52 protein-coding genes, 1 other RNA gene and 1 other annotated feature are annotated in these 54,812 nt (G+C 41.3%); of the genes, 11 read left to right on the top strand and 42 right to left on the bottom strand.

Annotated elements, in window-relative coordinates; genetic code table 11:
* Positions 1-255: 255 nt before the first annotated feature.
* The 10 genes from ACWODM_RS12350 to ACWODM_RS12305 all read right to left on the bottom strand — a co-directional run bounded on the left by ACWODM_RS12350 (position 256) and on the right by ACWODM_RS12305 (position 10,861).
* Positions 256-963 (bottom strand): gamma-glutamyl-gamma-aminobutyrate hydrolase family protein, encoded by a 708-nt coding sequence (locus tag ACWODM_RS12350; protein WP_455321676.1) that lies wholly within the window; start codon positions 961-963, stop codon positions 256-258.
* Between the two features lie 166 nt (positions 964-1,129).
* Positions 1,130-2,938: an FtsX-like permease family protein gene (locus tag ACWODM_RS12345; protein WP_455321675.1), complete on the bottom strand. Its 1,809-nt coding sequence runs from the start codon at positions 2,936-2,938 to the stop codon at positions 1,130-1,132.
* A complete protein-coding gene (locus tag ACWODM_RS12340; protein ID WP_455321674.1) occupies positions 2,928-3,677 on the bottom strand; it encodes an ABC transporter ATP-binding protein in 750 nt (249 codons plus the stop codon). The genes ACWODM_RS12345 and ACWODM_RS12340 overlap by 11 nt, the downstream gene beginning before the upstream one ends.
* Positions 3,678-3,928: 251 nt before the next feature.
* A complete protein-coding gene (locus tag ACWODM_RS12335) occupies positions 3,929-4,129 on the bottom strand; it encodes a hypothetical protein (protein ID WP_455321673.1) in 201 nt (66 codons plus the stop codon).
* Between the two features lie 21 nt (positions 4,130-4,150).
* Complete coding sequence (locus ACWODM_RS12330) at positions 4,151-4,333, bottom strand: hypothetical protein (RefSeq protein ID WP_455321672.1); 183 nt, start codon at positions 4,331-4,333, stop codon at positions 4,151-4,153.
* A gap of 595 nt (positions 4,334-4,928) precedes the next feature.
* Positions 4,929-7,337, bottom strand: a complete 2,409-nt coding sequence (locus ACWODM_RS12325) for a DNA translocase FtsK (protein WP_455321671.1) — start codon at positions 7,335-7,337, stop codon at positions 4,929-4,931.
* An 82-nt stretch (positions 7,338-7,419) separates the two neighbouring features.
* Positions 7,420-8,232, bottom strand: coding sequence for an amino acid ABC transporter substrate-binding protein (locus ACWODM_RS12320; protein ID WP_455321670.1), 813 nt, complete (start codon positions 8,230-8,232; stop codon positions 7,420-7,422).
* Between the two features lie 17 nt (positions 8,233-8,249).
* Positions 8,250-8,882, bottom strand: a complete 633-nt coding sequence (locus ACWODM_RS12315; RefSeq protein WP_455321669.1) for an amino acid ABC transporter ATP-binding protein — start codon at positions 8,880-8,882, stop codon at positions 8,250-8,252.
* A gap of 12 nt (positions 8,883-8,894) precedes the next feature.
* Positions 8,895-9,536, bottom strand: a complete 642-nt coding sequence (locus ACWODM_RS12310) for an amino acid ABC transporter permease (protein WP_455321668.1) — start codon at positions 9,534-9,536, stop codon at positions 8,895-8,897.
* A 187-nt stretch (positions 9,537-9,723) separates the two neighbouring features.
* Positions 9,724-9,959 (bottom strand) — a binding site (T-box leader).
* Positions 9,960-10,300: 341 nt separating this feature from the next.
* Complete coding sequence (locus ACWODM_RS12305) at positions 10,301-10,861, bottom strand: YdeI/OmpD-associated family protein (RefSeq protein WP_455321667.1); 561 nt, start codon at positions 10,859-10,861, stop codon at positions 10,301-10,303.
* Positions 10,862-11,136: 275 nt separating this feature from the next.
* Between ACWODM_RS12305 and ACWODM_RS12300 the strand changes: the two genes are divergently transcribed.
* The 4 genes from ACWODM_RS12300 (at position 11,137) to ACWODM_RS12285 (ending at position 14,114) form a co-directional block, all read left to right on the top strand.
* Positions 11,137-12,006, top strand: a complete 870-nt coding sequence (locus tag ACWODM_RS12300) for a helix-turn-helix domain-containing protein (protein WP_455321666.1) — start codon at positions 11,137-11,139, stop codon at positions 12,004-12,006.
* A gap of 120 nt (positions 12,007-12,126) precedes the next feature.
* Complete coding sequence (locus tag ACWODM_RS12295; RefSeq protein WP_455321665.1) at positions 12,127-13,236, top strand: ABC transporter ATP-binding protein; 1,110 nt, start codon at positions 12,127-12,129, stop codon at positions 13,234-13,236.
* Between the two features lie 198 nt (positions 13,237-13,434).
* Complete coding sequence (locus ACWODM_RS12290) at positions 13,435-13,815, top strand: YccF domain-containing protein (protein WP_455321664.1); 381 nt, start codon at positions 13,435-13,437, stop codon at positions 13,813-13,815.
* Positions 13,816-13,817: 2 nt separating this feature from the next.
* Entirely contained in the window at positions 13,818-14,114 is a 297-nt protein-coding gene (locus ACWODM_RS12285) for a bacteriocin immunity protein (RefSeq protein WP_455321663.1), read from the top strand.
* 150 nt (positions 14,115-14,264) lie between these two features.
* Here ACWODM_RS12285 and ACWODM_RS12280 read toward each other — a convergent pair whose 3' ends face one another.
* Positions 14,265-16,337, bottom strand: a complete 2,073-nt coding sequence (locus ACWODM_RS12280; RefSeq protein ID WP_455321662.1) for a DNA topoisomerase III — start codon at positions 16,335-16,337, stop codon at positions 14,265-14,267.
* Complete coding sequence (locus ACWODM_RS12275; RefSeq protein WP_455321661.1) at positions 16,285-16,647, bottom strand: DUF1033 family protein; 363 nt, start codon at positions 16,645-16,647, stop codon at positions 16,285-16,287. The genes ACWODM_RS12280 and ACWODM_RS12275 overlap by 53 nt, the downstream gene beginning before the upstream one ends.
* A gap of 712 nt (positions 16,648-17,359) precedes the next feature.
* Between ACWODM_RS12275 and ACWODM_RS12270 the strand changes: the two genes are divergently transcribed.
* The gene (locus tag ACWODM_RS12270) at positions 17,360-17,959 is read left to right on the top strand and encodes a Type 1 glutamine amidotransferase-like domain-containing protein (protein WP_455321660.1); all 600 of its coding nucleotides are present in this window, start codon (positions 17,360-17,362) and stop codon (positions 17,957-17,959) included.
* A gap of 40 nt (positions 17,960-17,999) precedes the next feature.
* On the opposite strand, the gene mnmA is transcribed toward ACWODM_RS12270, so the two are convergent.
* From mnmA to ACWODM_RS12245, 5 genes are all read right to left on the bottom strand, one after another.
* Positions 18,000-19,121 (bottom strand): tRNA 2-thiouridine(34) synthase MnmA, encoded by a 1,122-nt coding sequence (mnmA, locus tag ACWODM_RS12265; protein ID WP_455321659.1) that lies wholly within the window; start codon positions 19,119-19,121, stop codon positions 18,000-18,002.
* 234 nt (positions 19,122-19,355) lie between these two features.
* Positions 19,356-19,697 carry a DUF1831 domain-containing protein gene (locus ACWODM_RS12260; RefSeq protein WP_455321658.1) on the bottom strand — a complete coding sequence of 114 codons (342 nt, stop codon included), beginning with the start codon at positions 19,695-19,697 and terminating at the stop codon, positions 19,356-19,358.
* Positions 19,698-19,763: 66 nt separating this feature from the next.
* Positions 19,764-20,903 carry a cysteine desulfurase family protein gene (locus tag ACWODM_RS12255; protein ID WP_455321657.1) on the bottom strand — a complete coding sequence of 380 codons (1,140 nt, stop codon included), beginning with the start codon at positions 20,901-20,903 and terminating at the stop codon, positions 19,764-19,766.
* Between the two features lie 104 nt (positions 20,904-21,007).
* The gene (locus ACWODM_RS12250; RefSeq protein ID WP_455321656.1) at positions 21,008-21,979 is read right to left on the bottom strand and encodes a ribose-phosphate diphosphokinase; all 972 of its coding nucleotides are present in this window, start codon (positions 21,977-21,979) and stop codon (positions 21,008-21,010) included.
* 75 nt (positions 21,980-22,054) lie between these two features.
* Positions 22,055-22,594, bottom strand: coding sequence for a hypothetical protein (locus ACWODM_RS12245; RefSeq protein ID WP_455321655.1), 540 nt, complete (start codon positions 22,592-22,594; stop codon positions 22,055-22,057).
* Between the two features lie 141 nt (positions 22,595-22,735).
* On the opposite strand from ACWODM_RS12245, the gene ACWODM_RS12240 reads away from it, so the two are divergent.
* On the top strand, positions 22,736-24,640 hold the full coding sequence (locus ACWODM_RS12240; protein WP_455321654.1) for a M13 family metallopeptidase: 1,905 nt from the start codon (positions 22,736-22,738) through the stop codon (positions 24,638-24,640).
* Between the two features lie 45 nt (positions 24,641-24,685).
* Here ACWODM_RS12240 and ACWODM_RS12235 read toward each other — a convergent pair whose 3' ends face one another.
* From ACWODM_RS12235 to ACWODM_RS12205, 7 genes are all read right to left on the bottom strand, one after another.
* Positions 24,686-25,534, bottom strand: coding sequence for an ABC transporter ATP-binding protein (locus tag ACWODM_RS12235; protein ID WP_455321653.1), 849 nt, complete (start codon positions 25,532-25,534; stop codon positions 24,686-24,688).
* Positions 25,518-26,741, bottom strand: a complete 1,224-nt coding sequence (locus ACWODM_RS12230) for a hypothetical protein (protein ID WP_455321652.1) — start codon at positions 26,739-26,741, stop codon at positions 25,518-25,520. The genes ACWODM_RS12235 and ACWODM_RS12230 overlap by 17 nt, the downstream gene beginning before the upstream one ends.
* Positions 26,738-27,850, bottom strand: coding sequence for a hypothetical protein (locus tag ACWODM_RS12225; protein WP_455321651.1), 1,113 nt, complete (start codon positions 27,848-27,850; stop codon positions 26,738-26,740). The genes ACWODM_RS12230 and ACWODM_RS12225 overlap by 4 nt, the downstream gene beginning before the upstream one ends.
* 248 nt (positions 27,851-28,098) lie before the next feature.
* Positions 28,099-28,794 (bottom strand): 5'-methylthioadenosine/adenosylhomocysteine nucleosidase, encoded by a 696-nt coding sequence (locus tag ACWODM_RS12220; RefSeq protein WP_455321650.1) that lies wholly within the window; start codon positions 28,792-28,794, stop codon positions 28,099-28,101.
* A gap of 75 nt (positions 28,795-28,869) precedes the next feature.
* Entirely contained in the window at positions 28,870-29,430 is a 561-nt protein-coding gene (locus tag ACWODM_RS12215) for a cysteine hydrolase family protein (protein ID WP_455321649.1), read from the bottom strand.
* A gap of 24 nt (positions 29,431-29,454) precedes the next feature.
* Complete coding sequence (gene macP, locus ACWODM_RS12210) at positions 29,455-29,751, bottom strand: cell wall synthase accessory phosphoprotein MacP (protein ID WP_455321648.1); 297 nt, start codon at positions 29,749-29,751, stop codon at positions 29,455-29,457.
* Position 29,752: 1 nt separating this feature from the next.
* Entirely contained in the window at positions 29,753-30,322 is a 570-nt protein-coding gene (locus ACWODM_RS12205; RefSeq protein WP_455321647.1) for an NUDIX hydrolase, read from the bottom strand.
* Between the two features lie 301 nt (positions 30,323-30,623).
* Between ACWODM_RS12205 and ACWODM_RS12200 the strand changes: the two genes are divergently transcribed.
* From ACWODM_RS12200 to ACWODM_RS12190, 3 genes are all read left to right on the top strand, one after another.
* Entirely contained in the window at positions 30,624-31,298 is a 675-nt protein-coding gene (locus tag ACWODM_RS12200) for a 5-bromo-4-chloroindolyl phosphate hydrolysis family protein (protein WP_455321646.1), read from the top strand.
* Positions 31,299-31,333: 35 nt separating this feature from the next.
* Complete coding sequence (locus tag ACWODM_RS12195; RefSeq protein WP_455321645.1) at positions 31,334-32,539, top strand: toxic anion resistance protein; 1,206 nt, start codon at positions 31,334-31,336, stop codon at positions 32,537-32,539.
* 164 nt (positions 32,540-32,703) lie between these two features.
* Entirely contained in the window at positions 32,704-33,015 is a 312-nt protein-coding gene (locus ACWODM_RS12190; protein WP_455321644.1) for a hypothetical protein, read from the top strand.
* A 119-nt stretch (positions 33,016-33,134) separates the two neighbouring features.
* On the opposite strand, the gene ACWODM_RS12185 is transcribed toward ACWODM_RS12190, so the two are convergent.
* The 18 genes from ACWODM_RS12185 to ACWODM_RS12100 all read right to left on the bottom strand — a co-directional run bounded on the left by ACWODM_RS12185 (position 33,135) and on the right by ACWODM_RS12100 (position 52,506).
* The gene (locus ACWODM_RS12185; RefSeq protein WP_455321643.1) at positions 33,135-33,998 is read right to left on the bottom strand and encodes a GRP family sugar transporter; all 864 of its coding nucleotides are present in this window, start codon (positions 33,996-33,998) and stop codon (positions 33,135-33,137) included.
* Positions 33,999-34,090: 92 nt separating this feature from the next.
* Positions 34,091-35,116: a two-component system sensor histidine kinase SapS gene (gene sapS, locus ACWODM_RS12180; protein WP_455321642.1), complete on the bottom strand. Its 1,026-nt coding sequence runs from the start codon at positions 35,114-35,116 to the stop codon at positions 34,091-34,093.
* 61 nt (positions 35,117-35,177) lie between these two features.
* Positions 35,178-35,852 (bottom strand): two-component system response regulator SapR, encoded by a 675-nt coding sequence (gene sapR, locus ACWODM_RS12175; protein WP_455321641.1) that lies wholly within the window; start codon positions 35,850-35,852, stop codon positions 35,178-35,180.
* A 202-nt stretch (positions 35,853-36,054) separates the two neighbouring features.
* Positions 36,055-37,551, bottom strand: coding sequence for a phosphomannomutase/phosphoglucomutase (locus tag ACWODM_RS12170; RefSeq protein ID WP_455321640.1), 1,497 nt, complete (start codon positions 37,549-37,551; stop codon positions 36,055-36,057).
* Between the two features lie 80 nt (positions 37,552-37,631).
* Positions 37,632-39,299: a phosphoenolpyruvate carboxykinase (ATP) gene (locus tag ACWODM_RS12165; RefSeq protein WP_455321639.1), complete on the bottom strand. Its 1,668-nt coding sequence runs from the start codon at positions 39,297-39,299 to the stop codon at positions 37,632-37,634.
* 92 nt (positions 39,300-39,391) lie between these two features.
* Positions 39,392-39,898: a methylated-DNA--[protein]-cysteine S-methyltransferase gene (locus ACWODM_RS12160; RefSeq protein ID WP_455321638.1), complete on the bottom strand. Its 507-nt coding sequence runs from the start codon at positions 39,896-39,898 to the stop codon at positions 39,392-39,394.
* A 98-nt stretch (positions 39,899-39,996) separates the two neighbouring features.
* Positions 39,997-41,490 carry a PASTA domain-containing protein gene (locus ACWODM_RS12155; RefSeq protein WP_455321637.1) on the bottom strand — a complete coding sequence of 498 codons (1,494 nt, stop codon included), beginning with the start codon at positions 41,488-41,490 and terminating at the stop codon, positions 39,997-39,999.
* The gene (locus ACWODM_RS12150) at positions 41,483-42,157 is read right to left on the bottom strand and encodes an ABC transporter ATP-binding protein (RefSeq protein ID WP_455321636.1); all 675 of its coding nucleotides are present in this window, start codon (positions 42,155-42,157) and stop codon (positions 41,483-41,485) included. The genes ACWODM_RS12155 and ACWODM_RS12150 overlap by 8 nt, the downstream gene beginning before the upstream one ends.
* Positions 42,158-42,171: 14 nt before the next feature.
* Positions 42,172-43,668: an ABC transporter permease gene (locus tag ACWODM_RS12145; protein ID WP_455321635.1), complete on the bottom strand. Its 1,497-nt coding sequence runs from the start codon at positions 43,666-43,668 to the stop codon at positions 42,172-42,174.
* Positions 43,669-43,918: 250 nt separating this feature from the next.
* Positions 43,919-44,554 (bottom strand): ABC transporter ATP-binding protein, encoded by a 636-nt coding sequence (locus ACWODM_RS12140; RefSeq protein ID WP_455321634.1) that lies wholly within the window; start codon positions 44,552-44,554, stop codon positions 43,919-43,921.
* A 1-nt stretch (position 44,555) separates the two neighbouring features.
* Positions 44,556-46,430 (bottom strand): hypothetical protein, encoded by a 1,875-nt coding sequence (locus tag ACWODM_RS12135; RefSeq protein ID WP_455321633.1) that lies wholly within the window; start codon positions 46,428-46,430, stop codon positions 44,556-44,558.
* On the bottom strand, positions 46,390-46,608 hold the full coding sequence (locus ACWODM_RS12130; protein WP_455321632.1) for a hypothetical protein: 219 nt from the start codon (positions 46,606-46,608) through the stop codon (positions 46,390-46,392). The genes ACWODM_RS12135 and ACWODM_RS12130 overlap by 41 nt, the downstream gene beginning before the upstream one ends.
* Before the next feature lie 235 nt (positions 46,609-46,843).
* Positions 46,844-47,290, bottom strand: coding sequence for a D-aminoacyl-tRNA deacylase (gene dtd / locus ACWODM_RS12125; RefSeq protein ID WP_455321631.1), 447 nt, complete (start codon positions 47,288-47,290; stop codon positions 46,844-46,846).
* Between the two features lie 6 nt (positions 47,291-47,296).
* Complete coding sequence (locus tag ACWODM_RS12120) at positions 47,297-49,510, bottom strand: RelA/SpoT family protein (protein WP_455321630.1); 2,214 nt, start codon at positions 49,508-49,510, stop codon at positions 47,297-47,299.
* A 129-nt stretch (positions 49,511-49,639) separates the two neighbouring features.
* Positions 49,640-50,389 carry a 16S rRNA (uracil(1498)-N(3))-methyltransferase gene (locus tag ACWODM_RS12115; protein ID WP_455321629.1) on the bottom strand — a complete coding sequence of 250 codons (750 nt, stop codon included), beginning with the start codon at positions 50,387-50,389 and terminating at the stop codon, positions 49,640-49,642.
* A 1-nt stretch (position 50,390) separates the two neighbouring features.
* A complete protein-coding gene (gene prmA / locus ACWODM_RS12110) occupies positions 50,391-51,338 on the bottom strand; it encodes a 50S ribosomal protein L11 methyltransferase (RefSeq protein WP_455321628.1) in 948 nt (315 codons plus the stop codon).
* Between the two features lie 47 nt (positions 51,339-51,385).
* On the bottom strand, positions 51,386-51,862 hold the full coding sequence (locus ACWODM_RS12105; RefSeq protein ID WP_455321627.1) for a DUF3013 family protein: 477 nt from the start codon (positions 51,860-51,862) through the stop codon (positions 51,386-51,388).
* Positions 51,862-52,506 (bottom strand): DNA-3-methyladenine glycosylase, encoded by a 645-nt coding sequence (locus ACWODM_RS12100; protein WP_455321677.1) that lies wholly within the window; start codon positions 52,504-52,506, stop codon positions 51,862-51,864. The genes ACWODM_RS12105 and ACWODM_RS12100 overlap by 1 nt, the downstream gene beginning before the upstream one ends.
* A 141-nt stretch (positions 52,507-52,647) precedes the next feature.
* Here ACWODM_RS12100 and ACWODM_RS12095 point away from each other — a divergent pair, with 141 nt between their 5' ends.
* Positions 52,648-53,922, top strand: coding sequence for a replication-associated recombination protein A (locus ACWODM_RS12095; RefSeq protein ID WP_455321626.1), 1,275 nt, complete (start codon positions 52,648-52,650; stop codon positions 53,920-53,922).
* 406 nt (positions 53,923-54,328) lie between these two features.
* Positions 54,329-54,523, top strand: a non-coding RNA gene (ssrS, locus tag ACWODM_RS12090) — 6S RNA.
* Positions 54,524-54,812: the final 289 nt, after the last annotated feature.

Below are 54,812 nucleotides of genomic sequence, written 5' to 3'. Positions count from 1 at the left end.
GTTTTCGAGCGCCTAAGGCGATCCAGAAAATGGATTTAAACTAATTATCGAGTAAATTTTTACCCAATTCTGTTTCAAGGGAGCAGTCTGCCCTTAAATAGGTAAAAGTTTTTTAAAAAGCTTTATCTAAGAGTATACAGTCTGAAAACAGATTATTTTTAGAGAAAATACCTGACCTTATTTCAAAATAGGTTATTCGTTCGATAAAATAGATTAAATATTGAGCTATGAATTATTCAGCTACATTAAAAATACTTACAAAGCATTGACTACGTAATCAAATACAGCCATTTCCTTTGGCTGTGACCGAAAAGCAAAGTCTGGATGCCATTGCACACCCAGCAGACGTTCTTTAGGGTTTTCGATTGCTTCAATCAAGCCATCCGTACAAGTCGCACTCGTCTGAAATCCGCCAGCCAACTGGTGAATCCCTTGATTGTGAAAAGAATTTACTTGTCCTGTTTTTCCATAAATCTCTCGCAATACACTGGAGTCACTGGTGAGCAAGCTATGAGAAGGAAGGTCTTTAGGAATCGGATCTTGCATATGAACGACTTCTGTAAAAGAATGCAATTCCTGTTTTAAGGTGCCTCCGAAAAAAACATTCATCAGCTGCATCCCGCGACAAACAGCAAACACCGGTTTTCCTTGTTTCAATGCTTCGTCCATCAGAGCCAGTTCAAAACGGTCTCTTTTGTCCAGATAGCTACCTTGGACGGTTTGCGTTTGCTTGTAATAACGCGGAGAAACATCTTGACCGCCTGCCAGTATCAGCTTGTCGATTCGAGAGACATACTCTTCTGCCAATTCCGGTAGATCCATCGGCAGAACCATTGGTAAGCCACCTGCTTCCTGCACACCTCGAACATAACCATTTGGTGTATAGCTGATCGACATATGATGGAGTGTTTCTCCTGCATCACGTACTTCATTGGCTGCAATTCCTACAACGACACGTTTCATCCTATCCTTCCCCCTTCTTGATTATTTTTTATTTGTTCAAATCATAAGCGGTCGTCTCTAAGAAGTCAACGCAGTTAGTGATCAATATTTTCTATCATTCTTCTAGACACAGCTCCTTCTGTCAACAGGAAAAAAACGCACAGATATCCCTATCCATGCGTTTTTATTAATGAATCACACCACGATAAACCTTTTTAAAGTAGAAAATCCGCGCAATCAGGTAATAGATGAATTGAATCATCAAGAATACACCTAAGACCTGCCAGCCAGCTATCTGCATACCGAGACCAAACAAATGATACATCGCCGTGAGTGCGACTGCGCCATGGACAAAAGAAACTGTGATCGGTGTAAAGAAGAGAATCCCCACTTGTTGATAGACCATTTTCTTCAATTCTTTTTTTGATAGACCTAATTTATAGATCATCTTAAACTTCTCGATGTCATTGTCCATGTCACTGTATAAACGGAAGTACAGAAAGCTTCCCGCTGAGACAAAGAAGACAATCCCAATAAAGATTCCTACAAACAAAATAGGTGCATAGCCCTTGATGATCGTGTCCTTCAAGTACTCTGTCGATTGAATACCATAGGTTTCCAGTTCAGATAATTCCTGACCGGCAGCAATCTGTGCTTCTTTGCTCCCTTTGGTCACTTTCCAGTAAGTATCTTGATACACGTTTCCTCGAGAAGAGACACTATCAGGTAGAATCACTGTGGTCATATAGACCGCTAACAGATCCGATTCGACCATCTCCTCAACAGGGTATGTCTGACCATCGATTTCAACAGAAGCTACCTGTTGTGAGTTATCAAAAACTTGGGCGGAGCTTAGTTGAACCGCTTGGCCATCCGTCTTGATCGTTTCTTCATCGAAGGTCTGCGCCACTTTGTTAAACTCTGACTCCGTAATGTATTGCAGCTGTTCATTCGTATAGTAGGTGAAAGAAACCTTCTCTGCTTCGATATGATGCTTATCTAGCACCTGATCGACAGCAGCAATATCCTGAGGCTCATTACCCATCACTGAGTAAGAATACGGCGTCACACCGATACCACCTAGAAAGATTTCCTGCACACCATACAAGGTACCGATCGCTGCAAAGGTCACAGTAGAGATGACTGAAACAAGGAAGAAACTACGCGCGTTGTCTTTCATTCGGAAGGCTAAATCAGAGAGCACGACCATATTGGTTTTTTTCCAAAAAAAGCTCGCTCTTTTTTTCATTCTCTCAATAATAAAGAGACTTGATTGATTGAATAGGAAGCTAGTTCCCAGTACCACAATAAAGACAACCGGCAAAAAAGCTCCTACAACTGCGGTCCCTTTTGCCCAAAGAGCGACCCCATAACCGCCACCAATCAACAATACAGCCAAGATACTTTTAATGGCAGAGACTTTGAAGCTTCCTTTTCCTAATTCTCCTGCTTTCAACAGTTCCTGCACATTCAATTTTGGCAATCGAAATTGAATGAAGAAAGAGATCAGGAAGAAAAGAATACTGAAAGAAAGCACCGTCAGTAGTAAAGAATTCGTTGGAAAATACGAGTTAAAGTCGATACCCAAAGTCACTCGGGAAAGCCAGAGAATCAATTGAGAGAAAGCAACACCAAATAGACTGCCAAATATCGTCGCAAAAAAGCCGATCACCAAATTTTCAATGAAGACCATCCGTCGTAGCTGCTTGGGACTCATCCCCTGGATCATCAGCAGACCAAATTCTTTTTTTCTTGACTGCAAAAAGACGCCCATTGAATACATGACAAAGAAAAAGGCAAAACCGTAAATCAGGACAGCCGATCCAAGCATGCCTATTTGAACAGCCTGATTCAAGCCGTCACTCAAACTAGGATGGAAGGCAAAGACACTAAAGGTAAAAAAGACCATTACAGAAAACAAGGTACTGAGAAAATACGCTAAGTACAGATGCTTGTTGCGCATTGTATTGCGTACAACAAACTGTCTAAAATTCATTGTCAACGCCCTCGATTCTAGCTAGCTCTTCTAAAATCTCTTCATAAAAAGCTTTTTGATCCGCTGTGCGGCGAATGTCATGAACCAGTTCGCCGTCTTTAATGAAGACGATTCGCTGACAGTAGCTTGCTGCCAAAGGATCGTGGGTGACCAATAGGATCGTCGCCTGTTCTGCTTCGTTCAATTGTTGAAGCAGTCCCATGACATCCTTGGAGGATTTTGTATCCAGATTGCCTGTCGGTTCATCCGCAAGTAAGAGCTCCGGTTGATGAACCATCGCTCTAGCCACAGCAACCCGCTGTGCCTGTCCGCCAGAAATCTCTGCAATCCGTTTGTTCAGCAGTCCTTCAATTCCCAAACGCGGGGCGATATCACGAACCTTCTTTTTCATCACAGCTACCTTTTCACCATCCAATGTCAATGGCAGGACGATATTTTCTTCAACAGTCAAGGTTGGCAGCAAATTAAAAGATTGAAAAACAAACCCCAGCTGCTTCCGACGAAATTGAGCGATTTTTTCCTGATCCAATTCGTTAGGATTCTTACCATTCAACAGAATTTTTCCACTGGTTGGCTGATCAATGGTTGCCAAAAGATTCAAAAAAGTGGTTTTCCCACTCCCAGAAGGTCCCATGATCCCAACAAACTCGCCATCATTAACGGTGAAGTCGATTCCTTTCAATGCTTCATATTGGATTCCTTGTCCATAAACTTTTCGTAATTTTTCTACTTGTAACATGATTACGCTCCTTTTGATTTTTTGATAGTTTCAGTATATAAAAAAAGTAGCTTACAAGACATTGATGAAAATAACAGCAAACGAACAATTTTGTCATGTCGATTATTGGAAGCATAAGACTTTTTTTATTTTGACCATATAAAAAGAATCAGCTACTTGGCAGCTCAAGCACCTGATTCTCAAATTTCTTAAATTATTGGATTTTCGGCAACTCTTCGGAGGTGATGTCAAATAGATTCAGTCTATCTACTCTATTCAGGAACCAACTCCCAGTCTGTCTGTCTATCCAGTACGGTTAAAAAGGGATTTGAACCAATAATAGTATAGTATTTACCATCAATCCTCATGTTGTTTTCATCAAAATCAATCGAAAAACCACCTACATCACCTCGAGCATCGATCCTATAAATTTTTTCGCCACTGTTATAAGGTTCTCTTTCTTTTAGCCTCATGTCGGATACTTCACTCATAATTTAGGAGATTTCTTCTTCATCTCGAAAAAAAATTTGCTCTAAATCATACCCTCGATAGACAAATAACTGAATAATGTCTCCATATTGCTCCTCCAAGAGTTCCCGTTCCTCACCAAAAGTGGTCATTTGGGAATAATGCCGAATAGCCATGACTATTATGGCGAAGACTATCCAGAGTCCCACTATTTTCTTCTTAATTCTGACATCCCCTCTTCCTACAATGCGATATAAGCTGTTCTAGTGTATGTCCAATCTAAGCGAACTATCAATAAAGGATTTTCAGTAACCCATTATATAGTTTTGTATTTAGTAAGCGTCAACTACATTTCAACCGTAACAAAAACTATCATTCATTTCAATAACAATCAATAGACAGCATGTGTCCAGACACTAAGATATTGTTTCCCACTTAGTTGTTATTTCAAGACTTCCAACAAGTATGGATTGTATCTTTTCATATAGTAATAATCCTTTTCAGTTGGAATAAGTTTTGTTTTCCCATCATTTTTAAATGGCAAAATGGCAGCGAAGAATACACCTATGAAATGCTAAAGCACGTATCTTATAGATTTAAATCATTTGAGACTATGAGAAGAAGAATCTTTATGGTCAATCCATTGATTGAAGTAACCTAAAAAAATCCAAAACAGAAATGTTCACTTTCTGTTTTGGATTTTCTTCAATCTAACTCATCCGTCCTCATTGATAACGAGTCCTTCTTTTTTATAAGTGTATCAAAACACAGCTAAAAAAACTGATGCAACTACTTATGATCCTATTACGTTAGGTCTTCCGGATAGCCTTCTTCATTGAACTCTTCTAGCGTTTCTGCGACTAATACCTTCCGAGGCTTGCTGCCTTCTGAAGGTCCGACAACACCATTGGCTTCTAGTTCATCCACCAAACGAGCAGCGCGGTTGTAACCGATACGGAAACGACGTTGTAAGAGTGACACACTGGCTGTCTGCATCTCAACCACTAGTTCTTTGGCTTGATCGTACAATTCATCCTGTGGTTCACTGCTACTGGATCCAGAGGACACTTCCTCTTCAGAAACCATCATTTTTTCTTCATAATTTGCTCCCTGCTGATCGGTAACAAATTTGACTACTGCTTCCACATCTTGGTCGGAAATAAAGGCGCCCTGCACACGAATTGGTTTGTTTTCACCCATCGGTAAGAAGAGCATATCTCCACGACCCAAGAGCTTTTCTGCACCATTGGAATCAATGATCGTCCGTGAATCTGTCCCACTCGATACAGCAAACGCCATCCGTGAAGGAACATTGGCCTTGATGATTCCGGTAATAACATCCACACTTGGTCTTTGTGTTGCCAAAATCATATGGATCCCTGCGGCACGAGCCATTTGAGCCAGACGAATGATTGCATCCTCGACTTCATTGCTGGCGACCATCATCAAATCTGCCAACTCATCAACGATCACCACGATAAAGGGTAGGATCGGATTTTTTTCACCGGTCTCGCGATTTCGACTGGTGATCATTTCATTATAGCCCGTAATGTTTCTGGCTCCTGCTGCTGCAAATTTTTCATAACGCTCTTCCATTTCCTTCACGACTTTTTGCAGTGCCTGCGCCGCTTTTCGAGGATTTGTCACAACAGGTGTCAATAGATGCGGGATCCCATTATACACATTCAGCTCGACCATCTTTGGATCGACCATCATCAGCTTGACTTCATGCGGTTTTGCCTGCATTAAGATACTAGTGATGATCCCGTTGATCGCCACGGATTTCCCGCTTCCTGTCGAACCAGCAACCAGCAAGTGAGGCATTTTGGTTAGATCCGCTGTTTGAACGCGACCAGAAATATCTCGTCCCAATGGCACTTCCAATAAATTGTCCGGATGCGCTGGTGTCGCTTCGATTACTTCTCGGAAAGAAACCATGCTGACAGCATCGTTTGGCACTTCGATCCCGATCAGTGATTTACCGGGAATCGGCGCCTCCATTCGAAGATCTTTGGCCGCCAATGCTAACGCAATATCATCGGTCAGTCCCACGACTTTGCTGACCTTGACACCAATCGCTGGTTGGATCTCAAATTTTGTCACTGCAGGACCTAAGCTAGCTTTGACCACTTTGGCATCGACACCAAAGCTCTCAAAGGTTTTTTCAAGCACCGTGATGTTCTGCTCGATTTTTTTGTATTCGCCGCTTTGATCCGTTTGTTGAACTGCACCCAGTAAGTTGGACGGAGGTAGTTCATAATCTTCGTTTTCAACTTCTTGAGGAATCTCAAAATCCAGTTCTTCTCCGTCTTCAGGCTCTGACTCGACGGATTTTTTCTTTGGTCTGGCTGTTTGTTCTGAAGCAGCTCTCTCTTGCTGTTGAAAGCTGTCGATCGGAACGAAGCTCAATTGCTCTGGTTCGATTGATAGTTCCTGAACTTCCTCCTGTGCCAATTTTTCGCCTGGTGATAATGGTCGCACTTGATTTTTTTCCTGTTCCCTGACCTCTGCTAAAATAGCTTCTCGTTCAGCTGCTTTTTTCTCAGCCTTGGCTTGTTTTTTTGCCTGTCGGCGTTCTGTACGTTGTGCTTGTTTCTCAGGATCTCCTTCAATCAATTGCTGTAGCTTTTCTTTGATCAAATGCAAGCCTTCCAGCAACTGCTGGGCACTCATCTGACTCACAAGAAATGCTCCCACCAGAATCAATACGATACTAATGATGTAGCTACCAATTTGAGCAGATAGAAAATAGGTCCCTTGATACAACAAAGCACCCAACATTCCACCACCAACATTTTCAGCAACTTGGTTATTTTGGATATCGCTTAACAGAAGTTGCCAGGTTGTATTCAAAATGCTAGAATTACTGGCTTGCATTTTGCTAAACAGAAAAGCATGCCAGAGAATCAGAACGCCACTATAGATCAAAAAACTGCCAATGATTCGCTTTCGATTGGTCATTTTCGCTTCGCTGTTCTTGATAACCAGCCAAATACCATAGATGGCTAGACCAATGCATAGAAGATAAAAGGTGTTGCCTCCGACTACTCTAAAGCCGTTGGCAATCAGATTGCCTAAAAATCCCAGTTGGAACAAGCCCAGGATCGCAAAGAAAGCAAACAACAGACCAATGCCGATCAGTGTTAATTTTTCTTGTTGTTGTAATTGTTTTTTTGTTTTTCGTTTTTTGGTTCGGCTTTTTTTCTGCGCCAATTTCATCCCTCTTTTCATTCTGTTTCATTATACAAAAAAAAGAGAGGGAACACAAAGTTCACTCTCTTTCTATCACTATCTATTATTGAGGAAAGACATTCTCGCCAAACCATTCTTCTGAAATCTCTTCAAATGTACCATTTTCCAACAATTCTTGGAAACCAACATTGATTTTTTCGGCCATCTGTTCGTCGTTTTTACGAACACCCACGGCATAATCTTCTTCTTCAAAAGAACTGTCAATCAAATTGAATTGATCCATTTTTTCTGTTTGTGTCAGGTAGTACTCTGCATAAACACTGTCGATCAAGAGGCCTTCAATACGTCCAGCCTCCAAATCAATAAACGCTTCATTGAAACTTGCATATAGCGTTGCTTCATTGTCTTTAACGATATCTTTCAAGACTTCCGGTTGTTCATTGAAGACGTTGTAGCCAGAGGAACCTTCCTGCACGCCTAAGATTTTGTCATCCATGGCAGCGAAGCTATCGATTCCAGAATCTTTTTTCGTTACCAAAATTTGATAACTCTTCATATAAGTATCTGAGAACAACACTTTTTCCTCACGTTCAGCGGTGACGGTATAACCGTTCCAGATCATATCGATACTGCCGTTGTCGAGTTCGCTTTCTTTCATTGCCCAATCGATCGGTTGGAACTGTACTTCTGTATCTGTTAATTCAAATAGTGCAGTAGCCAAGTCAACGTCAAAACCTGTCAGCTCCCCTGCATCGTCACGAAAGCCCATTGGTACAAAGGTATCATCGAGACCGACAATCACTTCTGCTTTGTCCGCTGCACTTTCGACATCGCCCGATCCTTCAGTATTTCCTGTCCCACAAGCACCTAATAATGTTAACCCTGCAACCATCAATAATCCTGTTGATTTTTTCATTTTTCTTCCTCCTACTGTTAGACCGGTGAAACTTCTAAAAGCTCATCCGCTATATTTTTTGCAAAAGCGAGATCATGCGTGACCACGATCTGCGTAACTCCCTGTTTTTTCAAATTCAAGATCAAGCTTTCCACTTGCTGACGCAAGGCAGGATCTAGTGCACTGGTCGGTTCGTCGTAAGCCAATACTTTCGGATCCATCGCCATTGCCCGCGCAATTGCCACCCGTTGCTTTTGTCCGCCAGATAGCTGATAGGGGTACTGTTGCAATAATCCCGACAACCCTAATTGTTCTGCCAGCTGATGACCTTTTGCTGTGTAAGCTTCTTTCGACTGCTTCAAGACCATTTTTGGTGCTAGTGTGATGTTTTCAAAAACACTTAAATGCGGAAAAAGCTGAAAGTCTTGGAAAACCACTCCAACGACTTGTTCCTGTTCCTTCAAATTGGTGGGATCAAACACCTGTCCATCTAATAAGAAGTTTCCGCTGTCTACACTTTCTAAGCCAGCCAGTGTGCGCAGCAAGGTCGTTTTTCCTCCGCCAGAAGGGCCGACGATTGCCAAAATACTGCCATCAGGAATCGTCAAATCCAAGTCTGTGATCACTTTTTTTTCACCAAATGATTTGGTGATTTTTTTTAATTCCAGCATTCCTGTTCCCTCCTAACGGTAATAGCTCAAACGTTTTTCAATTTGTTTTAAAATGACAGTAAAGACACCTGTCATTACCAGATAAATGATGCCGACACCAATCAGCGGCAACAGCGTCGCTTCACGTTCCATGGCGATTTTTCCGATACGCATTACATCGGACAAACCTAGAATATAGATCAATGAAGTATCTTTGACTAAGCTGATCACTTCATTTCCGACAGAAGGTAAGGTGATCTTACCGACCTGAGGGATAATGATTTTAGAGATCGTTTGCCAAGAGGTCAGCCGCAGGACCTGAGCAGCTTCGTATTGCCCCTTCGGAATCGATTGGATCCCTCCACGAAAAATCTCAGCAAAATAAGCGGCATAGTTTAAAATAAACGCAATGACTGCTGCTTCAAATCGGTCAAAAACGATTCCGACAGTTGCTAGACCGTAAAAGACGAAAATCAATTGCAGCAGCAAGGGAGTCCCTCGCATCAGCCAAATGTAGAGCTGGATCACTGGTTTGAAAAGTTTTGATTTGCTGCATAAAATAAATGCTAGTAAAATACCTAGCGGGATCGAACCAACCAATGTGAATGCAAACAACTGAAAGGTAACGATTGTCCCTTTAAATAATTGCGGGAAAACTGAAATAAGTAGTTCCATTATTTTTCCTCCTTAAAATCTTTTTATCATTAGAAAAACCACCTGGTCAGTCCTCGGCTATTTAACCCAAGAGGACGCTGATCACGTGGTTCCACCTCATTTTATCTTCTCTTCACAGAAAAAGATCTCTGCTGGTTCTTGATACGGAACTCAAAAAGAAAATAAAAAAGTCCTCTAGTCACAAAGACTAAAGGACGTAAAATACGTGGTTCCACCTTTTTTTCGTTTGTTCCTCACAGAACAAACCTCAGAAAGTTATCTATCAATAACCATGGCTGTAACGGGCTACCCGGACTTTCCTACTTCAAGCTTCAGAAAATCGACTCCAAGATGTGTTTCACATGCCTTTACTGTCTCTTCTCACCTACCAGAGACTCTCTGCAAAATAACCGACCATGCTACTCTTCTTTTCGATGTCTTTTTTTAAGTTGTTTCCTACTTTACTCTCTCCACAGAAAATTGTCAATCCTTTTATTGAAAAAATCTGAAAATTCCGATTTTAAAATTTGTAGTTGCATTTCTCTTCACTGCATAAGGAAGTCTGCTTCTGTCAAGATTGGCTGAGACTAGCTCAAGCGACCAGCCCCCTCAGGCTATTCAACAAGGTGACTGTGCTACCATATTATTTCGTTACGCTAACTGTAAAAGAACTCTCTAGCGTAACGGAGAGAGAAGCTTGCGTTGTCCCCGTGCTGAGAATTCAATGTGAATTAGTCTCAGTGCCAATTTTATTGGTTACTGAGACTTTGAAGCTTGAAAACGACTCAATCGTCGTTAAGTAACCGACCGTTGTCATGCCAAGCACCATACATAATGCCTTTTTCCGTGTTCTCTAAAAACTTTTTTAGTCTTCTATCATAAATGTTTTTATCCTTATAGTAACTCTGAATGGTATCGATTCTGATTCGTTTGTAGAGTTCGGGAAAAGCCTCGTAATTCTGTTTTATCTCAGGATGACTATTTATTTTACTTTCGATATCAGCTATTACTTTGAAGCGACTGATTGCCATGTCTGGCAACACGTTTTCTCCCTGGTCAGTCATTAATCCCAATGTCCTTAACCTTCTCACTCTTTCTTTATTCAATTCTGTCCAATTGCTGTTTTTTCTTCGAGGAGAGATGCGCTGAGCCGTCTCTGTCTCAGATATTTTTTTCTTGGTACTATCGATCCAACCAAAACAAAGAGCTTCTTCTACGATATCTAAATAGTTCAAATTGTCTTTATTTATGACAACCCAACATTCTTTGCTAGAGGTTGCATTTGTTGATAACCAATTTCTTAATTCTTCACGATTAGCAGGTGTTACTATTGTCTTAAGATTCATTTTTTATCATTCCTTATTGATAGTAATCTAATACGACCTGAAGAAACTCTCTAAAAGTATTGATCAGCTGCTTTTTGGCTGTCTCGGTCTCGCATTTTTTTGATAGGTTTATTTTAACAAATTTCAACTTAAGATTCGAACGTACGTTCCCTTTATTATTAGACCACTTATTTAAATAAAAAATCCAAGAGGCTAAATAGAATTCTCTTTCACTTCCTCTAAAATTACTATACAATGCTAGTGAAGATGATTTAATTAAAAGAGGTGATTTACCAGTGAATCTTCAAGAGTGGCAAGGGATCTATCCCTCAGCTATTGTACAAACAGTCCCGACGGAAGATCCTGATTTTCTGTCTATTTTTGTAGAAAATAAATTTCTTTGGATTCCTAAAAAAGCCTTATCTAAGACTGAAGAAAAGCTAGTACAAGCTTTGACAAAGGCTCAACAACCGGAAATTTCTGCAAAAGAACATCCCTGGTACCCAGCTTTGTTTCAGGGGAAATCTGCTCCTTCAAAGGATGGTCGATTTCGAATCATCCAAGTGGAATTTACTGCATTGAGTTCTACTTCCATTGAGGATTGGAACAATGAAATTAAAAGTATGTTACCTTCATTAGTGGATTATTTCTTTTTTTCTGATTCCACTTGTTTATTGATCGAAACAGCTAATGAACATGCCTTGTCTCCTGAAGAATTAGAGGGCTTGTTTTTAGCTCTAGATGGTGACTTAGATATGTATACTCGCTTGTTTGTAGGATCTTTTTATCACTACAACTACAATTTCACTCAATTGTTACAAGAAGAGCGTCAACTATTTCAACAAGCTAGTCTAGAAAACAATCAGGTGAAATGCTTTGACCTCAGTCAATCGATCATCCATTATTTTTCTTCGACTTCTGTAAAAGATAGCTATCTCATGCAAGTATTGTATGAGTCTTGGTTTGATAACGATATACCTGAGATTATTGAAAGTTTGTGGAACAATCAAGGAAATGTTAGTTCGGCAGCCAAAGATTTATTTATGCACCGCAATACGTTACAGTATAAAATTGAAAAGTTCCAGATACAAAACCTCACGAATTTAAAAAAGATGAATGATCTGTTTTTATGCTATTTACTCGTTGCTGTTTTCCATACGAATTGAATCTTTTACAAGGTGCACAAAAAGGTCTGACTTTTTTGTGCACGTTTACATTGCGTTTGTAAACCGTTTTCATTTATAGTGAATGTATCAAATACAATAATTGAAAGAAGGAACTTACCCATGGTAGAAATGGCCCTGACTCATGTATACAAAAAATATGACAATGCAGAAAATTATTCTGTTACTGACTTTAATTTAGATATCCAAGACCGCGAATTTATCGTATTCGTTGGTCCTTCCGGTTGTGGTAAATCAACCACTTTACGGATGATCGCTGGATTGGAAGACATCACTGAAGGAGAACTTTCAATAGGCGGCAAAGTCATGAATGATGTAGCTCCCAAAGATCGTGACATCGCGATGGTTTTCCAGAACTATGCCTTGTATCCTCATATGACGGTGTATGACAACATGGCTTTTGGTTTGAAGCTTCGTAAATACGACAAAGCTGAAATCAAAAAACGGGTAGAAAACGCCGCAGATATTCTTGGATTGAGAGAATATTTGGAACGCAAACCAGCAGCTTTATCTGGGGGACAACGTCAGCGTGTAGCCCTAGGGCGTGCAATCGTTCGTGATGCAAAAGTCTTCCTGATGGATGAGCCTTTATCCAACCTGGATGCTAAACTACGTGTGGCGATGCGTGCTGAAATTGCAAAACTACACCAACGTTTGGAAACAACTACGATCTATGTTACTCATGACCAAACAGAAGCGATGACCATGGCTGACCGTATCGTTATCATGAAAGACGGTTTCATCCAACAAATTGGTTCACCAAAAGAAGTTTACAACAATCCTACCAACGTCTTTGTTGCTGGATTTATCGGATCACCTGCAATGAACTTTTTCAATGTTACGTTGAACAATGGTATTGTCAAAGATGGTTACGGTTTGGAATTACAAGTTCCAGAAGGTCGTCACAAAGTATTAGTTGAAAAAGGCTATGAAGGAAAAGAATTGATCTTCGGTATTCGTCCAGAAGATATCCACAGTGAGCAAGTGGCGATTGATGCTACTCCAGGATCAGCTGTTCGTTCTGAAGTAGTCGTATCAGAATTACTTGGTGCAGAAACAATGCTTTACACGAGAATTGGTGATACAGAGTTCATCTCTAAAGTAGATGCTCGTGATTTCCACCGTCCAGGTGAGCAAATCGATCTTGCTTTCAATATCAATAAAGCTCATTTCTTTGATAAAGAAACGGAAGAAGTTATCAAGTTACCTTAGTTTTACCAGTTTTCTGTCATGGGAATAGGTCAGTTTCTATCATCCATGCCAAAAACTTTTAAAAATTTTCCTTATCCATCTCTCCCTAGAAAGAGCAGCAGTCGTAGGATTGCTGCTCTTTTGCATAGAATCAGTCTCTGGTCCCTAGCAAGCAGTAGCAATCTTGTGCTACGATAAAATAAGAAAGCAGGTGAAACGATGAAATTTTTAGGAAATTTGATTTGGTTCCTCTTCGGTGGATTTGTTGGTGGACTGAGCTGGTTGGCGGCAGGTATTCTGTGGTGCATTACCATCATCGGGATTCCGATCGGGATCCAGTGTTTTAAACTAGCTGGTCTGAGCTTCTGGCCCTTTGAAAAAGAGGTCGTTTACAGCGACAGTAGTGTCTCAATACTCATTAATATTCTCTGGTTGATCTTTAGCGGACTGCCTTTAGCCTTTGCACACATCTGCAGTGGCTTGCTGCTTTATCTAACGATCATTGGAATTCCTTTTGGTAATCAATCCTTTAAATTGGCTAAGCTCGCACTGATGCCTTTCGGAGCCAGAGTCGTTTCAACAAATAGCTGGAGGTATTAACTATGGAAGCCAAACAACTTGTTCATGAACTGTACAATGATCTGACAAAATCAGGAAGATCTGATGTCAAAGAGATCCAAGAGGTCTTACTCAAGGTCTATACGAAGCTAGATGCTTCAAACAATCCTGTGCGACTGATCAATCGTTTAACAAACTTTATCTACTTTACCGCCTTTACTGAAAAGTTGAAATTCAGTGAGCAGCAAAATAAATGGATCGCTCAATTAAGCGAGATCGGTGGCAAGGCTGGCGTCAATGCTACCCATCGCGGTGCCGTCGGCAGTAAATTCCAATTTTAAGCTAGGATTGTCTCTTAACTAAAAATACAAGGAACTAAAAAAATGCGTCATCAATAAAAACAAAACTATCCGAACAATTTAGAAGGAATGAATCTTCTAAGCTGCTCGGATAGTTTACTTTTATAAGACTGATATCACAGATTTTTTTAGTTATTTTTTCTCCATGGCAGCTTTCAAAGCTGCTGCCAATGGACTTTCTTGTGGTTCTTCTTGTTGCGAATATTTTTTCACCAAACGGCGTTCTTCATGCTTGGTCATTTTCTTTTTGCGTTCATTCTTCGTAGGAACCTTTTCTGTCGTTCCGTCAAACTTACAACGGAAATAAGAACCGTTCTTTCCTTCGATGATCTCCATCTTTTTATGACACTGCGGACAACGATGATTAGAAATTTTCGGATCTTTGCGGCGACGATAGCTACATTCATTGTTGGAGCAGACATAGATCTTACCATCACGTGTGTTCTTCTCTCGTAACAACTCTCCACAATCCGGACATTTTTTCTGTGTCAAAGAAAAATCCTGATACTTTTGCTCGCTGTGCTTGATTTCTTTGACTAGCTGCTGGGTATCTTTTTCAATTTGCTGCAAGAAGCCCTGACTAGAGAATTGGCCTTTGGCGATTGCCTCCAGTTGTTTTTCCCATTTTTCAGTCAGCTCCGGTGAAACAAGCGACGGATTAACTAATTCTAACAATTGCTTGCCTTTCGGAGAGACCTGCAAGCCAGCAGGTGTTCGTTCCATCAATTCTGATTTGATCAGTTTTTCAATGATCTCTGCACGAGTTGCCGGTGTTCCTAAGCTAAATTTTTCCATTTTCCCTAGAAGTGTTCCCTCGTTCAATGGTTTTGGCGGAGAGGTCAGTTCTTTTTTGATAGTAAAATTAGGCGCAACGGTCATGCCTTCTTTCCAGGAAACTGCCGAGCTTTTCTGTTCTTCTTGGCCTTTCCAACCAGCTTCGATCACTTTGTTTTGGGTAAAGATAAAACGATGTTCTCCAAAGGCAACCGTTGCTTTTTGTTGGACTTTTTTATGAGGAGCTGCAAACAGCATCAAAAAACGGGCAACGATCATATTGTAGATTCGCTGTTCATCACTGGTCAGCTTTGCGTAGTTTGCTTTTTGTTCAGTCGGTAGCAAGGCATGGTGATCAGAAACTTTGGTGTCATTGAATACCGCTTTTTGTTGGACTAAGGCTCCGTTTTTCAAATAGCCTTTGACTTCTGGAGCAAAATCAGAGACTGCTTGCAGTCGTTCTCTCATCGTGGACTTCATATCATTTGTTAAATACTTACTGTCTGTTCGCGGATAAGTCACGATCTTATGATTTTCATAAAGACTTTGAACCAGCGATAAAGTTTTCTTCGCTGAAAAATCGTAACGCTGATTGGCTTCCCGTTGAATCTCAGTTAGATCATAGGGAAGCGGTGCGGTCTCGGTCTTGGTTTTTTCCACTACAGAAAGCACCCGTCCATTGCTGTTCATTTGCTTAACTAATTGTTGGGCCGCTTGCTGTTCTTTGATCGCCTGTGGATTTTTTTGTACTAAACGCGCACGCTCTCCTGCAACTTCCAACTCGATCACAAAATAAGTTTGCGGACGGAAGGTTTCGATTTGGCGTTCCTGTTGACGCACCAAAGCAAGCGTTGGTGTCTGTACCCGACCAGCACTTAAATTATCTTGATATTTGACTGTCAATGCCCGTGTGACATTCAAGCCCACCAGCCAGTCGGCCTTTGCACGCGCGATCGCTGACTGATACAGATTATCATATTGCTTTGCCGGCTTTAACTGGGCAAAACCGTCTTTGATGGCCTTGTCCGTCTGGGAAGAGATCCACAAACGTTTGACAGGTTTGTCAAAACGGACCCACTCTAGGATCCAGCGAGCAACTAGCTCCCCTTCACGTCCGGCATCTGTTGCGATGACTGCTTCTGACACATCTTTACGCTGAGCTAGATGTTTGATCGCTTTTAATTGATGGCCTGTTTTCGGCAAGGGTTTGATCCCCAATTGTTTTGGGATCATTGGCAAAGTTTCCATTTGCCAGCTTTGCCATTCTTTATTGATGTCTTCTGGCATTTTTAGTCCCAATAAATGACCAAGGGCCCAAGTGACGATCACTTGAGGTCCTTCATAGTAGTTTTTATGCTTTTGATTTGCGCCCAAAACCTTACTTAGATCTTTGGCAACGCTTGGCTTTTCCGCTAGAATTAGTCGCTTCATACAATTCCCTTTCGCTTTCGATTAATAGTGGCTGGTAATCTTTTAGAAGAGCTAATCCTTTGTATTGTTGTAAATCTTCATCACATTCTTCACACCAACGCTCATCACCATCATTCCAAAAAGCACTCAAATAATTCGGCTTTGCGTGAATGTATTGATAATCGGCATAAATAACCTGCCACTGTTCTTGATAATAGTGTTGTGCTTCCGCTAGTGTTGAAAATATCACTTTTTCTTGGATATCTTTTTGCCATTCTTCAAAAAACCACCAGGGTTCGTTATCACCATACATGGTAATTACTTGATACATGGTCTCGCCCCTTAAACTTCATTTATTATCGTAATAGTAGTCAGTTTTCTCTGGATTTTCAAGAAGTTAGCTTGTGAATCCAACTGCGTAAAACGAGAATTGGGCAAGATCTACTGATATTTTACAGTATAGCATACTTTCAGAGAAGTCTGCTACAGCACCTATATTTTGATAAAATCCAGGATTTTTAGGATCGCTTCTGGCTTGTGAATCATTTTTGAAAATCAGGAAAGAATCGGTCTTTCCTGACGATCGATTGAACACAGTAGTAAAGAAAAAATTGTATCCGCTTGCTTAAAACGGTATAATAAGGCATAATCCCTTGCGAGGAGCGTGAAATTCATGGAAAGTGTCCCTCTGATTGGTTACATCAATCTAGGCTTAGTCGTTCTTTTGATTATTTTAACTATTCGGGCATGGCTCAAAAAGAAAAAATGAGGCTCCTTTTTGTTGCTCTTTGCTCTAAAAATCTACTAGATTCGGCTTCTGATGATTTTTTCACAGAGGCTTCTTTTTTTTCAAGAAATACGCTGTCTTACTTATGGGAGTCTTAGATCGTCCTGCAATTTCGATCCTGTCAGCTTTCCTTAGCCAATTTTTTTCATTGTAACAAAGCTCTGCCAAAATTTCTTGCGTGACATTAAACTTTTACTGTATTCCTATCTTAAACTTACGTATAATGAAAAGAGACTACAGATAAGGAGATTTTCTCATGGCACTTTTACTCAGTTCTACCGGATTATTTTCAGAACAAACTAGACAAGAAGTGATGCGACTGGTTCCCTCTATCACTGAAAAACAAGTGGCCATTGTGACGACTGCCTCTCCTCAAAAGGAACACAATCGCTTTGCTCAACAAGCAAAAACAGCTTTCTTAACGTTAGGGGTCCCAGAAGAACATCTGAGTTTTTTTGATTTTGATACACAGCAGGTACAACAATTAGCCTCCAAAGACATTCTCTATCTGAATGGGGGAAATCCCTATTATTTGCTGAAGGCAATGAAGCAGCAGAAGACCAAAAAAGTCTTTCAACAGCTTTTAGACAAACAGAAATTGATCATTGGCGTTAGCGCCGGAGCTTTGGTCCTTGGACCAGATATTGAACTGATCAATCGTTTTACACCTGAAATGAATCAGGATTTTCTTACCGATCTTCGCGGACTTGAATTAACAAACCGCTATATTTTTCCGCATTACGATCGTGCAGATCTATTTGGAAATGACATTGAAGAAAAAATTGATCGCTTTGAACAAGAACGAAACATCTATGTCCATCGCCTTGATGATCTAGATTATTTGATTCATAAATAAAAGCCTTTGAGTGTGTTTGAACACACTCAAAGGCTTTTTTCTAAATATATTGTAACGTTTTTTCTGCTTTGTAGGCATGGTCGATCAAACCGCCACCAAGACATTCTTCACCATCGTAGAAAACAACAGCTTGTCCTGGAGTGATCGCACGAACAGGTTCATCAAAGATCACTTCTGCACGATGATCCTCTAACAAGCGCACAGTCACACCCGTATCTTGTTGGCGATAACGGAACTTTGCGGTACAACGAAATTCTTTTGGCTTATCTTCGTTAGTAGTAAAGTGAATTTCACTAGCATCTAAGCGATCCGCGTACAAGGCTTCATGATGGAAACCTTGACCAACCAATAAGGTGTTGGTTTCCAATTCTTTTCCAACTACAAACCATGGATCTTGTGACTGTCCGCCACCACCAATGCCTAGCCCTTGACGTTGACCGATCGTATAATACATCAATCCATCATGTTGACCCTTGACTTCACCATCTAAAGTAACCATATTGCCTTTTTGAGCAGGTAAGTAATGACTCAAAAATTCTTTGAAATTCTTTTCTCCGATAAAACAAACACCCGTCGAATCTTTTTTCTTCGCTGTTGCCAAGCCGGCGCGTTCAGCGATTGCTCGAACTTCTGATTTTTCCATATGTCCTAAAGGAAACATCGTTTTTGCAAGTTGTTCTTGTGACAATTGACTTAAGAAATAGGTTTGATCTTTGTTGTTATCGACACCACGAAGCATATGAGCAACGCCATTTTCATCACATTCCACTTGTGCATAGTGTCCAGTTGCTACATAATCCGCACCTAAATCCATCGCATAATCTAAAAAGGCTTTGAATTTGATCTCTTTGTTACACATCACGTCGGGATTCGGTGTACGTCCCGCACGGTATTCTTCCAAGAAATATTCAAATACACGATCCCAATATTCTTTTTCAAAATTGACTGAATAATACGGAATACCGATTTGATCGGCTACCTTTGCGACATCTTTGTAATCCTCTGTTGCCGTACATACACCATTTTCGTCGGTATCGTCCCAATTTTTCATAAAGATACCGATCACATCATACCCTTGTTCTTTCAACAAAAGCGCAGTTACTGACGAGTCCACCCCGCCACTCATTCCAACGACAACACGAATCTTGCTGTTGTCCGTCATGAATATCACCATCATTTCACTATAGATTCTGAAACATCCACGATTTGAAGGTCGCTACTTTTTCAGTATTTGCTATTATACATGAGATTGACAATAATTTCATCTTTTCTATATTAAATTCCAAGTAAAAGAGACTGTCCGGCTAAAATGTACACAATGGTTTCTCACGACAACTTTTGGTGCTCTACAGAAAAGCTGGGTCGAAAGAATCATCCTCTCAACCCAGCTTTTGATTTATACTTTTTCAAATAATCCGCGACTGATAAAACCATCCATCAGGAAATAGAATTTTTCCTGTAGCAAATCATTGGATGTATCTTTGAAGATATTGACTGCTTTTAAACCGTTCGCAGTTGTCACTGACATTTTTAACTTTTGGATGTCTTTATCGACAGTGATTTTCAATTTGAAGCCTTCATTGCTTTGCGGTGTTGCTTCTAATGGACGGATCAGCTGAAAATTACCGCCCTTCGTTTCCGTAAAGCCGTTATCGCGCAGAGTATAACGCTTAGCAGTAGGTGCCAAACGATAGTTCACTGCTGCCCCTAATACTGTGTCTGTTTCTTGGAATGCCATCTTTTCACCTCGTCTAATTCATTTACGTTTATTATAAAGAATTCTAGTTGCTTTTGCTAGTCTCTTTTAGCGCTTCAATCGATGAATAGAATCAATCAACACTTCTGTAAAAGCCTCAAGCTCTTCTTGAGTATTACCGAAACCAAAGCTGATTCGAATCGACTCATGGATTGCCGGACTGTCCTTGCCATACATTGCTTCAAGTACATGGGAAGGCTCTACATTGCCAGCGGTACAAGCGGAGCCTGTTGAAACAGCAAAGCCTTTTAAATCCAAATGCATCAGCAAGCGGTCACTTGGCACACCGATCACTCGTAAATTTACGATATGAGACAATTTGTTTGTAGGATCTCCATTGATTTCGAAGGCGATCTCTGCCTGTTGCAACTGCTCGATCAAATAGTCCGCAAAGGCAGCATATTTTTGCTGATTGTCATTCTGTACTTCTGGTGGGAGCCATTCGATCGCTTCCGCCAAGCCACAGATTGCTGCCAGATTTTCGGTTCCAGCTCTTCGTTTCTCTTCTTGTTCTCCGCCATGCAAAAAAGCCGGCAAAGAGAGTTCTTTTCTCTTGTACATCACTCCGATGCCTTTAGGTCCATTGACCTTGTGTCCTGAAACAGTCAAAAAATCTACTGGAAGAACGCTCAGATCGATCGGGACTTTACCATAAGCCTGAACGGCATCCGTATGAAAAAGTGCCGAATGCTCTTGAAGCAGCTCTCCGATTTCCTGAATCGGTAATAGATTGCCCGTCTCATTGTTGGCAAACATGACCGATACCAAGATCGTATCCGGACGCAAGGCTTCCTTGACAGTTTCTATCGAAAGCTGTCCGCATTCGTCCACTGGCAGATAGGTCACTTCAAAACCCAGCGTTTCCAAATATTCTGTTGTTCGTAGAATCGCTGGATGCTCGATCGTGGTCGTAATAATATGCTTACCTTGACCTTGTCTAGAGAGTGCGGTGCCGATCAGAACCGTATTGTTACCTTCTGTTCCACCACTATTGAATGTGATCTCGTTTGGTGCAGCCTTTAAGCTGTCCGCCACAACTTGTCTGGCAGCTTCTAGATACTGGTGGGCACGTCTTCCATAGTGATGGATACTGGAGGGATTGCCCACCACTTCCAGCATGACCTGACTCATTCGTTCCACAACTTCCGGTCGCATGGGTGTCGTTGCTGCATGATCTAAATATGTCATTTTTTCACCTGCTTTTTTATAAACTCATTCTAACAAACTTGTGAAAAATACCAATCAGAGAAGATACAGTCGCTGTATCTCTCTGATTGGCTCACCTTGTCGAATTATAAATAGTTTTCTTCGTGTAATTTAAACAGAGGGCTCATCGCAGTATTCTCATGGATACGTTTGACTGCTTCTCCCATCAATTTTGAACAAGTAATGTAAGTCAATTTTTCTGGATGACGACTCTCATCTGTCAAACAAGAATCTGTCACACAAATATCTTCAATTAATGCTTCATCAAGATTTTCTTTTGCTGGAGGTGAAAGCAGTGCATGCGAAGCACAAGCATAGATTTCAATTGCTCCTTCTTCTTTCAACAAACGTGCTGCTTCTGCAAATGTATGCCCTGTATTTAGAATATCATCAATCAAAATACATTTTTTCCCAGCCACGTCTCCAATCACATAGCCGCCATCTTCCAATGATTCGTCTTGATCGACAATTGCCAGAGTTGTATTCAAGTACTCTGCTAAACTTCTTGATCGGGTAACACCGCTGTTTTTAGGAGACACCACGACATAATCGTCGCCTTCCATCTTTTTATTTTTATAATATTGAGCAAACAATGGGATCGTAAATAAATTATCTACTGGAATATCAAAAAATCCTTGTACTTGAACAGTATGCAAATCAAGAGTCAGTACACGAGTGGCTCCAGCTTCTACTAACATATTGGCAATCAGTTTTGCAGTAATCGGCTCGTGCGGCTTTGCCGTGCGGTCCTGACGTGCATAAGCATAATACGGAAGAACGATATTCACTGTTTTGGCACTGGCACGTTTCATCGCGTCGATCATGATCATCAATTCCATATAATAATCATTTACAGGCTGATTGGTCGATTGAATAATATAGATATGCGAGCCTCGGACACTTTCTTCAATACTAATCGCAATTTCACCATCACTGAATTTTTTGATGGCACATTTTCCTAACTTGCTACCAAATTCTTCTGCAATTTTTTCTGCTAAAGGAATATTTCCATTCAAACTAAAGATTTTTAACGATTCGTCTTGATATTTTTCGATCATGTGAGCCTCCATTAGAATTTTTCTTCATTTTAACATATTTTTTCGATTTAGTTTAGCATGTTTTTTCCTTTGATATCAAGGAAGTGAGACTGTACCGTTGACCCATTTCACCGGAATCACTTTCTTGTAGTCGCCCCAGTTGTCATGAACCTTTAAAAACCGTTCGCCGTCACTTGTTTCCATGTAGGCATAAGCAGTCACCCAGTGATTGCCGTATGTACTTCCCAACACTTGGATGACCCCGACAATCACTGGTTTCCCCTGATCGATCCGTTTCTTTGCTCTTTGCCATCCGCCAACCATCGTCATGCGTCCCCGCAGGTTCACTCCTGTATGAGAAAAATAGACGGACAAACCGTGCGCGACTTGTAAGGAAACTGTCGGAAAACCTTTTGGCTGGATAAACAATTGCAAAAAATGAGCCAAGGTCTCGACCTTACGACTATTTTTGATCCTGATATAGTTCGGCACCACGGATTCATCTATATGATCCTGATAGTATCCCAGTAAGACAGCTGCTGCATAGGTGCCACACAGATAACTTTTAGGTGTGATCCATCTGCGGTAAGTTTTGAAACGTTCTTCAGGAATCCCGATCCATTGATCTTTCATCATCTTCATCGCTCCTTATTTCTTTTAACGAATGAAAGCACTATGGCTTTTTGAGCTATTTTTGTTTACAAAATTTTCAAAATTATTTGTTTGATTGTTCTTACTAACTGTATCATACTTATAGAATGAAATGGAGTGAAAATAATGACTGATTTGAAAAAACAAGACTTTTATGAACATGTGAATGGTGAGTGGTTGAAAACAGCGGTCATTCCCGCAGACAAACCTGCCACAGGTGGTTTCCAGGATCTAGTCGAAGATATTGATCAATTGCTGATGAAGGATTTTCAGGAAATGATCCAAGGAGACAGAGCCATTCCTGAAGGACGCATGAAAGATGCGGTCAATTTTTATCAACTGGCCAATGATTATGAGACTCGTGATCAGCTCGCTGACCAACCGATTCAGGATCTACTGATACGGATCATCGAGGTCAACTCCTTTGAAGAACTGAATGCACAAGCTGCAGACTGGATCAAAGAAGGCTTGCCTCTGCCTTTTCATTTTTTTGTGATGGCAGATATGAAAAATGCCCAAGAAAATGCCTTGTATTTGAATCCAACTTCACTGATCCTGCCTGACAAGACCTATTATGAAGAAGGTCATGAACAAGCAGAAGGGATGCTACAAGTCTTCTTTGACATGACCGTTGAGCTTTTACAAAAATTCGGCAGAACTCGTCCAGAAGCTGAAACGATCGCCGAACAGGCTTTGGCTTTCGATAAAGGTCTCGCTCCTTATGTGATGAGTGCCGAGGAAAGTGCTGATTACACCAAAGCCTACAATCCTCGTAGCATCAAAGAAGTTGCGGGTTATACGACACATTTTGATTTTAACGCATTGATCACTCAGCTGCTTCCAGTTGAGGTAGAGCAAGTGATCGTGACCGAACCAGCCTATTTCGAAGCCTTCGATCAATTTGTTTCTGAAGACCATCTACCGCTTTTGAAAAGCTGGATGTACGTCCAAACGATTTTGACCTACACTAGCTATTTAAGTGACGAGCTGCGCCAAATCGGTGGTACCTACCGTCGTTATCTATCCGGGATCGATGAAGCGATGCCTGCTGAAAAAGCTGCCTATTACTTAACGCTGGGGGAATTTGGACAAGTCGTCGGTTTGTATTATGGGAAGACTTACTTTGGGAAAGAAGCCAAGCAAGATGTCCAACGAATGGTACAAAGGATGATCGATGTCTACAAAGATCGTTTAGGGACCAAAGAATGGTTGAGTCCGGATACACGAGCGAAAGCCATCGTCAAATTGAACAATATCGGTGTCCACGTGGGTTATCCTGATAAGATCCCAGCCGTCTATGATTCATTTATTACAAAAACTGTTGAAGAGGGTGGCACGCTAGTCAGCAATGTTCGTTTCTTCTCGCGCCTGGCACGGGAAGCTCGTTTCAATAAAGTCAAACAGCCGGTCGATCGCGAAGAGTGGAGCATGGCGGCTTGTACAGTCAATGCTTATTACAGTGGAATGATGAATGTCATCGTCTTTCCAGCAGCCATTCTCCAAGCACCTTTTTACAGTATCGAACAATCTTCGAGCGCTAATTATGGGGGAATCGGTGCGGTGATCGCTCATGAAATCTCCCATGCCTTTGACAATAACGGGGCAAAATTTGATGAATTTGGCAATTTGAATAACTGGTGGACCGAAGAAGATCTCGCTCATTTCGACCAGCTTGCTGAAGCGATGATCGCCGAGTTTGACGGCTTAGAGATCGCAGGCGGAAAGGTCAACGGAAAGCTGACCGTCTCCGAAAACATCGCTGATGCAGGCGGCTTGAGCTGTGCCTTAGAAGCTGCTAAGAAAGAAACCGATGTCTCTCTTGATGATTTCTTTACCAACTGGGCAAAAATCTGGCGTACAAAAGCCAAAGAACAATATCAGCAATTACTACTGGCAGTCGACGTACATGGTCCAGCAAAACTTCGTGCTAATATCCAGCTACAAAATTTGGAATACTTCCATACAGAATACAATATCCAACCAGGGGATGCTATGTATCGACAACCAGAAGATCGCGTAGAAATTTGGTAGAAATGAAAAAAGACGGGAAGCCTCAAGTGCTTTCCCTCTTTTTGTTTATCCATAAATCCTTTTATATAACTCCATACAGGTCAATTCCCGCAACTCAAACGAAGCCTCTGGATTCATCAACTCAAATTCCTCTCGGTAAAATTTCTCTTCTGTAAGATAAACCTTGTCCTCCAGCTGAAAATCAATAGCTGTATAACGACCCACATAATCTTCTCTTTTGAGGATCAAAAAACGTTCATTCTCAGAATCATTGGGTACATGCTGTAAATGAATCTGTCCATCTAATAAAAAAAGCACACGATCACAAATTTTATCCAAACTAGTCAGTAGATGAGAAATGATCACGATGCCTTTGCCCTCATGCTTCAAATCCGTCACGATCTCTTCTACCAACTCGATATTGTCAATATCCAGTCCATTGGTTACTTCATCCATCAATAAATAATCTGTATTTAACAACAGTTGCATCCCAAAGCACAGACGCTGACGCATTCCAAGTGAATATCTGCTGACTTTCTGATCAATAAACTTATCTAAAGAAAGTCTAGCGATCACTCGCTGGATGTCGTCGGGCTCTCTGTTCCAAAAAGCTGCATACATTTTTAAGTGCTCACGCCCAGTATAATCAGCAATCAAATCATTTTGATTAGGCAGAATAGATAGTTTTTGAAAAATTTGTTTACGATTTTTCTTATGGTTATAATCCAGACCATCGACGGTCACTGTACCGGTGCTCGGTTTGAGATTGTTCATGATCAAATTAAAAATCGTTGTTTTCCCCATGCCGTTCGGAGCAATCAGACCCACGACTTCATTCTCTGAGATCTCTAAATCCAACTCACTTAAAATCTCACGCTTTTTAAACTTAACACCTACGTTATCTAGTACTATCAAGAGTTCGTCTCCTTTCTTTTACAAAAATGACGAATACATTGAGTAATTCGACAATAATCAGCATTCCTAAAAAGATCAGCAAGCCATTCATTAAGCTTAGTTGGTTATTTCCTAAGTAAAAAGCCGTCTCTCCTGAGAGAATTTTCCCAAAGTCAAGATACATCAAAGGATTGTACTGAACCTCTCGAAACGTTCCCCACCATCTTTGAGCGGTCAAAAAGGCAGACACAGCCAGTGCCGCAGCCGGCAAAAGCAACAGAATCTCTTTTTTAGGTAAAAGATTGGCACCTAAGACATAGATCCGCGTGATCAAGACAGACAGCAACAGATAGACACCCAAAAGAATCCCTAGATATTGCCAAACGGCTATTTCACTAAAAACAGCTTTCGTCAGGATCTCTCTTTCGGCATCAAACTGACTGAGATCCAACATTGGAATGTCATAAAATAAATGCAAATCTCCTGATGTCAGATACACAGATGTAAGCAACACACCAAAGAACAGCAGACAAACGGTAAAAATCAGGGAGGTACTGATCCAGCTGTTGAAATACTTCGAAGACGGTGAATGTTTGATCAAAAACTTACCGCGCATTTGCGTGACTAACAGAAACGACAGCATCGCCACAGCTAATAATAAAATATAAGACAGATGATTGGTAAAAAGTTTTGGGAGCAGCGTCAGTGACGACTCCAGTTCGACCATTTTTTTGTCGATTGTTCGGTTCTTTTGGGTTAGCAGCTCCATCAATTTCGCCGTTTTCCCATAATTATAAGCACCGTCAAAGGAGGCATAATAACGATCCTTGATGTAATATTTGGAAGAGTAAAATTCGAACGGTTCTTCCGTATGCAGCAAGCCATACTCATACCATTTCTCCGTCCCTTCAGCATAGCCTGCGTAATCTCCTGCCTGCCAGCTGAGGTAGCGTTCTTCATCGTATTGATGCCATTCCTCATAGACATTGTAAGCCATCGTATACTGGAAGGATGGTTCTTGCATGTTTTCGTAGGCTTCCAAAAAGTCGCCCCATTTTTCATAGCGTTGTTCCAGACGGAAAGCATCGGGCGCTTCGATCTCTTCAAATGTATTGACAAACATCGTGAAGACCGCCAAGACCACTGAAAAACCGATCAAAACAAATTTTACGTTTCGATTCCGGATAAATTCTTTTAAATACAGTCTTCTTTTTTTGAAAAATATCATAAAATAATCCCCTTAATATCCTCTCGTCTGCGATTCACGCCTAACACAAACAAAGCAATCAACAGTAGAGTCCCCAAAATCGTTACTCCAAGCCAAAGCCATAGTGTGAGTGGATCAGCTTTCCCCAACAATACTTGATCAAAACGCATGATATTGCCGACCATTAGTAAAAGAGGTTGACTCTCAGTGACAAGATAAGACAAGACGACCCACAGGCTACCAACCATCATGGTAATGTAGCGATTCTTCAGAAAAATGTTCAGCAACGCCTGCAACGCAGTGAGTAAAACAATACTAAGAATCATTCCCATAAGCACAAAAAGTAAATAAAGCCACAGTGGAACCGCCATAAAGCGAGCTTGGAACAAAATAGCGATCGGATAGGTCAGACTCTGCCAGCCTAATGGATAAAGTAAAAAAGCCGTCACCGAGAAAAGACCAATTACACCGATACCTCCAGCTCTTACACCTGCTCTCAAAAGAATTTCATTGAATACTTTTGTTTTATTCACCGGCAGATTTTGTCCCAGCCCCTTCAGCTTTCTCATCGAGAGCAAAAGATCTGAATGGAAAAGAGCAAAAATCAGCAGACTAAGCGTCAGTAGCAAACCAAGACTCCTTTGTAACAAACTGATGCGGTCGTCTTTTTCCAAATCAAAGGGTACATCCTGTTCAGAAAGAGTCGTATATTTAGCGAAATCCAAATTCAACTGTGTTTCCGTAGTTAAAAAATCTGTTGAGTAGGGAATGTCGCTTTGTTGCTGCAAGTCGATCAATTGGCGTTCATTTTCGATCAGCTCCAGTCGAACCGAAGTCAAATGTTTTTCGTTGTCCATGATCCTTATTGAATATTCTCGATTGAGAAGCTGTTCTTCTGTCAGCAGTAGTTGATACTCTTCCGGCAAATTTTCTTCCGTCGCTACTGCTGGAACGATCTCGTTCAATACGGCATAAATCCCGCTGATCTTACCGCGCAGCTCATCTTCTGCCGTTTTTGATGTTCCGGTTGAATAAGTGACTGCGGCAGCTGCAAAAAGGATGCCCAAAAGAACCAACAACATCCAACGCGTAGTTTTTGTCGTATACATAAAGTTTTTGATGAGTTTCACATGCTCACTCCTTTCTCTATAAAATTACATTTGTTCTGCTACTCTAATTATTAGAGTAAACGAGAAAGCAAAAATTGTAAATATTTTAGGAAGGTTATTCATAGGGCCCCCCTCTCTGTTGAAGCTACTTTATAGTTTAACAGAGAAAGTTAGCTGTTAAAAATTTCCAATAAAAAACGCTCAGTTATCCATGATATTGGTTACTGAGCGTTTGAAATTTCAAAGTTGGATGATACTTGTTTGATTGATCAAGCAACAGCTTCCACAAAAGCCAAAACCATCTCTGCTGAACGCTTGCCGGCGATCTCAATAAATTCATCAAAGGATTGTGTTGCCTCATGATCCGCCGTGTCGCTCATCGCACGCACTACTAAAAATGGCACATCAAATTGTCTTGCCGTCTGAGCGATCGCTGCACCTTCCATTTCGCAAGCCAAAGCCTCAGGAAAATGAGTCAGGATCTCTTTGATTTTAACTGGGTCATGAATAAAAGAATCTCCCGTAACGATCAAGCCTTTCTTCACTTGATGCCCCGTCTGCTCAGCAGCTTTTTCTACTGCTTGGATCAATGCCTGATCTGCTTGATAAAACAGTGGCATCCCGCCTGGAACCTGTCCATAAGCATAACCAAAACCGGTTACATCCACGTCATGATAAGCTAATTTTTCTGAAATGACTAAGTCACCAACAGCTAATCCTGCCCCAATACCACCTGCTGAACCAGTATTGATGATTGCCTCCACTTCATATTGTTGGATCAGTAAACTCGTGGTAATGGAAGACAACACTTTACCGATCCCCGACTCAACGACGATCACTTCATGACCAGCATAGCTCCCCTTAAAAAAATCAGCCCCTGCTTTGGTCCAGGTTTGCAGATCCTCTAGCTTTTCTTTTAACACTTTTACTTCTTGTGCCATTGCACCAATAATCCCGATTTTCATGTATGAACTTCCCCTCGCCTTGCATTGTTGTCAATCAAACAGTTACCGCACAACGCTATCTTTCATTTGTTTTTTTTATCCTTCAATAGATACGACATCTTTTTTGAAGCTTTCTGTATCAAGTACTGTGGCAAATTCTTCATGAATCGTTGCCAGCGACAAATGATGGATCGTTTCAGGATCAAGCCAGTTACCCAGATGATCCCGCATCTCAAACGCTGCCGTTGCATCAGAAATAAGATAGGTTTGATACCCTAAGTTGCCGCTCATCCGTGCAGTCGTAGAGACACAATGAGGTGTCGTTAGACCTACAATTGCAACTGTTTTTATTTGTTTTTCGTTTAAATACTGCTCCAAGTCTGTCCCAATAAAGGCACTGTTGACCGACTTGAGAATCCTTTTTTCGTTTGGTTGAGGTGCCACTACTGCTTTGATAGAAAAACCTGCCCCGTGCTTATAAAAAACGGAATCAGGTGAATCCGAAACATGTTGGATATGGATGATCGTCCATTGCGCTTGTCTACAGTCTGCCAAAATCTCCTGTATCTTTTTCTCGGCATCAGGATTATTACGCCGACCCCATTTACTGTCAGTAAAAGCCTCTTGCACATCGATCAGTAACAATGCTTTCCCCATATCTATACCTCCTTGTAAAATGCTCTACAAAAACCACACCATTAAGCCGACAACGATCAGCAGCAGTGTGACAACAACGATACTCTTCATCAAAAATGTATTCATTTCTCTAGAACGTTGCTTTTCCGACGAACGTGTTTTAGTGACCGGTTTGGTTTTTTTTAGTTCTTTCCGGTAATATTTGTCGATGTTCTTTTCTTCTTGTTGATATTCCCTTTCAGCTTCTTTTTTTTGTAGCTGTCGATTACGCTCCTGTGCTACTTCTTCCTGCTCTTTTCTTCTGCGCAGTTCCGCTCGGGTCACTAAGGGGGACTTACTCATTTTAGACCCTCCCTTGAGCAATCAGCAATTCCCAATATTGGATAGCAAAAATCGTTTTGGCATCACAAATCGATTTGGCTTGGATTTCCTTTTTTGCTTCTTCTAAAGTCAGCTCATAGATCTCCAATACCTCATCCTCATCCTGTGCCAATGGGTTTTCCACTTTTTTGATATTTTTTGCATGATAAAGATGGAGCAGCTCATTGGCAAAACCAGGTGAAAGATACATAGAAGCGATTGGTTCCAACCGCTCTGCACGATAAGCCGTCTCTTCCTCTAATTCTCTGGCACCCGTTTCTTCTGGATGACATCCCTCGCCTGGATCGATTTTACCGGCAGGAATCTCCAAAATAACTTGCTCCAAAGGCTTTCTAAACTGCTTGACCAATACGATCTTGTTTTCATTTGTGATGGCTAAAATTCCTACGCCGCCAGGATGGAAAACCAGTTCCCGTTTGGCTTTTCCACCATCAGGAAGTCGTACATCATCCAGCGCCACATCAATGATTTTTCCATGAAAAATCTCTTGACGTTCAATTGTTTTTTCTTCAAAGTCTTCATAACGAAGCATTGTTCCACCATACTTTCTTTCTGTTTTTCATTAATCGTCTTATTTTAAGACTTAGTTTAACATAGAACACTGGAAATTTCCTAAGACCTTAGCTAGAGTTTGACAAACTTTTTTCTTTTGATAAAAGTTGTGCATTTTTCAGAAAAACTGTTCTGACGGGAGATTTCTTATGATTTTCCTAAATTCCAAAAATCCACCGCAAGTCCGATTCTTTTCTTCAAGGGAACATGCTAAAATAAATTCATAGACAACAAACATAAACAGTGTTGTATAAAAAAGAAATTTAGGAGGAATACAATAGATGAAAAAATCAAAATGGTTATCCATTCTAGTAATAGTTTTTGGGATTCTCGTATTTAACGTAGTCATCTCTGACTATTTGCCTGTTTTTCTACTCGTCGGCGGAATTTTCCTTGTGTATTATGGTTTCAAAGGAAAATCATCTTCGAAAAAGCAAAAAAACAGCCAGACGAACAGCTTACCAACTTTGTCTAAAAAACGGGAACAAAGTTATCTGGACAGTGGCATGTCTTATCGAGAGATCGAATTTTTCCGTGATACCTTGAATCAGGCTAAACAACAGATCGAACAATTACAGACGAATATCAGTAATAACGCGAAATTAAAAGCGATCGACCTGCGACATGACACGATTCGAGCAGCAAAAGCCTTGTTCAAAGAATTAGTCAAAGAGCCTACACGTTTGAATGAAGCCAATCATTTTCTTTACACACACTTGCCAAACATGGTAGATTTAACTAATAAGTATATCGAGATCAATAATCACGAGATCAAGAGTCGTGAGACCTACGAAAAAATCGAAGAAAGCATTCAAATCATCGACCAAATGGCTGCTTTGATTTCTAAAGATTACCAAAAGTTCGTTTCGGACGATTTAGAGGATCTGGATGTCGAGTTATCTATTGCCAAACAAAGTATACAAAGAAATCGTTCTTATGAAGAAAACAACGCATAAGAACGAGACTTCTTATTTAAAGGGGGACTACATATATGACCGATAATTTACCAAAACAAAAAACTGCTGAAGTCAATGATTCCCTAGAGGATCTGTTAAGCAATCCTTTTGCAGCAAATCTAGATTCATTGACAACTACACAACAGCAAGAAATCACTGAACTGCATACTCAACAAAAAGCGCCTCGTTTGATCGATCAGCTATCTGACGGTCGTCAACAGCAAGCCAAAGAGCTGGCTGCTAAGATCGATGCGACTGATCAGCAGGCAGTCATTACATATGGTGCTGCCGCGCAAACAAAATTGAGTGAATTCTCTCAATCGATGTTAAATCACGTTCAAGCAGCGGATATTGGACCTGTTGGTGACTCTTTGACAGAATTGATGTTCCGTCTACAAGAAGCCAATCCAGATGATCTGCGTGCAGGTGAAGGTAATATCTTCAAGCGGATGTTTGGCAAAGTCAAACAATCCATTTATGAAATCACTGCAAAATATCAAAAAATCGGCGCACAGATCGATAAAGTCGCTGTCAAGTTGACCAAAGAAAAAGATGGTCTATTAAAAGACAACATGATGCTCGAACAGCTCTACACTAAAAACAAAGATTATTTTGATGCGTTGAATATCTATATCGCTGCCGGTGAATTAAAGATGGAAGAGCTACAAACTCAAACAATCCCGGAAGCCATGGAAAAAGCTCGTGAAACGGGCGATCAAATGGATGTTCAAATTGCCAATGACTACTCACAGTTTCTGGATCGCTTAGACAAGCGTACCCATGATCTGCGTTTAGCTCGTCAAATCACGATCCAGCAAGCACCTCAGATTCGTCTGATCCAAAACACGAATCAGGCACTTGCAGAAAAAATCCATGCCTCGATCAATACGGCGATCCCACTATGGAAAAACCAAGTGGTCATCGCTCTAACACTGCTTCGTCAAAAAGACGCAGTTACGGCTCAACGACAAGTTTCTGAAACAACGAACGATTTGCTACGCAAGAATTCAGAGATGCTGAAGGTCTCTGCTATCGAGACTGCTCGCGAAAACGAACGTGGCATCGTCGACATCGAAACCTTGCAAAAAACACAAAACGACTTGGTCGAAACAATTCAAGAAACCTTGCGTATCCAGCAAGAAGGAAAAGAAAAACGTCGCAATGCAGAACTCGAGCTTGGCGTGATGGAAGAAGATTTGAAACAACGTCTGTTGGAATTGACCAGCGGCAATCAAGGCTAATAATGCAAAACGGTCAGAGACTTCTCATAGTTGTCTATGACCGTTTTTTTGCCATCAAAAAATGATTCTATCGAGATAGTAATTGTAACAGACACTCGCCAATTCAATTCTTCCAGCGATTTGTTCTTCAGTTCTTCTAATAAACTAAGAAAGCAGGGATACCCTTGAAGAAAGTCAATCTTACCTTTTTATGTCTATCATTAATCAAACTTATATATAATTTTTTACCCCTTCTATTGATTCGGCTAGTGGATAATGAAAAATTCTTGACCTTTCTTCATTATTCTCTTTCTACAGAAATGATTCCATATGATATTACGGCTTTGATTCTCTATTATGGCAGTTTTAGCGTCTGTTTGATTTATACTATAGTGAAGAAAAATACCGCAGCCTTCATTTATCTTTGGCTGACACTGATTGGATATCTGGCATTGAATTATTTGTTTGGTATGGGTTCCTTTTTATATCCTGTATAAATTAGATAAAGAAACTTTGATCGAATAAAATGGACCTTAGCGAATCGTTTGCACTGAAATGTTTTTCAGTGTCGACTAGCTAAGGTCCATTTTTATCTTTATAGAAAGTGATCACGCTGCTACATTTTTAAATAACCTAACAATAAACCACCGACAATAACCAACAGGCAGCCCCAAAGTACCCAGCGTAGCTCTTTTTTGGTTTTTCGTTCTCCTAATAGAAAAATACCGCCTAAGGTCGAAATGATGATCCCCATTTGTGACAAGGAGAAACCGATCGCCAACCCAAGCTCCTGCACGGTGAGTAGCATGCAGACATTCCCAACGCCCCACAACAAACCAGAAGCCATATTTTTCCACACATACTGATTCCACTCGATCTTACGAAAAGCAAACAGATTGGCACCGATAAACATGCCCAAACTTTGTGGCAAAATGATCGCTGTCGGGTCTAGTTCTGCCCAACGAATCAAAATTGTGTAGGAACCGTAGCCGATCGTTGAGAAGATCAGTGCACGGAAACCCTTGCTAAAATCATACAAACGATCTGTATCCGGCTGGACGTCGTTCTTGTCTCTCTTAGCTGTCAGATACGCACCAAACACCAGAAAGAACAAGGCTAGAAAGCCCACGACAAAGTCACGAGTTTTTGTCCATTCATGAAAGAAGATGGCTCCCGCCACCGTATTCAAAAATAACTGCATGCCGGTCGACATTGGCAATCCCACCGAGATGCCCATATACTTCATTCCGTGAAATTGTCCGTTTTGTCCGACAGTCCAGAGCATTCCTGATAAAAAACCGATCAAAACGATCCACAGGGTCAGTCCTGGCTGCAAAATAATATAAACTAGCAATGAGAACAAAAAGGCACCGATCGTCATTCCTAGAGTTTGCTGATTGGCGTCTCCACCTAGTTTTCCACTGACCAATCCAATACTACCCCATGCAAGCATTGGGATCAATGCAATCAATATCGTCATACTTGTTCCTCTTTCTTCTTGTCTTATAAGTAACGAGTCTACCAATAAAATGTTAGTAAAACAAGTCTTATTTTTTCTAGATGAAAAAATTCTTAACGTTCTTCTTCATAGTAGCTCAACATTGGAAAATACAAGGTCATTTTAGTTCCTTGTCCTGCTACGGATTTGGCATACAGTTTGACACCTAGTCGACTGGCCAGATTCTTTGCCAGATACAGACCTAAACCTGTCGAATGTTTCTGGTCATTACGTCCATTTTTCCCAGTAAAGCCCTTGTCAAAGATACGTCGCATATCCTCTTTGGGAATACCGATCCCGCTGTCTTGAAGCTCTAGCTGGACGCCCTTCCTTTTCTTCACCAAACGAATCTTGATCGTACCATTTTCAGATGTATATTTGATCGCATTACTCAATAGCTGACGAAGAATAAAGCCGATCCATTTACCATCGGTCAAAACTTGCTGATCGTCTCCTTCGATAGCATAACGAATATTCTTTTGAATAAAGTAGTTGGCTTGACTGCGCAACACAGGCTGGATGATTTTTTTGAGCGAGGTCTCTTGAATCAGATAATCTTTGGAAAAGCTATCCAGTCGTGCGACATAAAGGACTTGATCTACGTATTCATCCATACGGTTCAATTCATTTTCCAATGAAAGGTACTTGGCATCGGCTATATCAAATTCGATCGAGCGCAGCAGTAGCTGAGTGGCTGCCAAAGGTACCTTGATCTCATGTACCCAAGAATCAATGTAATCTTTTTGTTCCTCTTGATTTGTTACGACTTGCTCCATTGTTTCCTGATGCTCTCGAATCACTTGATTGATAAATTCTTGTTCTAGGTGTTCTTCCTCGCTACGGGCAGAAGAAAGATAATTTTGCAGCACGCTGTCCCCTTCCTTGAAAGTCAACTCGCGCCACCAACGACGCTTGGACATATAGTGGATCACTAAGATGACGCCTAGAACCACTGTCTGCATCAACACCAAATAACCCAATGTTCCCCAACTAAGAGAAACACCGGGTGACAGCCAAATCACAAACGCTGTCAGCAGGACAAACAAAAACCAGCCGACAAATACCCACCATTGATCTTTTAAATATTTCCAAAAATTCATGGACTTCCTCATTTCTATCATTTTTCAAAATTAGAAAAATTCATTTGAAAACCTAAACCACTCAAGGAATGATGTAACCTTGACCAACCTTTGTCTCGATATAGCCTTTGACCCCTGCCTGTTCGATCTTACGACGCAGACGATTGATATTGACGGTTAATGTATTGTCATCGACGAATCGTTCATCGTCCCACAACGCCCGTAACAGTTTCTCACGGCTTAAGATTTTTCCATGATTTTTCATTAAGATATACAGTAAACGGTATTCATTTTTGCTTAGATCGATGATTTCTCCTTGAACGTCTACACTGCCGTTATCGACATTCAGGATCAAACCATTGTGAGTGATCGTTTCATTGTTGTTTTCTACATAATTATACGAACGGCGCAGTAACGCGTTGATTTTCGCTACCAGCACGTCCAATTCAAAGGGCTTCGTGATAAAATCATCCGCACCCATATTCATTGCCATGATCATATCCATGTTCGTATTGCGACTGGAAATAAAAATGATCGGTACTTTTGAGATTTCACGAATTTTTTGGCACCAGTAATAACCATCAAAAACAGGTAAATTGATATCCAGTAAAATCAATTGCAGATCTTCGGTTTTAAAATCCAGCAATACTTGATGAAAGTCCGTTGTGCCAAAGGTTTCAAACTGCCATTTTTCCAATTCTTCCATAATTAGTTGACGAATGACTGTTTCGTCCTCGACTACCATGATCTTAGCCATTTCTTTCCTCCCAGCTTCTGCAGTATCTTTGATCGATCCGATCTCTGCAAGAACATCGTCTTTTCTCTACTTTACCAAATTTCCTGATCTTTCACCATTCAATAATTCATTAAGACTAGCTTTCAATCCAAATTGACAGATGATCATTTAAACTAAGAAAAAAACAAAGAATCCACAGAACAGATTCTTTGTTTTTTTCTTATTAATCGATCAATGGCAACAATTTTTCCTGATTGACTTGATCATAGCTATTGAGAAATTGATGGAGCTCTTTTAAAACAGAAGGAATGATCCCAGTTTGATCATTTTCTACTTGTAAAACAAGTAGTGGCTCATGCAAACTCATTCGCAGTAAAAACCAGCCTGAACCAAATGGATCTGAAAGCTTGAAGCGAATGCCTTCATCGTTTTCTGGATCAACTGTCCAACCAGTCACACTGGTTTCAGCAATATCTTTGATGACTGTTTCCCCTAATGCACGGTAATCTTCTGCCTCCAATTTAAAACGAACCTCTTGTGTTTCAGCTGGCTGTTTCAAATCGGCGATCAATGATTCCAAGGTTTGATCATTTTCCTGTAGTTGTGGCAAGAGCATCAAAATTTTCGCGATGACATACGCACCGTCATCTAGGAAATAATTTTCTTTGAATGCTGCATGTCCACTAGTTTCGATCGCTAGCTGAGAGTCGATTCCTGAATCATTCAGCTGGATCGATTTGTTGATCACATTACGATACCCAGAAATATAACGAACCTGCTTGCCGTCTAGCGCTTCAATGAATGCTTTCAAATGATCCGATGTTGGAGAGTTGGTCACAATACTGGTACCCGGATGCTCTGTCAAAATGATTCGGCTCAACACAGCAATCAAGTTGTTCCGATTGAGAACATCTCCCGTTTTAGTTACAACCGCTGAACGGTCTACGTCCGTATCAAAAATAACGCCTAGATCTGCCTGATGTTCCAATACTGCCCCTTGAATGCTTGCCATGGCTTCTTTGTTGTCTGGATTAGGAATATGGTTTGGAAAATGGCCGTCAGGTTCTAAAAACTGCGAGCCTGTTGTATCCGCACCCAATGGCTGTAAAACTTTCTCCGCAAAGAAGCCTCCTGCGCCGTTTCCAGCGTCCACAATGATTTTCAAGCCTTTCAAAGGTTCCTGTGGTTCGCCTTTGATTCCTTTTCGGATTTTTTGGACCAAGTCTTTTGAATACGGTGTCAAAATATCCGCTGTTCGTACTGAACCTTTTTCAGCTCCCGAGATTGCTTGTGTATGACTTAAAATAAATTGGATATCTTCCTTTTCAGCACCGCCTATCTCACTGAAAATTTTCACTCCATTGAAATAATAAGGCAGGTGACTCGCTGTCAACATCACTCCTGCATCACAGGCGAATTCTGGAAATTGCGTACTCATAAACATTGCCGGTGTTGTTGCCAAACCAAAATCGATCACGTCTGCTCCTTGTTGAGTCAAAGCGCCAATCAAGGAATCTTTCAAACTCTCCCCGCTTAAACGACTGTCTCGACCGATTCCTACAGTCAGCTGAGTACTGTTCGTTTTTTCTTTCAACCAGTGGATCAGACCTGAAGCGATTTTTTCCATTGCATCGGGTGTTAGATTGGCCTGATATTCTTCTGTGTCAATAGCGATTCCGCGAATGTCTGAGCCGTTTTGCAGCTTTTCTAATGTTGACATATATTGTTCCTCCTTAAATTTGATTGCACCTCCATTATAACAAAAAAATAGTCTCTGTCGCTGTTTTTAGGTATTTTTTACTAAAAAGATTTTTTCTTTTCATTTGATTGCTTTTTGAGATTCTCGATGACGTCCTCCATGATTATCGAGGCCTCCTTGGGTAAACGGTCGCTTCCTTTTTGTTGCAAAATAAAATCCAAGCGGTTTTGCATCCGCAGCCTTACTTTTTCAGTATATTCCAGCTGAGAAAAATCAACCTCAAAGCCTTTGATCGGCAAATAACTCATACCAGCGATCGAATCAAAGGGAATAAAAGATTCTGCTTCTTCAATGATCGTTTCAATACTGGACAAAGTGACCTCAGCCGAGATATCTTTTCCATTGAATGCTCCTGTATTAAGAATATAGCAAGCCGTTGTCTGTTTTTGAAACAGCTCACGAAAGTTTTGATAGTCTTCCCCTAAAGGATAACTGCGAAAAGGATTCGCATAAGGCTCGATGACTAGCATATCCAAATCAGACTCATCTAAAACATGTTCTGCGGTACTGCGTTTGGTTGCCAGAGTCAAGCCAAAGACGGCTGCCAGTGCCGGATCTTCAATTTTTACGACAGGCGGTAAACTATCATCCTTCATGATCCAAAAAACAGCATCCAAGGGCTCACCGATAAAATCAACGCGGTTTTCTGTGACATAACGAGATTTGACGGTCCGTCCGTTGCCGTTGCGAATATCCTGTAACACTGGAACTTTTCTTCCTTGATCATCTAGTGTCACACCCACATTTTGCATCGTTAAAAAATAAGCAACGGTCGGATCTGTCAAAGGATAGTCTTGGACCTTATCGAAATAAGCGGGTTCCAAAGCGACGGTTGTTCCGGTTGCTCGATCGATCACAAAAGCATCGTCATGCAGTACCTCAACAGGATAACGACCATGATGCTTGGCCAAAGTGATCGTCGATTTTCCTGAACCCGATAAGCCAAAGGTCGCCATGGTAAATTTTTTATGAGACAAATGATACTGCTTCATTCCGCCATGACAGGCAATAAAATCATTTCGGTGAGCAGTAGCCCATGCCAAAGTCAGCGTGCCTTTTTTCAATTCACCAAAGTAGCGCAGTCCCAAGATCGCAGCAACATTATGCAGTGGATCAAATAGGGCCAGTCCATGCGGAAAATCAGGATGCTGCCACTCAGGATTGGCAAAGAGGTAGATATCATTTTCTTCTAAGGGCGCAGATTTTTCATAACGTTGACGCCACTCCTCGGTTTCGATTTGAAAATTTAGCAAATAGGAATACAAATTTGTTTCAAATCCTTTTGGAACAAGTACATGACTGCGAATCATGAAGTTCTCATGTAGACCAACGATCACATTGCCCTGATAGAAGGTTTGACTGCTTGCCTGATACATCGCTTCCCGCAATAAGCCGTCGTAATAGGCTCGATCAACCTCCGACTGATCCAGAATGACTCTTACTGCAGAGGTCCGTCCCACGACTTTTCCATCATTCGATACTAGCATTTTTGCCTCTTTGGGAAGTCCTAGCTGTTTAGCATGCTTGATCGGCAGATCCGTTACGACCGTTCCAGCTGCTTCGCTCGCTTTTAAGTAAGCGCTTTCTATTGTTGGTACAATTTCTACATTGTTTCCATAAAAAAAGGATTCGATCATAGTTTTCGTACTGGAAAACAACGGATTTTCTGGTGAAATCTTCTGTGGATTGAATTGTTGAATCGTTCCCATCGTCTCACTCCTTCTCTCTGTTGATTTAAAATTCTGATAATTTAATTATAAATCAAAACAAAGGATTCCACAAAAAAAGTGAGTATCGCTACTCACTTCCAGTTTTCAGCAGGATGTCCTTCAATCGACAACAGCTTTCTTTTTAAAGGTAGTCCTCCACCAAATCCGGTCAAAGAACCGTCTTTTCCCAAGACACGATGACAAGGGACGATGACCAGTAGATTGTTCCTCCCCACGGCTTTGGCAACGGCACGATAAGCCGTCGGTCGATCTATTTTTTGAGCCAATTCACTATAACTGACTGTCGAACCATAAGGAACTTTTAAAAGCTCCTGCCAGACTTGTTTTTGGAAAGGTGTTCCAATCAAATCGATCGGAAAAGAGAAAGCCCTTTGTTTTTTTTGAAAATATTCTTTTATAGGTTGCACATATGACTGGACTTTAGCTGGATCTTCCACCAATGTATAGCCCTTAAAAAAACGTGGAAATTTTGTCTTACTTTTTTCAAGCTGACCAAAATAGGACAAGCCTTGTTCTGTTGCTGCCAAAATATAGTTTTCGCCATCGATCTCTATGGTTCCTGTGTAAAGTACCTTCATGACAGATCCCTGCTTTCTACTCGTTTCTTTTCTTTAACTATACAATACTTTCACCTAGAAAGAAAAACATCCAGTGCCTTTTCGACACTGGATGTTTGTTATTCTTCTGATTCAAGGATCTCTTCCTCAGGCTCTGGTTCTGGGAAACTTTGAGGAGGCGCGGAAAGATTCCCCAAGCTGATCCCAATACTGATCGTCAGCTCCATTGGCAAAAATTGACCATAATGGCTCATTTGGACTACAGTACCTTTTGGTTCATAGGAATCGACATAGTAGATCGAATAATAGATCGAGGCTCCCTTAGACTGGAACTGATCAAAGAATAATTTAGGCAGATCCCCTTCGATGGTTGAACCTCGCAAGTCCTGCATGTAAGGCTTCCCTTCCGAATAAACGACTTCTACCACTGGAAGATCATCGCCCTCCGCATATTTTTTCTCGGCTTCCACTGACTGACTAAGAAAACGTCCATAGTTAACACTGGAAGAATAGACACTTTTGATGATCACACTGATCTGCGATTCAATGCTGGCAGCTTCGTCCATCGTATATTTAGAGAAATCCGGAACTTCGATCGCTTTTCCTTTGGAGACATGGATCACTAGCTCGTCATGCTTGGCCACTTTTTGTCCTTTTTCTGTCTCCTGTGAAATAACCATATCCAATAAAATATCATTTGAAAAATCTTTTTCCGTCTTCAGCTTCACTTCATTGTTCTTTGCCCATTCTTCTACATCTGTCAATGCTTTTCCTTTAAAATCAGGAACATCGATATTTTTTTCGAAGACTTCTTTGCCTTTAGAATAATAGACATTCAAACGGTCTTTCCGTTGGTATTCTTCCAGATTTAGTTCTTTGTTAGCCGCTTCTTGCTTGATAAAATCCCCTTGTTTGATTTTATCATCAAAAGCTTCGATCAATGAGACATTCTCTGCTTTGTTCTGAGCGATCCACTCTTCTGCTCCAGTTTTCTTCAGCTCAGAAAAGTCCGGCAGTTCTAGCTGTTCTTCCGGATCAGCGCCCAGACTGCCTTCGATCGTCAGCGTTTTGCCTTTACGAATCCTTTTACCTGCAGCCGTTTCCTGAGAGATGACATGGTTCACCTCAGTATCGAAATCGTAGGCCTGATCTACCTGGATCACGACTCCTTCTTCTGAACCCCAGGTGCGCACCTCAGAAATTTCTTTGTCAGCAAAATCTGGTACTTTGACATGGGTCAACTGATAGTATAGAAAGAAAAGCAGGACAGCAGCCAGTGTTGACACTAACCCAATGATTAGATATTTTTTTCGCTGGCGTTTTTTGTACGTCGGATCAAATTCTGTTTCCTCGGTTTGGAAACGACTGACAGGTGCTTCTTTTTTCTGACTGCGGGACCCTACAGAAGTTTCCACCTCTGCTTCGTCTTCTGTTTCTTCCGCAGTTTCATTTGTCGCTTTCTCAGAAGATTCGTCAATGGTCCCCTCTGAAAACACTACGGATTCTTGAACTTCTTCCGTTTCGGTAGATTCTTCCTCCTGCTTCTTTTCAACAGGTTCTTTCTTTTTGCCGTCATAGTTGTTTTTAGTAAAATTGGACAGAAAATCACTCATAAGGCTTCAACACACCTTTACGAAGGTAAAAAGTTTTATCCGCTTGCTGAGCAATCTCATTCGAGTGAGTAACCATGATGACACACTTATTATGGGTATGAGCGAGCTCTTTAAAAATGTCGACGATCTCCTGTTCCATTTCTTCGTCCAAGTTTCCGGTAGGCTCATCCGCTAAGATAATATCGACATTGGTTGCCAACGCACGAGCGATTGCTACCCTTTGCTGCTCTCCACCAGATAACTGATTGACTAAACGATCGGCTTTGTCCTTAGTGATGCCGATATAATCCAGCAAATTGTAGGCTACCTCCCGATGATTGTCCGGTAGCTGGTTTTTAGTGATCGACATAGGGACTAGCACATTCTCCACAGCAGTCAAATAAGGAATCAGGTTGTAGCTTTGAAAAATAATACTGATTTTATCTCGACGATAGTTGTCGTAACCGATCTCTTTGATATCTTTGTTTCCCAGCAAGATTGTTCCTTTTTTAGGTGCATCTAGTGCACTGATCAGTGACAAAAACGTCGTCTTTCCTGAACCTGACTGTCCCAAGATTGCATGGAAGGTCCCTTGTTCAAAGGTCACTGAGGTGTCTTTCAAAATATAACGACGCTGATCGCCATCCTGATAAAAATAATCGACATTTTTGGTTTCTAATAAAGTCATTCGTTCCTTCCTCCTTACATCATGATCTTCTTCGGATTCAAGCGAAGAATATACAGCAACGGTAAAATCGCTGATAGCAATACCGTACCTAGTCCTAACAGCAAGTAACTGATCACATAGCCTGTAGAGAAGGTAACTTTGTAGGCTGCCTGGATATCTTGATAGGAAACATCCGCTCCCATGTCAAAACCACCATAGTACATCCCCATATTGCCTGTATTGCTCAACCAGTCAGTTTGCAATAGTGAATTGGACACCGCTCCCCCTAGCAAATTACCAGTGACCAATGACAGAACCAAGGCTACTAAACTGGTAATCAGCAATTCGACAACGATCTGTCCAATGATCTCGCCACGACTTTCCCCTAATGAAAGATATACACCCAGTTCATGTTTTCGATCACGAAGGAACAATAAGACCACCAATGAAATGATCAGGATCGTTGACAAGGCGGCGATGATTACCACGTAGGTGGAGATCGTTCCTAATTTTTTCATTCCACCAGCAATTTGGTCATACTGGTCAGTCGATGCCACGACATGATAATAGTCATTGCTTAACAACGCATTGGCTTCTGCACGAAAGGCTTCGACGTCATCGATTGAATTTAATGTATAGGAAACTTGATAATACTGTTCCTGATTCTCTAAATCTTCTTCTGACACTTTCCATATTTTTTCATCTTGCTCACGATTCAAAGCTTTCACTAATTCATTTGGTGCATAGACCGTATTGATCTGCTCGGTTGCACGCCAATCCTGCTCATAGTTTTCTTCTTCACTAGCGCCAGTATCGGCTTTTTTCACCACTTGAAAAATTCCACCGACTGTAACTGGAAAGTCAAAGGTGACCGTTTCTGGACCATCGCTCTCACTCTCTTCATCCATCCCTTCTGAAAATTCGTCGAAGACTTCGCCGGTCACATCGAACACGACCTGATCGTTGACAGAAAGATTATTGGCTTCTGCAACCTCCTTACTGATCAACACCACACTTTCGCCTTCCGTGATATTTTTTTCAGTAAAGGTATCGCCTTCGACCAAACGAATCAAACCGTCTTCAATATCAACGATCTCTTTGCGGTTGACTCCTTTGACATTCAGCTCATATTTATAACCGCCGCCATAGCTCACGCCGCTATTCTCCGGCACATAACTTTTTATTTTGTTGAGTCCCATATAACTAGGAATCGATAAATCATAGTATTTTACATAGGAAAGATTCCCAATCGATTCAAATTCCTGTAAACTAGGATATTTGGACCAGTCGTCTTCTCCTTCAAATTTTTCAGGATTATTTTGTTGCTCTTTGTCCAATCTTTCATAATCCATATCGATCGTTGCTTTAGTACCCATTAATTTTTTTGTTTCTTCTTCTACGTTTTTTGTGGATTGTTCGATCGCCACCGCTCCGGCAATCACATTCCCTAAGATAAAAATGACTAAAAATAAAATAAACGAACGTCCTTTTCTTCGTGTGACGCTTTTTATTGCCCGTTGCCAAAATTTCATTCATTACTCCCCCTTATCACATTTTTCATTTATTATTCCACAGTTACAAAAGGCTTACAATCTTTTTTCCAAGCCATTCACAGACATTGCGTGCTTTCCCGAAATCCTTTCAAAAAAATTAGCAATCTATTCATCACAAACATTACTACATCAACGTTTGAATAAGATTTCTCCGACAAAAAGTAGGAACTAACAGTTTTGTAAGATGGTTTGTTTTCAGTGATGATTCTTTGAAATATATTTAGAATTGCTACACGGTGAGTACTCTTTGGGCACGATCAGCCACGTCAGAGTCATGCGTCACAACAATGATCGTTTTTCCTCTTTCATGCAACTCATTCAGCAAGGAGAGTACTTCGTCACGGTTTTGTTCATCCAAACTTCCTGTCGGCTCATCTGCTAAGATGATGGCTGGGTCTTTCAACACAATTTTTGCTAAGGCTACTCGTTGCTGCTCTCCACCGCTCAAAGTAAATACTTTGCGTTTCTCAAAATTTTTTAATCCTACCTGAGTGAGTGCTGAACTTATTTTTTGCCGCTTTTCTTGTTTGGATATTTTTTTGAATTTCAATGGCAGTAAGAGGTTCTTCTCCACACTATCATTGTCGATCAAACCATAATTTTGAAAAAGATACGAAATTTCCTTCCGGCGGAGCCTTAGTGATGCTTTAGAGCTGAATGTAGGATTTTTGATCGCATCAAATGAAATATCCCCTGAATCGACCTTTTCCAGCATACCGATAATGTTCAATAAAGTTGTCTTGCCCTTTCCACTGGGTCCTGTAATCGCTAGATATTCTCCTTGATGGACGGTCATTGAAAAGTTGTTCAGAACGTTCTTTTCCGCAAAATTCTTTTGGATATTTTTTAAGGTGATTTTCGTCATTTTATTCTTCTCCCTTCACGATCGTATGCAGATTGATCAAACTATAGCATCTGCCAAATAGAAAGACAGCGCTAAGTTCGATGAGCATTGCCCCTAATAAGATGGGATAATCTGCACTGATCACCGCTACGATTTCCATTACTTTCAATCCCACAATCACTATTGCGTAACTAGCCAACGTGACCAACAAGTGACCTTTCAAAACAGATAAGAATGTTTCGCCTTCGACCAACGACAAGGCCATTCGTTTTCGCTGGTTCTCGATATAGAGCTTTGTAGAAAAGAGAATCAGAACGAACATCCCTACAGATAAGAGCAAGGATTGCACTCCATATATCTGTAACATGGACAACATTTGCGCAATATTTCCCTCAAAGCTACTCATTAGAGACGGCGTGTCCAAGGTGATTTCTTCAATCCTCAATTTCTTCAATAATGGCAGCAATTCCTGATAAGGATCGTCCGTCTTCGTTTGGATAAAATAGCTACCTGTACTTGAATTAGCAAAAAGCAAGCCTTCCTGTTGCGTAAGCTGATCCTCTAAAAGAACGATGATCACAGGGGCTTCAATCTCCCCGCGAATCCCTGAGCCGCGATTGGGATGATACGAATAAACTGAACTTTCTTCGCTGCTATAATAGATAAAATTAGCGTCTGTATGATAAGAGAGCTTCGCCATTTCTTGATACTTTGCTGTTTCAATCTCTTTTCCATCTGGCAGTAAGATATTGACAAAAGCTGGGTCTAATTGTTCGCGAATCACTGGTTCTTTAGACCCTTGATAGATAGGACTAAAAACTAAATAGTTTTCGTTGATCGTAATATCGATTTGATTGAATTCTTCTGCCGTCGTTTGTCCACTTGTTAAATCTGTTTCATAATTGGATGCATCAATCAAGACTCCGTCATAAGTAGCGACTGTTTCCTTATAAAGTTCTACATATTGTGGCTCCAAACCTTGTGTCGATCGGTTCACATTGTAAACAGGTAGTGTGACGTAACCTTCTACCTTGTCTGCGAAAAATTTTGCTGATTGAAGGTTATTATAAGCAGTTGTGACATTTCTGATCGCCATACTCAAAAAGAAAACGACAAATATCGTGAACAATGTTTTAACGATCGTTGATAACACGTACATGGCTTTCTTAGGTGCTTTGCCTTTAATATATTCGGTATTCTGTTGAAACTTGATCACCATACTGCTGACTAAAAAACTGCCTGTAACAATCAAAATACCAATCAGCCAATAACGCATGGAAAAGTGGAAATACTGATAGAAAGCAATTTTGAACTGACTGTAAGCCAGTCCCATTGTCAGGATAAAGACGATGAAAACAATCAAAAAGATCTTTGAACCTAGATCTAGGACTTCTTCCCTTAGAATAGCTACAAAAGAATAACCGTCCATTTTCTTCAAGACATTCTTCTTCGCTTGAGAAAAAATATAAAAGAGCATACTCATCAAAACCAACACTGCGGGGAGAAAGGTGAACAGCACGAGCCCAATTTTTGCCGAAACCAAAGAAGAAGGTACTGTCGTTGCTACAATTCCCATTTCAGTCATTTTTTGAAGAATATCATCTACTCGAGTCGCGTCTACATAATACATCGCCTTCTCCAAATTGTAGCCAGCCGCATCTGTCAATCTTTGAATACTTATGTCTTGATAGATAGAAGAAACTTTTAAAGGAGAAACAGTAGCACTATCAAGAACCGTGGAGATGCGTTGTCCTGCTTCAAGGTTCAAAAATGTTTCTTGTCTATCTAACAAGGGGAGGAATTCAGTATTGTTGGCGGTTGTATAATAGTGATAGTGGGGCTTTCCTCCTGTGATATCAACATAGCGAAAGAGGATATCCGTTTGGAGCTGCTCCATCCCATCGGTTAATTCTGTTAAAAATTCTTGATTTGAAAATCCCTCTTTTTTTTGTAATAATCATCGTTTGTTTGTCGCTCTCCATTCCTTCCACTGCTTCATAAGAAAAATGAGTGATGGATAGGAGAGAGAAGATTGTAAACAGTAGTCCTACACAGGCAAGGATCAATTTTTTCACGGTCTTTCCTCCTCTTGAATAATAAATAGCCATTCAGCTTGTGCTTTTATCATATCTATAAATCGCAAGCAAACCTACTTACAAAAAGAAAAACCAGCTTACACCTTCGTAAGTTTCATCCGAGAAGAGCAGTGATTTGGACACTAGTAGCTGGAAATACGATGCTTGCTTTAAAAAACAGCTCAAAAAAAAACAGAGAAGCAGATCTTTGGAGATCTCGTTCTCTGTTTTCCTATTATTTTTCTCTTGTATCCAAAATGATCGTGACAGGTCCATCATTGACCAAAGACACTTTCATATCTGCACCGAACTCCCCGGTCTCAACAGCAATGTTTTGCTCACGCAAGCCTTGATTGAAAGCTTCATACAAAGGAATTGCGGTTTCTGGACGGGCAGCTTTAATGAAACTTGGTCGGTTGCCTTTTTTAGTCTCTCCATACAAAGTAAATTGCGAGATACTTAAAATACTGCCAGAAACGGCTTCGATACTACGGTTCATTTTTCCCTGATCGTCTTCAAACACCCGCAACTTGGCGATTTTTCCAACAAGGTATTCGACATCGCTCAGGGTATCTTCTTCATGGATGCCTAACAAGATCATGAATCCCTGTCCAACAGCACCTTTAATTTCCCCATCGATCACTACACTTGCTTCACTGACACGTTGTACAACTGCTCGCATGATGATCTATCCTTTCACTCGATGTACACTATAGACATCGGGTACTTGTTTGATCTTATCTACGATCGTTTGTAGATGAGAAAGATTTTGAATCGAAACAGTCAATCGGATCGTTGCCTGTTTGTCTTTATTTGACCGGGCATCGACACTCACCAGTCTTTTAGATTGAGAGCTGACTGTTTGCAGAATATCATTCAATAATCCGGAACGATCGTAACCGTGGATCTCTAGATCAGCATCGTACTCTTTGTTACTACTAGAGGTGTCTTCCCACTCTACGTCGATCAAACGACTTTGGTTTTCTGCTGAATTGGTCACATTCGGACAATCTGCTCGATGGATCGAGATTCCCCGACCTTTGGTGATATAGCCAACGATCTCATCGCCTGGTACCGGATTGCAGCAGCGACTGATACGGATCAGTAAATTCTGCACACCTTGGATCACAATCCCGCCTTCGTGACGGATCTTCATTTTTTCCGGTTCTTTTTTCGCAGGCTGATTCATGATGTCCTGCACTCGTTGCTTCTCTTTTTCTAACTCCTGCTCGCGGCGTTCTTCTTCTGTCAATCGGTTAGCCAAAGTCGTCGGACTAACTTCACCGTAACCAACTGCCGCAAATAAATCTTCATCTGTCTGATAATTGAAACGCTGCAGGGCTTCTTGCATTTTCACCTTCGCCAGCATTTCTTTTGGCACAAATCCCATATCGGACAATACTTTGACAACTGCTTCGTGTCCTTTTTCAACGTTTTCTTCCCGTGCCTGTGTCTTAAAGAAGCGTTTGATCTTATTCTTAGCTTTGCTTGTCGCAACAAGTTTCAACCAGTCACGGCTTGGACCAAACGAATTGGGCGAAGTCATGATTTCCACGATGTCGCCATTTTTTAATTTATAATCCAGTTGGACCATTTTGCCATTGATCTTGGCACCGACTGTTTTGTTACCGATGTCGGTGTGGATGTTGTAGGCGAAATCAAGTGGTCCCGATCCTTTAGGTAGTTCAGAAACATCGCCTTTCGGAGTGAAGACATAGACTTTGTCGCTAAAGATATCGCCTTTGACCCCTTCCATAAATTCGGAAGCATCAAAACTTTCATCCTGTAGCTCCAATAATTCCTTGAACCAGCCTACCTGTTGGGTCATCGCATCGGTCTTGATTTGCTCAGTATGTCCTTCTTTGTAGGCCCAGTGTGCAGCTACCCCAAATTCGGCGATCTCATGCATTTCATGCGTTCGAATCTGAATTTCTACCGGATTGCCTTTAGGACCAATAACTGTCGTATGGATCGATTGATACATGTTGGCTTTGGGCATCGCAATGTAGTCTTTGAAGCGTCCCGGCATGGGTTTCCACTTGGTATGGATCGCTCCTAAAACGGCATAGCAATCTTTGATCGAATCAACGATCACTCGAATAGCCAGCAAGTCATAGATTTCATCAAATTGTTTTTTCTTGTCGACCATCTTGCGGTAGATCGAATAAATATGTTTTGGTCGGCCGTAGATCTCTGCATAGATATCCAATTCCTCGGTAGCAATACGAATATCTTCGACGGCCTCTTCTACATAGGCTTCTCGTTCCTCACGCTTGGTCTGCATCAGATGGACGATCCGGTAATATTGGTTGGGATTTATATAACGCAGTGAGCGATCCTCTAATTCCCATTTGATCCGGCTGATCCCTAAACGATGAGCAAGAGGGGCATAGATTTCCATCGTTTCCTGTGCGATCCGGCGCTGCTTGTCTTCACGTAAATGATTCAGTGTTCGCATATTGTGCAAGCGGTCGGCTAGTTTGACCATGATCACTCGCAAATCCTGTGCCATAGCAATCAGCATCTTGCGGTGATTCTCCGCCAATTGTTCTTCGTGAGATTTGTATTTGATTTTTCCTAATTTGGTGACACCGTCTACCAGCATCGCCACATCGGCACCAAATTCATTTTCTAAATCCTGTAGTGTCACCTCGGTGTCTTCAACAACATCATGTAAAAATCCTGTGGCAACAGTATGAGGATCCATATGTAATTCAGCCAAAATACCGGCTACTTGAATAGGGTGGATGATATAGGGTTCACCAGATTTACGAAATTGACCTTCGTGTGCTTCTGTCGCGTAGTCTAACGCCTTTTTGACAAAAGCCACATGTTCGTCACTCATGTAGTACGAAACGAGTTTGATGACTGTTGGTCCAGAGATGATAGTTTCTTTGGCCATTTTGGGAACCTCCTTTGAGAAAAAAGGTCTGGACGCCTTGTCCAGACTCTCCATGTCCATTTTAGTTTATAAGATATTATACAATATTTTTTGTCTTCTTTTCAAATAGACCAAACGATTTATTTCTACTCAAAGAAACTCCAGTTGATAGCTGGCTGCGCTCAGCAAATAAAACGGAGCGGTCTCAGCCCGCAGAATACGGGGACCCAATCCGCAAAGCTGCCCCTTCAGTGACGTCAGCTGCTCGATTTCCTCTGGAGCAAAGCCACCTTCCGGACCAAAAATCGCCAGCAATCGACTGCCTTTTTCGATTTGCTGTAATATTTTTGCCAATTGTGCCGTCTCCCCCTGTTTAGCAGCTTCTTCATAAGCAATGACAACTGCATCAAACTGTGACAGTTGTTGTAGCAATGCTGCTTCCGAGTTTAATAGCTCCACACTGGGCGTCACTTGACGATGGGACTGTTCCGCGGCTTCCTGAGCAATTTTTTCCAATCGTTGCTGTTTTTTCACTAATTTTTTGGCATCCCATTTGACGACTGAGGTTTTCGCTGGAAAACCGATAAAAGCTGCCGCACCCAATTCGGTTCCTTTTTGAACAATCAGATCCAGTTTATCCCCTTTTGGGTAACCGCAGGCAATCGTGATCGCTACAGGCAGTTCTTTTTCCTGTAGCTCTTTGGCGATTTCCTTCAATTGGACAGCGTCATCGGTGATTTCTATGATCTCCGCTACGATCGTCACCTGATTTTGAAAAGCAAGGTAGACCTGTGCCCCTACAGACATCCGCATCACGCGAATCATATGATGATAAGCTTCTCCAACTGCTTCGTACCGTTCTTTCGGTTCATAAACTTCTTCTAAAAAATATCGCTGCATCTTACTCTTCCTCTGGTTTCTTTAATAGAATCGCATACCAGTCTTTTTGTTGGAAAATCTGATCAACTTCAAAGCCTTGTTGCTCCATCGCTTCGAGAATCATCGCCTTTTTCTCTTCAATGATCCCAGAAACAATCAATGTTCCGGTCTGCTTCAATAATCGCCAAGCATCAGGAATCATCAAAAGAATAATGTCCGCCAAAATATTGGCGACGATCACATCCGCTTGCGTATCGACCGCTTTCAGTAAATCATTGGCACTGACTTGAACATCGTTGGCAATTGGATTTAAATCCATGTTTTCCTGCGCCGCTTGTACAGCGACATCGTCTAGATCAAAGGCATGAACTTCCTTAGCACCCAGATATTTGCTGGCGATACTCAAGACACCCGAACCTGTTCCGACGTCTAGCACCGTCTCACCGCCTCGCAAAGTAACCTCTAATGCCTGTAAAGTCAGACGAGTTGTTGGATGAGTCCCTGTCCCAAAAGCCATTCCCGGATCCAACGTGATGATTTTTTCATCTGCATGTTGTGGCTTATACTGTTCCCAGCTAGGAACGATCGTCAAGTAACGAGAAAGACGCACAGGATGATAATATTTCTTCCAGGCCGTTGCCCAGTTTTCTTCTGCCACCTCGCTCACAGTGACCTCATTCTTGCCGATTGCCAAACCATACTCAGGCAATTTTGCTACCTCTTGCTTGATAGCAGGCAAAAGCTCTGGTAAAAAGATCGTTTCAGGAAAATAGGCTGCGACATACGCCCCTTCTTTTAAGGTCGTGATCATTTCTTTGTCCAAGATCTCGCCATACTGGTCACTTTGAAAATTTGCCACGTCCAACGAATCTTCAATCGCAACACCACTAGCACCTGCTTCCATCAAAATGTTGGCAACAGCTTCAACCGCTTCACTGGCCGTCTCTATCTTTACTTCATTCCATTTCATCGTTTGTTCTCCTTTTAAGCCATTTTCCTGCCATTGTTGTCTGTTACTTAGTAGCTAGGATATGGGATATAGTTCTTGTTTGAATAATTAGCGACCGCTGCTTTGAATTCTTCCTCAGAAAAAGACAGCTCAAAAGACTCTGCTTCTTCGTCAGACAGAAAATCTAGCAGATCGCTTTGTCCTTGGTCCAAAACCTCCTGCAAATAATCTACTAAGCCATCGATCATTGCCTGTTGGAGTCCTTTTTTTCCTTCGAAGGGCAGCACAGCCAAATAATCTTCCTCATCAAATTTGGATTTTTGTGGATTGTATAAAAGAATCCCATCTTCAAATTCAATGATCGCTTCTTCTGATGCCACGCCTTCCACATCATCGATCGTAGCACCTGTTGTATTTTCAGCAAATAACCGAACCACTAGCTCGATCGTGTGATTTCTGGCATCCCAGTCGATCGCTACATCATAATCAGGAATTTTGCTCGTTAGTTGTTTGTCTAAATAAGAGACGATTGTTTCTTTTGCCATTATTTTCCCTCTTTCTCTATCTGCCAGCCTAGATCCGGATCAATCTCACTTTTGCGAATCCCTGTGACGTATGGATTGCCTGCTGCAACAAAACGCAACGGCATTTCTGTCCATTCCCCTTTATTGGGGATCCCGATTCTAGGAACAGCTTTGATTTTCTTTGGTGCCCGTCTTTTTTCTGGTACTAAATGCAACGCACTTGTAAAAATAGACTGCCCGTACAACGCCTTGGAAATCCCCATTGCTGAAACGAGCTTTCCAGGACCGTTTGATAATTCTCTACCTGTGCGTCCTCGGTTTTCTTCCATCATGCTTCGACCCTCGACCGGTTCAAACCCGCGTATCATGACTCCCTGCGGCATTCCCTCGGGCTGTGTCACCATATTCAAGATCAAATGTGTATGCATCGTATATAAATAGATCGTTCCCGGTTTTTGATACATGGCTTTCAAGCGCGGTGTCCTGCGCATACCGAAGCTATGAGCCGCCTGATCTTCTGGTCCCAGATAGGCTTCACAATCAACGATATAGCCCCCCAACTTTCCTTGGGGCGTGTCGTGTTCTAAATACATACCTACTAGAAAACGGGCGATATCGATCGTCGATCCCGTTTCAAACATTTGTTGTACTTCTTTCACCTTCATCACCTACTGCCATCATACACAATTCTCCTCTTCCATGCTATCTTTAATCCTCTTTTCTCTTTAATTCCATAGTAGAAAATCGAATATACGTTTGCCTTGTGTTATACTGGATTCAGAAAAAAGAAGGAAAGGACGTTGATTATGCAACAACCTCTTGCCTACCGTATGCGCCCCCGCAATTTAGAGGAGGTCGTTGGTCAGCAACAGCTTGTCGGTGAAGGGAAAATCATTCGTCGGATGGTCGATGCCAAAATGCTGTCTTCGATGATTTTGTATGGACCGCCGGGGACTGGGAAAACTAGTATCGCCAGTGCGATCGCCGGCTCTACACGCTACGCCTTCCGTATGCTGAATGCTGCAACAGATACGAAAAAAGATTTACAGATCGTTGCCGAAGAGGCTCGCATGAGTGGAACCGTGATTCTGTTACTTGACGAGGTCCATCGGTTGGACAAAACTAAGCAGGATTTTCTACTTCCACATTTGGAGAGCGGTAAAATCATTATGATCGGTGCAACAACTGAAAATCCCTACATTACGATCAATCCAGCGATTCGTAGTCGAACACAGATTTTTGAAGTCTTTCCATTAGATGAAACAGATATTCTCAAAGCGATCGATCAAGCACTCCATGATGAAGAAAGAGGTCTGGGGTCTTTTTCTGTAAAAATAGATGAGAACGCTCGTCTCCATTTGTCCCGAGCCACCAACGGCGATCTAAGAAGCGCATTGAACGGTTTGGAACTAGCTGTCAAATCCACTCCCCCAAAAGAAGATGGCGTGATTCATCTAACCTTGGCGATCATCGAAGAATGCGTACAGCGAAAAGCACTGACGCATGATAAAAATGGTGATGCTCATTACGATGTGATCTCTGCCTTTCAAAAATCGATTCGAGGAAGCGATGTTGATGCTGCACTCCACTATTTAGGAAGACTTGTGGAAGCCGGTGATCTGACTATCATTTGTCGGCGATTGATGGTCATCGGCTATGAAGATATTGGTTTAGCCAATCCGAACGCCGCTTCACGAACAGTCAGTGCTGTGCTGGCTGCCGAAAGACTAGGCTTGCCAGAGGCCCGAATCCCTTTGGCTCAAATTGTTGTTGACCTTTGTCTATCACCTAAATCAAACAGTGCTCATGTTGCTTTGGATGAAGCGATCGCTGATATTCGTCAAGGAAAAGCCGGCGATGTCCCAAATCATTTAAGAGACAGCCATTACAAAGGCGCCGCTGAGTTGAATCGCGGAATCGGATACCAGTATCCCCACGACTATGACGAGGCTTGGGTGGATCAGCAATATCTACCCGACAAATTGAAAAAAACGACCTACTACCAGCCAAAAACAACTGGAAAATACGAACAAGCACTTGCGATGCGACTTCAACAGCTTAAAAAATGGAAGAAGAAATAACTTCTGTAAAATCATGCTCTTCGTTGTACAGTCAAACTTTATATAGAAGCACATGAGAAAGTCTCTTTGTTAATCAGGACTAACTTTCACGAAAATAAGCAGTGCTCCAATGATTAGCTTCTATTATGTATAAGTAAGACAACCTTGTCACTCTGCTTAGCGAAACGAAACAACAAGGCTGCGACGTCACCGTGTCTAAGAGTCAATGTGAATTACTGGGACTGGTCGCTTCAGCGATTAGTCCCAGTTTGAAGCTGGTCTCACGGTCGAGAAAAGCAGACTTCGCTGTGTAGTGAAGTGGCTATGTAAAAAATAACTGTAAACTATCACGCCTAGATAGATAACGCTTCCAAATAAAAGTCCTTCCCTATTGATACTTTTATTCCCTTGTGCTACTATTGAAGTGGGAAATCTGTGATGTACGAGTTATCCTTATTTAGTGTTGACCGAACATTTTTATTGATATCTTGGGATCTGTCCGGTGTTATAGTTGGTAACAAGCCTTCTCATTTGGTAGTTCAAAGCTATAACCATAGAACCCACCTGCTAGAACTTGCGGGATCAATACTCCGGGACGATAAACGGCATCTACGGATCTTACCCATTTCTTTGGAAATGGACCTCTTACCTTTTTTGGTAAGAGGTTTTTTCTTTTTTTGTAAAAACTGGTTCTCTCGATCTAGTTTTTTTCTGAAGACTCAAAAGAAGAAATTGCAGATTAACTCAAACTCACCTATACTTGAAATGTCTGAGTTGAAAAACAAAAAGACTAACTATATAAAGTCAAGTGAAAACAAACAAAACTTTCTGAATGAAAAATAACGAATCAGTGCATGACAAATAAACCTCAGAAAAGATTATTTTTTTCACTACTGACGAATTTCGTACGG

The organism is Enterococcus olivae, from assembly GCF_053760925.1.
The sequence above is the reverse complement of the archived record's forward strand: the minus strand, read 5'-3'. Positions and strand labels throughout refer to the sequence as shown.

Bases quoted from the DNA above. Each gene is read 5' to 3' on its own strand.
- ACWODM_RS12350 (WP_455321676.1), bottom strand. From the start codon at position 963: ATGAAACGTGTCGTTGTAGGAATTGCAGCCAATGAAGTACGTGATGCA.
- ACWODM_RS12345 (WP_455321675.1), bottom strand. From the start codon at position 2,938: ATGAATTTTAGACAGTTTGTTGTACGCAATACAATGCGCAACAAGCAT.
- ACWODM_RS12340 (WP_455321674.1), bottom strand. From the start codon at position 3,677: ATGTTACAAGTAGAAAAATTACGAAAAGTTTATGGACAAGGAATCCAA.
- ACWODM_RS12335 (WP_455321673.1), bottom strand. From the start codon at position 4,129: ATGAGGCTAAAAGAAAGAGAACCTTATAACAGTGGCGAAAAAATTTAT.
- ACWODM_RS12320 (WP_455321670.1), bottom strand. From the start codon at position 8,232: ATGAAAAAATCAACAGGATTATTGATGGTTGCAGGGTTAACATTATTA.
- ACWODM_RS12315 (WP_455321669.1), bottom strand. From the start codon at position 8,882: ATGCTGGAATTAAAAAAAATCACCAAATCATTTGGTGAAAAAAAAGTG.
- ACWODM_RS12310 (WP_455321668.1), bottom strand. From the start codon at position 9,536: ATGGAACTACTTATTTCAGTTTTCCCGCAATTATTTAAAGGGACAATC.
- ACWODM_RS12305 (WP_455321667.1), bottom strand. From the start codon at position 10,861: ATGAATCTTAAGACAATAGTAACACCTGCTAATCGTGAAGAATTAAGA.
- ACWODM_RS12295 (WP_455321665.1), top strand. From the start codon at position 12,127: ATGGTAGAAATGGCCCTGACTCATGTATACAAAAAATATGACAATGCA.
- ACWODM_RS12290 (WP_455321664.1), top strand. From the start codon at position 13,435: ATGAAATTTTTAGGAAATTTGATTTGGTTCCTCTTCGGTGGATTTGTT.
- ACWODM_RS12285 (WP_455321663.1), top strand. From the start codon at position 13,818: ATGGAAGCCAAACAACTTGTTCATGAACTGTACAATGATCTGACAAAA.
- ACWODM_RS12280 (WP_455321662.1), bottom strand. From the start codon at position 16,337: ATGAAGCGACTAATTCTAGCGGAAAAGCCAAGCGTTGCCAAAGATCTA.
- ACWODM_RS12275 (WP_455321661.1), bottom strand. From the start codon at position 16,647: ATGTATCAAGTAATTACCATGTATGGTGATAACGAACCCTGGTGGTTT.
- ACWODM_RS12270 (WP_455321660.1), top strand. From the start codon at position 17,360: ATGGCACTTTTACTCAGTTCTACCGGATTATTTTCAGAACAAACTAGA.
- mnmA (WP_455321659.1), bottom strand. From the start codon at position 19,121: ATGACGGACAACAGCAAGATTCGTGTTGTCGTTGGAATGAGTGGCGGG.
- ACWODM_RS12260 (WP_455321658.1), bottom strand. From the start codon at position 19,697: ATGGCATTCCAAGAAACAGACACAGTATTAGGGGCAGCAGTGAACTAT.
- ACWODM_RS12255 (WP_455321657.1), bottom strand. From the start codon at position 20,903: ATGACATATTTAGATCATGCAGCAACGACACCCATGCGACCGGAAGTT.
- ACWODM_RS12250 (WP_455321656.1), bottom strand. From the start codon at position 21,979: ATGATCGAAAAATATCAAGACGAATCGTTAAAAATCTTTAGTTTGAAT.
- ACWODM_RS12245 (WP_455321655.1), bottom strand. From the start codon at position 22,594: ATGATGAAAGATCAATGGATCGGGATTCCTGAAGAACGTTTCAAAACT.
- ACWODM_RS12240 (WP_455321654.1), top strand. From the start codon at position 22,736: ATGACTGATTTGAAAAAACAAGACTTTTATGAACATGTGAATGGTGAG.
- ACWODM_RS12230 (WP_455321652.1), bottom strand. From the start codon at position 26,741: ATGATATTTTTCAAAAAAAGAAGACTGTATTTAAAAGAATTTATCCGG.
- ACWODM_RS12220 (WP_455321650.1), bottom strand. From the start codon at position 28,794: ATGAAAATCGGGATTATTGGTGCAATGGCACAAGAAGTAAAAGTGTTA.
- ACWODM_RS12215 (WP_455321649.1), bottom strand. From the start codon at position 29,430: ATGGGGAAAGCATTGTTACTGATCGATGTGCAAGAGGCTTTTACTGAC.
- macP (WP_455321648.1), bottom strand. From the start codon at position 29,751: ATGAGTAAGTCCCCCTTAGTGACCCGAGCGGAACTGCGCAGAAGAAAA.
- ACWODM_RS12205 (WP_455321647.1), bottom strand. From the start codon at position 30,322: ATGCTTCGTTATGAAGACTTTGAAGAAAAAACAATTGAACGTCAAGAG.
- ACWODM_RS12200 (WP_455321646.1), top strand. From the start codon at position 30,624: ATGAAAAAATCAAAATGGTTATCCATTCTAGTAATAGTTTTTGGGATT.
- ACWODM_RS12195 (WP_455321645.1), top strand. From the start codon at position 31,334: ATGACCGATAATTTACCAAAACAAAAAACTGCTGAAGTCAATGATTCC.
- ACWODM_RS12185 (WP_455321643.1), bottom strand. From the start codon at position 33,998: ATGACGATATTGATTGCATTGATCCCAATGCTTGCATGGGGTAGTATT.
- sapS (WP_455321642.1), bottom strand. From the start codon at position 35,116: ATGAATTTTTGGAAATATTTAAAAGATCAATGGTGGGTATTTGTCGGC.
- sapR (WP_455321641.1), bottom strand. From the start codon at position 35,852: ATGGCTAAGATCATGGTAGTCGAGGACGAAACAGTCATTCGTCAACTA.
- ACWODM_RS12170 (WP_455321640.1), bottom strand. From the start codon at position 37,551: ATGTCAACATTAGAAAAGCTGCAAAACGGCTCAGACATTCGCGGAATC.
- ACWODM_RS12165 (WP_455321639.1), bottom strand. From the start codon at position 39,299: ATGGGAACGATTCAACAATTCAATCCACAGAAGATTTCACCAGAAAAT.
- ACWODM_RS12160 (WP_455321638.1), bottom strand. From the start codon at position 39,898: ATGAAGGTACTTTACACAGGAACCATAGAGATCGATGGCGAAAACTAT.
- ACWODM_RS12155 (WP_455321637.1), bottom strand. From the start codon at position 41,490: ATGAGTGATTTTCTGTCCAATTTTACTAAAAACAACTATGACGGCAAA.
- ACWODM_RS12150 (WP_455321636.1), bottom strand. From the start codon at position 42,157: ATGACTTTATTAGAAACCAAAAATGTCGATTATTTTTATCAGGATGGC.
- ACWODM_RS12145 (WP_455321635.1), bottom strand. From the start codon at position 43,668: ATGAAATTTTGGCAACGGGCAATAAAAAGCGTCACACGAAGAAAAGGA.
- ACWODM_RS12140 (WP_455321634.1), bottom strand. From the start codon at position 44,554: ATGACGAAAATCACCTTAAAAAATATCCAAAAGAATTTTGCGGAAAAG.
- ACWODM_RS12135 (WP_455321633.1), bottom strand. From the start codon at position 46,430: ATGGAGCAGCTCCAAACGGATATCCTCTTTCGCTATGTTGATATCACA.
- dtd (WP_455321631.1), bottom strand. From the start codon at position 47,290: ATGCGAGCAGTTGTACAACGTGTCAGTGAAGCAAGTGTAGTGATCGAT.
- ACWODM_RS12120 (WP_455321630.1), bottom strand. From the start codon at position 49,510: ATGGCCAAAGAAACTATCATCTCTGGACCAACAGTCATCAAACTCGTT.
- ACWODM_RS12115 (WP_455321629.1), bottom strand. From the start codon at position 50,389: ATGCAGCGATATTTTTTAGAAGAAGTTTATGAACCGAAAGAACGGTAC.
- prmA (WP_455321628.1), bottom strand. From the start codon at position 51,338: ATGAAATGGAATGAAGTAAAGATAGAGACGGCCAGTGAAGCGGTTGAA.
- ACWODM_RS12105 (WP_455321627.1), bottom strand. From the start codon at position 51,862: ATGGCAAAAGAAACAATCGTCTCTTATTTAGACAAACAACTAACGAGC.
- ACWODM_RS12100 (WP_455321677.1), bottom strand. From the start codon at position 52,506: ATGAAGGTGAAAGAAGTACAACAAATGTTTGAAACGGGATCGACGATC.
- ACWODM_RS12095 (WP_455321626.1), top strand. From the start codon at position 52,648: ATGCAACAACCTCTTGCCTACCGTATGCGCCCCCGCAATTTAGAGGAG.